Below are 51,472 nucleotides of genomic sequence, written 5' to 3' on the forward strand. Positions count from 1 at the left end.
ACTGTGACAGTCGGGGCAACTGATATCTATTTGTGTCTTCATAACCTCAAATATATCATCTTGCTCTGGCTGTCACTCCTCCTTTTATTTCCTCAGCATACTTTCTGATACACCACCAAATACCTTACTTACCTGCTTTAGCTGCCATTTTAAAGAAAATCACCTTACCCATATTTTGATTAATTTTTTGGATATATATGACCACCGCAAAATCACAGCCACAGCGCAAAGGTTGGCTCGCACGCTCCTACTCTAACAGTTGGCTCACCACCTTGATGGTCGCTTTTATCGTCATTATTAGCGTCGGGGTGTCGATTTCGTTTTTTTGGCGCAGTCTGTATTTGCCAGAGCTTAAAAATCATGCGCGCTATCTGACCAGTGAATTACGCTTGATGAACAGCGTCAATAAAGACTGGAAAAATGTGCCGGCCGTCCGGCAATGGATTTATCAGCATTCGCATGTGGTGGTGGTCAATAATCCTAGCGATTTTCCGGTGATAGAAGATAAGGCGTTTGTTGGCGTCTTTACCGATGTATTGCAGCGCGAAATTGGCGCGCAACTGGGTCGTCCAGTAGAGGTATATTTTAAGTTTAAACCAACGCCGCAGCTGTGGGTGCAAGACAGTCGCGATACCAGCTTTTGGATTCGCGAGCCGGTGGTGTATTATTCGCAGTACAGTCCCGCTTTATTAGTATTGTTTTTAGTTGGCCTACCAATTTTAACCTTGCTGACCATTATTTTATTAGCGCGGCAATTAAATCGTCCACTACGCTATTTGCAGCGCGCGGCGACCAACTATATTCGCCTCGGCCACGCTACCACTTTACCGACCCATAATGGTCCCACTGAGATCCGCCAAGTCAATATGGCATTTAATCGCTTATTTACTACCCTCAATCAAGCACAAAAAGAGCGGACGATTATGCTGGCGGGTATCTCGCACGACTTGCGCACGCCGCTGACCCGTATGCGTTTAACCGCTGAGATGCTGCCTGATGAATTTTTTCGAGAAGGTTTGATTTACGATATCGAAGATATGGATGCGATTTTGGAGCAGTTTATTTCCTTTATGAAAGACGGTTCCGATGAGCCAGTGCGCCTGACCAATTTGGACACCATATTTAATGAAATTATGGTGCAATTTGCGCCGCTAGAGTTTATTTATCAATCCGAATGTCAAAAAATGGTGCCCGTGCGGCCAATGTCTATCAAACGCTTGGTGATTAACTTGGTCAATAACGCCAAACGTTACGGCAAACCGCCCATTTATTTATCCGCTACCGTGGTGCCGACATTCATAGAAAAAACGGTAGTAGAAGACAGCGATGTAGTGACTGAAAATGAGGTCAATAAAGAAGCAAAAGAGCAGTTATTGATATGCGTGCGCGACTGCGGTGCGGGCGTCGCAGAAGACCAATTAGAGCGTATCATGCAACCGTTTGAGCGCGGGGAGTCAGCGCGTACTACTCAGGGTAGCGGACTTGGTTTAGCAATTGTCGATCGTATCGCGCGTTTGCATCATGGGACGGTCGAGGCCATCAATCATCCAGATGGCGGTCTACAAGTCTGTGTTCGTATCCCACTTATTTCCAAAGTTGCCGGAGAGCCGCCATTGGCTGCTGATAATGATAAACCATTTAATGCTACTACCAATATAGACGACCAATAAAATAAATGAACGTTAAATAAATAGAAATAACAGACAACATCAGAGTGTGGCTAATAACTGATCGTTATTGGCCACTTTAATAGCCCTACTTTTTAGTACCAATAACTGGAGGAATGTACTCGGCACTATTGCTAAAGGTTAAAGGCTGGGTTATTTCTTGCTGCGCAGCCTTTAGCGTCTCAGTGCTGGTTGGCTGCTGCAAAAATAAATAATACCCAAGCGCTGCTGCGTTCAATACCACTAAACCACCAAATAAATACGGCATCCTTTGCCCTCCTTTACTATTAAGCTCATTTCAATCATTTTAATAAATTATCAATATCAATTTATCGGTCATTATAAAAGATTAAGCATCGAAATCGCGTTCACTTTTTTCTTGCGTCAACTCATCGGCAGCAAGGACTTGGGTCAATGGTTTAATCGGCCAAGTCATGACAAAGCGTGCGCCGCCAAGCTCACGGCTCTCGTCTACTTTCATATTGCCATTAAACCAAAAAGCGATACGCGATACGATAGACAAGCCCAAACCATAACCACCTGAGGCACGTGTACGACTATCGTCCAAGCGTGAAAATGGTATAAAGACTTTTTCACGGTCGGCTTCAGGAATACCGTGCCCATCATCTTCTACGCTGACAAAAGCATTGCCTTTTTTCACTCCCGCACTAATGATAATCGTGGTTTCGGCATAACGTAAAGCATTTCCGGCTAAGTTCTGAATCACCCGGTGCAGGTAACGTCTATCCGCAACCGCTGTCACTTTCGCATTTGGCAGATTGGTTACTATCTTAATCGGTTTGCCTAAAGCATTGGTTTCACGCTCAATTTGCTCAAGCAACTCGCGCAGATTGACCGGTTCTAAATCCAGTTTTGGTGAGCCTTCTTCAAGTTTGGCGTACGTTAAAATCTCATCAATCAAACCATTTAACGCTTCGATATCTTCATCAATATAATCACGCTGCATAAAGCGCGAATCTTCATCATCGGTATCTGCCAGCATATCGACAGCGAAACGAATACGTGCAACCGGCGTTCGCAGTTCGTGCGATACTGCCCGCGTCAGCTCGCGCTGCGATTCAATCAAACGCTTAATATGTGCCGTCATCGCATTAAAGGTCGCGGATAGACGCGCAATTTCATCTTGTCCGATAACCTGCACTTTGATATCAAGATTGCCTTTACTGACTTCGTTAACGCCCACTTGAATCAGTTGCAGCTTGCGCTCTAGCGGGAAAATAAGCGCATACACGCCTAAGCTGATCAGGAACATACTGATCAAAATCATACTGACAATCAGATTGAGCGGGAACCAGTTAAACAAAGGTACCGGCCCGATTAAAATCGCCATATCATTGATTTCAGACGGCACGACCACTTTAATCGACGAATTACTTTTACTGGTATTGGTATCTTGTAATAAGATGACGACCTCATCGCGGCGTAAGCGTGCCATTTGATCGGGGTCTAAATTAAGGGTATTGATCGCTCTAAATTCTAATGGAAAAGAGAATTTTTCTTCTAGTTCTGCCAAACGCGCACGCTTATCGGATAAAGTCGCGTAATAAGACAAATCATCGAGCAAAAATACCGCGATAGCGCGTACTTGCTGCTCGGTCACTTGCGAGATACGTGCGGTTAAAACACTCTCGTTGTCTGGCAAGCGATAATAAACATCGGCGTAAATAGGCTGGGCAACATAGCGAACGACGGTATTGCCTTTTTCAAAACGGCGCAGCTCACTGGCATTAAAATCGACCTCGTTAATAGGCACAATGTTAAATTCTGCGCCAAATAAGCTACTAGCATCCGACAGCCAATACTCACGCTGCGATTCGCTTTCTTGATGGGCAATGCCTTCAGCAACGATATGAAAAGCGCCCGTAGCCATATTTTCGCGGTAAGATTGGACGCGTTCTTTATTGATCGTATCCATCAACAATTGCGCAAATAATGCCACACACAAACAGACAATGAGCAGTCCAGCATAAATACGAACAAAGATACTGTGTTTAAGAGAAGAAACTAATGACATACGTGCCGTGACCAACCTAATAAAAAATTATTGATAAAGGAAGAAGAGAAATTCTTGCAGCGCAATTTATCTCATATAATCAAAATATCCTAAAAACGCTACAGTGTTGCTGATATCAATTTTTTGTAGCCTCTGTCTGCGCAGGCACAGCAAGCAAGAAAAATTGATATTAGCAGTGCATGATGTATCGATATTACTTTTCACTCACTATACTATTAATCTAGCATCCATAATTATCGCTCAATTAAACCACATAACGCAGCATTTAAGTTTAAAAATTAAAGTTTAGACCATAAAAAACCAGCTTTACGCTGGTTTTTTATTAAAAAGTATTTTAGTAAAGAGAATTGCATTAACAATACGCTGTTAATTGCCTTCTTTAACGAACAAATAGCCTTTACTGCGCACGGTTTTGATACGTTTAGGATTTTCTGGATCATCACCAATTTTTGGACGGATACGCGAGATACGTACGTCGATTGAGCGATCTTGACCGTCATATTCGATACCCCGTAGACGCTCAAAGATATCTTCACGTGACAAGATACGACCAGCATTAGACGCAAGTAACCATAATAAATCATATTCGGCACTGGTGAAATCAACCAATTCATCACCCAAATTCACTGAGCGACCACCGTTATCGATAACCAACTCACCAAACTCAAGACGCTGCGGCACATCTTCTGATGGCGCATTTTCTGAGCGGCGTAATAAAGCACGGATACGGGCAAGCAATACACGTGGCTGCGCAGGCTTAGCGACATAGTCATCAGCGCCCATTTCAAGACCCAAAACCTGATCCATGTCTTCTGTGCGCGCGGTCAGCATCAAAATAGGATTCTGATAGTGGGGACGTACTTCACGGCATACCGTCAAGCCATCGCTACCAGGAAGCATGACATCAAGTACGACCAAATCTGGTTGTTCATTGACAATACGGCGAATGGCGCGATTACCATCGGTTTCAATTGCCACTTCTAAACCATTTTTAACCAAGTAATCTTGGGTCAACATAGCTAAGCGCTCGTCATCCTCAACAATCAAGATTCGGGGGGTGTTGTCTTCTTCATTCGTTGTCATTGTTATATCCTCTAATACATCTTATTTAAAAGCGGTGAAAATAAGAGCGGTAAATTAATAGCACCGTAACTCAATCAATTTGTAAGCCAATACAGGCAGTGACCGTAACACGGTTACAAACTTGGTAGCACAGTATACTATTAAACACACAGCTTCCTATACTATAGCTTATAGTTGGTAACAAAACCTATAAACTACGTCCTATAAAACGTTAGTTTGCGTCCAAAAATTATACCTCTTATTAACTTTAAAAGGCATAGGATAAATTTTATTCAATCATTCTACTGGTCTTATATCGAACCAACGCTTTAAAAGCCGAAATAATAAATGTCGTTAAATATCGTTAAAAAAGCTAATAAACTTTTAAAAGAAAAAACGTGGTTGCTACGCTCTAATATAACCATATATCTGCGTTGCCGCTAGTCACTTTTCCATCATTTTATGAAAATCAGTTTAGTTTTTGATAAATATTGCATAACCTAGGAGATATTTCAAATATAGGCAAAATATCCTAAAAACGCTACGGTATTGCTGATATCAATTTTTTGTAGCCTCTGTCTGCGGCAAGCACAGTAAGCAAGAAAAACTGATATCAGCAGTGCGTGCTGTATCGATATTACTTTTCACTCACTATAGTAAATGTCTGAGCTATGGCAAATATTAAGCGCTAACTACTAAAAAGCTAACTATTAGAAGAACAGGCATAAAAAAACAGTCCCTAATGGACTGTTTTTATGTTTATAACAAAAACTAAAGCGTAACAATGTGCTAGGCGCGGTTTTTATATTTACGAATAGTCTGCAGCTGGGCGACTGATTCTGCCAATGACGCTAATGCCGCATTGGTTTGTACGGTATCAGATTGGTTGACCAGCATTTGCTCAGCTTTCTTACGTGCTTCAACGATTTTACTCTCATCAAGATTGTGTGCACGCATCGCGGTATCAGCAAGTACGGTGACCATTTTTGGTTGTACTTCTAACACACCGCCAGATACATAAATGACTTCTTCTCCACCGTTAGGTGTTTGTACGCGCATCGGACCGGGTTTTAGCAAAGTAATAAGCGGGGTGTGACCTGGCAATATACCAATTTCGCCTTCGGTACCACTAGCTATTAACATGCTAATTTCGCCTGAATACAACTCTTCACGAGCACTTACGACGCGACATTGTAATGTTGCCATACTTAATTCCTTACCATCAAAGCGCGATCAAAAAACAGTAAAAACTGCGATGCGTTACTGAGGAGTAGATATAAAGGTTATATTATACCTACTCGTTAGCCCATACCAATACCACTTACGCTGCAGAAGACTTCATTTTTTCTGCTTTAGCAACAACTTCGTCGATGCCGCCTGCCATATAGAAAGCTTGCTCTGGTAGATCATCGTACTCACCAGCGATGATTGCTTTAAAGCTAGCAATGGTATCGCGTAATGGCACATATTTACCAGGAGCACCGGTGAACACTTCAGCGACGTGGAATGGCTGTGACAAGAAGCGCTGAATTTTACGCGCACGATAAACGACCAGTTTATCTTCTTCTGACAACTCATCCATACCTAGAATGGCGATGATGTCTTTTAGCTCTTTATAACGCTGTAACACTTCTTGAACACCACGCGCAACGTTGTAATGCTCTTCACCGATAACCAATGGGTCAAGCTGACGTGAGGTTGAATCTAGTGGATCAACCGCAGGATAGATACCTTGTGAAGCGATATCACGGCTTAGTACCACTGTCGCATCCAAGTGAGCAAACGTCGTTGCTGGTGATGGATCGGTCAAGTCATCCGCAGGTACATATACCGCTTGTACCGAAGTAATTGAACCTGATTGCGTTGAAGTAATACGCTCTTGCAGCATACCCATCTCTTCAGCTAGCGTTGGCTGATAACCAACCGCTGATGGCATACGGCCTAGCAGTGCCGATACTTCAGTACCCGCTAGCGTATAACGATAGATGTTATCAACGAACAATAATACGTCACGACCTTTGCCAGTGGCAGGATCTTTGGTATCACGGAAGTACTCAGCCATGGTCAAACCAGACAGTGCAACACGTAAACGGTTACCTGGTGGCTCATTCATCTGACCATATACCATCGCAACTTTAGATTTGCTAAAGTCTTCAACGTTGACAACACCAGCCTCTTGCATTTCGTGATAGAAGTCGTTACCTTCACGGGTACGCTCACCGACACCAGCAAACACGGATAGACCTTCGTGTTTAAGGGCGATGTTGTTGATCAACTCCATCATGTTGACGGTTTTACCAACACCAGCACCACCAAACAGACCAACTTTACCACCTTTCGCAAACGGGCAAAGCAAATCGATAACTTTAATACCAGTCTCTAGCAGCTCAGTACTGTTTGACTGTTCTGCATAGCTTGGGGCTTCACGGTGAATAGACCAGCGCTCATCTGCTGCGACCGGACCTTCTTCATCGATAGGACGACCAAGAACATCCATGATGCGACCTAAGGTACCCATACCGACTGGTACAGAAATAGGTGCGCCTGTGTTGGTCACTGGTAGGTTACGTTTTAAACCTTCGGTTGAACCCATCGCAATAGTACGTACGATACCATCACCTAGCTGTTGCTGTACTTCTAGGGTGGTTTCAGTGCCGTCTACTTGCAAGGCATCAAAAATTTGAGGAACTTCGTTACGGTCAAACTCAACGTCAAGAACCGCGCCAATAATCTGTACAATACGACCGCTACTCATTGCGTTCTCCTTGAACTTCTGTATATAGTGGGTTTTATAAAGGGTTTCAATTATGAAACAGCAGCAGCACCGCCAACGATTTCCGAGATTTCTCGGGTAATCGCCGCTTGACGCAGCTTATTATAAACCAACTGTAAATCGTTAATTAGGTCACCAGCATTATCTGTTGCCGCTTTCATCGCAACCATACGTGAAGACTGCTCAGAGGCAATGTTTTCCATTACCGCTTGATAGACAATCGACTCGATATAGCGACCAAGTAATTCATCAATCAAGGTTTTAATGTCAGGCTCGTAGATATAATCCCAGCTCAGCTCTGTTTGTATACCACTTTCTTCATCACCAAATGAACCCTCTGGTAAAGGTACCAATTGGTTGACAATCGGTTTTTGAGTCATGGCGTTGACAAACTGGTTATAGACCACATAAATACGGTCTAATTTACCGTTGCTATAGTCTTCTAACATCGCTTGCACTGGCGCGTTTAATTGCTCAAACGTCGGTTTATCACCATAGTCAGTAACGGCTGAAGTGACTTTACCACCGAAGTTTTTAAAGAAACTCACGCCTTTAGCACCAATAACGGCAAACTCGGCTTGTACGGACTGGTCTTGATACTGCTGAATGCTTTTAGATAAAGCTTTGAATAGGTTAATATTCAAACCACCCGCTAGGCCGCGATCTGATGTGATGACGATATAGCCAACTTTATCAACGGGACGCGAGACCATATATGGGTGTTTGTAATCTGATGAGGCATGCACCAAATGCGAAATAACCCGGCGCATACTATCAGCATACGGGCGACCCACTTCCATGCGCTCTTGGGCACGGCGCATTTTACTAGCGGCTACCATTTGCATAGCGCGAGTAATTTTCTGGGTACTTTTAATACTGGTGACTTTGGCACGTATCTCTTTTAAGCTTGCCATAATGATTCCAATATAAGAGGGTTAAAAAGCATGGGCGTATGCAACAATCATTTAATATAAAACACTGAACTTATCGAAATAATGTCTTTACATCTTGTGGCATGACGCAATCTTAGACCTTCATTGGTTAAAACAGCGACGCGATTATCTTAAAGGAGAGTCTTTTAGACTTAAAAAGCTTCTTGGATAATGCGCCACTTTTTGCACTCTAAACTAGAGTGCTAACCAACTCAGGTTTAACCCGTTAAATTAATAACTGTGATTTTGTTTAAAGGTCTCTAAAGATGACTTTAAACGACCTGCGATATCATCATTATAATTCGCAGTGTCATCAATCTCACGCATCAATTCACTCTGCTCATCATGCATATAGCGTAAGTAAGCTTCTTCAAAAGAACCAATTTTTTCAACAGGAACGTCTGCTAAGAAGCCTTCGTTCGACGCATAAATAACGGCGGCTTGCTCAGAGATAGACATTGGCTGATATTGTTTTTGCTTCATCAATTCAGTCACGCGCTCACCATGATCAAGCTGTTCGCGAGTCGCATCATCAAGGTCTGATGCAAACTGAGCAAATGCTGCCAATTCACGATACTGAGCTAATGCAGTACGGATACCACCAGACAGCTTTTTGATAATCTTCGTCTGAGCAGCACCACCAACACGCGATACCGAGATACCAGCGTTGACTGCTGGACGGATACCTGAGTTAAATAAGCTAGACTCTAAGAAAATCTGACCATCAGTGATTGAAATCACGTTGGTTGGTACGAATGCAGAGACGTCACCAGCTTGAGTTTCAATGATAGGTAGCGCGGTCAAAGAACCGGTTTTACCAACCACTTCACCGTTGGTGAATTTTTCTACGTATGCCGCGTTTACGCGTGATGCACGCTCAAGTAAACGTGAGTGTAAGTAGAATACGTCACCAGGATAGGCTTCACGACCTGGCGGACGACGTAGCAATAGTGAAATCTGACGATAAGCAACGGCTTGTTTTGATAAATCATCAAAAACAATCAGTGCATCTTCGCCGCGGTCACGGAAGTATTCGCCCATCGTACAACCTGAGTACGGTGCGATATATTGAAGTGCTGCTGGTTCTGACGCTGAAGCGACCACCACAGTGGTATATTCAAGGGCACCAGTTTGCTCAAGCTTACGTACCACGTTAGCAATGGTAGAACGTTTTTGACCGATTGCGACGTATACACATTTAATACCAGATGCTTTTTGCGCAATGATCGCATCGATAGCCATCGCGGTTTTACCCGTCTGACGGTCACCAATGATAAGCTCACGCTGACCACGACCGATTGGAATCATGGTATCAACGGCTTTATAACCAGTCATGACTGGTTGATCAACTGATTGACGGTCGATTACGCCTGGGGCGATTTTTTCGACTTTATCAGTCATCTTGGCATCGATAGGACCTTTGCCATCAATAGGGTTACCTAACGCATCAACAACACGGCCTAGCAACTCAGGACCTACGGGTACTTCCAAAATGCGACCAGTACAATAGGCTTTTTGACCTTCTTGTAGTTTTAGGAAGTCGCCTAATACTACTGCACCAACAGAATCACGCTCTAAGTTAAGCGCCATTCCGTAGATTTCACCTTCAAACTCAATCATTTCGCCGTACATGGCATCTTCAAGACCATGAATCTGCACGATACCGTCAGATACTTTGACAATCGTGCCTTCATTCTTTGCAGTTGCACCCGCATCAAGGTCTTGAATACGCTGCTTAATCAGATTACTGATTTCCGCTGGATTCAATTGTTGCATTGCCTTGTTTCCTTTAATTTATGATAACCCGCCACTGACTTAAATGCTCTTATATCACGCAAGCTTTAGTAAGCTGCACGGATGATTGGCATTAGGCCGTTAGCTGTGTTTTTAACTGTTGTAACTTGCCACGCATCGAATCATCGATAACTTTGTCACCGACTTTAATCGTAGCGCCCGCCAATAGACTTGGATCAACCGACTCGTGAATCACCACGCTCGCATTGAGCGAGTCAGCAAGACGCGTTTGCAGCGTCTGACGCTGAGCATCAGTTAATGGATAAGCAGAGGTCACATAAGCGTCAAGCTGCTTTAAGCTTATTGCCTTGTGACGGCGATAATGCTCATAAACTTCAGGAAGCAGCGCCAGACGCTCTTGTTCTGATAACTGTTTAACGAAGTTACTAAGTGCTACTGATACTTTAGGATAGCTGGCGTTTTGGTCATGACGAGCCCCTTGGGTCTCACCTAATAACTGCTTAAAAGCAGAATCATTCGCGCTAGCTACTTGCGTATCATAAAGATCGACCAAAGCAGCTGACTTATGCTCAGCAGAAACAGCTGGATTGTCTAGCCAAGTACTGAACGACTTGTCATTGACAACGGTAGCGGCAATAAATAAGAAGTTTTCCCACTCATTTACTACCCCGTTTTCATTGGCATAGTCAAACGCGGCTTTAGCGTACGGTCGTGCTAAGGTTGATAAGTCAGCCATGATATCCTCACAATTACAGCTTCGCCGCCAGTTGGTCTAACATACTGGCATGTTTTTGCACATCGACTTTGTCTTGCAAAATCTTTTCAGCACCAAGTACAGCCAGTTCAGCAACTTGGGCACGCAATGATTCGCGCGCTTGATTGATTTCTTGGTCGATAGAGGCTTGCGCTTGTTGACGAATGCGTTCGCCTTCCGCTTGGGCTTGCAATTTTGCATCTTCAACAAGCTGATTGGCGCTCTTGTTCGCTTGCTCAATTAGCGCAGCAGCTTTAGTTTTTGCAACATCAAGCTCCTGCTGTACATTTTGCTCCGCGGTCGCTAAATCTGCTTTTGCTTTTTCTGCGGCGTTTAAGCCTTCAGCAATTTTACGCTGACGCTCATTAATGGCACCGATAAGTGGTGGCCACACGAATTTCATGCAAAAAATCACAAATATTGCAAAAGCAATGGCTTGACCGATGAGGGTAGAATTGATATTCACGTGATCACCTCTTTGTTAATGAAAAATCAGTTTCATTGATCATATTTGATAGCCAAACTTTGGCTATGTTTAATATACAAACTTTGACCACCAAACATTTACAACTGAGCTTTCTGATTAACCTGCTAGAGGGTTAGCGAACAACAATAGCATAGCAATACCAACACCAATCATCGGTACGGCATCAAGTAGACCTGCCACGATGAACATACGAGTTTGCAGTTGTGAACCAAGTTCTGGTTGACGTGCAACACCTTCTAAGAACTTGCCGCCTAGAATAGCAAAACCAATGCCTGTGCCAAGTGCGCCAAGACCGATAAGCAGTGCTACTGCGATAACTGTGTAACCACCTAATACTGGATCCATTGATGTATCCTCATTTACCTATTGAATGTATAATTAATGTTCAGTTGATGATGCAAGCGACATATAAACTATCGTCAACATCATAAATACGAACGCTTGAAGGGTAATAATTAAGATGTGGAAAATCGCCCACGGCACCGATAACGCCCATTGAATCCAAAACGGCATCAGGGCAATCAATACGAAGATTAGCTCCCCAGCATACATGTTACCGAACAGACGCAAACCTAGTGAAATGGGTTTGGCAATCAAAGTAACAAACTCTAAGATAAAGTTGATGGGGATTAAAATGATTTGCATGATTGGGTTTTTGGCGCTAAACGGATGCAGTGTTAACTCACCAATAAAACCACCCAACCCTTTTTCTTTAATACTGTAGTAAATAATCAGCGCAAAGACAGAAAATGACATGCCTAGGGTGATATTAGGGTCAGTCGTTGGTACAATCTTGAAGAACACGTGATGTGGATCATGACCCATCGCAGCGCCAACTTGACCTGCTAGACTTGGAATGAAGTCGATAGGCAATAAATCCATCAAGTTCATCAAGAAAATCCATACAAAAATGGTCAACGCTAGCGGCGCAATCAATTTTGACGTACCACTATAAGAATCGCGAACGTTGTTATCAACAAACTCAACGATCATCTCAACCGCTGCTTGAGTTTTGCCGGGAACGCCTGAAGTAACTTTTTTGGCAACCATCCAAAAGATGGCACAAAATAAAATACCCAGACCGATTGACCATAACATGGAGTCAAGATGGATAGCTTTAAAACCCATTAATCCTGCTTCTTCAGCAGTATGGGCAACTTTCCAACCTTCGCCCGGCAGATAGCCGTACGTCCAATTCGTTAAGTGGTGAGAGATATATTCTGATGATGTTTGCTCGGATGCCATAATGTAAGCTTCTTATTAATCAACGATTTAATCAACTACCAAAAAATATGGTTGTCATCTGATGAGGCGTTGGCGGTTTTATTTAATCTGCATTAAGCAAATCCAGAAAAACACTTACAGCCCTCATGTAACCAATAACATCCAACCCATAGCTCTATAACTACTCTGTTATTCTTAAATAATTAAGCGGAATAACCAATTTTTTTATTGCGGCGGCTCAATTTGATAGTCATGGATAAATTTTAGCTATCAAAAAAGGGCGCACGATTATTCATTAATGGCCCTTGCATATCTACGCAAATTTTTAAGTATGTGTTTACTTGTCTCGCTTTACTTTCCTCACACCCAATACGGTGCTCAGCAGCAAGACAGTTAGCTGTCTATATTAATGCAGCGTTGTAATCGTGTAAAGTCAATTATGACTTTTTTATTTACGGTATGAATACGTTAACCGCTGTTAACGTTCGCTACTATGGCTTTGCGTCTATCCATCAAAGCCGATAATTTAATTGTATTTGAACACTCTACTTAGAGAGAGGGTTACTTATCGCGATTTTTACGCTTAGATCTAGTTAAGCGTCTTTATTCATACTTTTATTGTAAAAACAGTTTTCAGTCACTTAATCATTGGTTGATGACTTTATAACAGTAATCTTAGAGAAGCTGGACCGCAGGATGACAAATGTACGTGCTGTATTATTGAGCTATTAAAATTATAATAGGTTCTAAATCTAGCGTATCTGCCACAACATCCAACTGTGACTAATCTGCATTACCATAAAACCGACGAATAGCGCAGGCGCTGATAGAGGTTGTATGGTAATAAAAATTAGTGCAAAACCACATACGGTCAGTAGCCATTTGACCATTTGACCACGATATAGCTGGCTGACAATGTGTCTGCGCGCGCGATATCCGGTATACCAAAAGATAAATCCAGCAAAGACCGCTTGGGTGGCAAAACTGAGTAGCGCCCCAATAGCGTTGCTCTTTGCAATAACAAGCGTATTGCCGTTATTACCCAACCAAGTAACATCTACTATCCAACCGAGCACAATCAGGATAAATAAAATCCATGCTTGGCGTTTTAGATAAATAGCAATCTTATCTCTTTGGGTGCGTTTGGCAGGTTTGGTCATTGATATTTCTATAGCTCTATAACGTGGGGACAATGCCACACCGTTGCGACAATATTATCCGTGAATGGCTCACTCTACAGACGTTATCTTTTAACCAAAATAAAACGCCACTTATTATAGGGAGCAAGCAGATTTTAAGCAAGTGAAATATGCCTTTTATCAAGCATTTAGTTATTTAGCGCTGAAAATCTCTCTACAGAGTCAATAAAGTAGCGCTAATCACCTCTAAATTCACCTATTCTACCGTTAATTTAACTTACGTCATTTCAAATAGCTCAAAAGCTCAGCTTGCCATTAGAACTTGACCGCTACTTTTGACCCTTATTTAGGAAATACACTGACGGATTTGCTGCGCCATTGTCTGCCAACCACTAATAAAATCTTTACTGTTGCTCATATCTTCCGCTTGCACGCTACTTTTAACCGGTTGTAATTTCGCCAGCAAACCTTTAGCAGGCTGATTTGGGCTGACCAAGCACATTTGTTTTGCTGGGCGCTGCTCATTTAACCAGCGTAATTGACTGGCTTTTGGCGCTAAATGATGATCGGTACTTAAGCTGCCAATTAACTGAAACTTGGCGCTGTCTTCCATATATTGATAAGCATCATGATATGCCCAATACGGCAAAGGTTTTTGCGCGTGGTTTGCATGAGCTGCCGCCACGGCTTTATTCATGCGCTGGGCAAATTTTTGCGCATTAGCATGATAGAGCTTTTTATATTGCGGATTGGCATGACTGTGAATGACAGCAAGCGCTCGCGTAATGGCTTTAGCGTTTTCAGGATCGAGCCAAATATGCGGATCGAGCGTGCCAGCAATGGCTTTGCCTTTAACATCGCGCAGCGGATGACGATTAAAGGCGTCGAATTTAAATAACGCAATCGCATTGGGCGCGCTATTGAGCGTGGTGGCGAGGTTGTTTTCTAGCGGCTCGCCAAACCAAACCACAAACTTACTGTTTTGAATCGCCTTGATATCGCCGGGACTGATACTGCCGTGATGTCCGACCTCCCCTGCTTGCAATAATTGCTTGGCTGATGGCGCGCCTTCCGTCACCGCTTGGCTTAATAAAAACAGCGGATAGTTACTGACGCTCACCGTTGCCGCTTGCGCGCTCATCATGAACGAGGCAAATATAAGCACGCCAGTTATGAAAAATCGCTGTAAGCGCAGAGTTAAATGCATAAAGTTTTTAAATAATGGAATCATAATGGCGGCTTTTAAGGTTCAAGGATAATTGGCAAAGGTAGTTATAAATATTTTGCAACGTTATTCTGGTATAAAACAGCAGACCTGTGAATAAATGCAAAGGACTTCTCTGTTTTGCATTTTAGTATGTTATACTATAACAATATAAAAAACCATTATAAAATATCCATTAATTAAAAATACTGTCCATCACACCGCTAGGTCATCTTTAGGAGTTTGCTGCATGTCTACTCATTCATCTGTTTGCGCTCATATCCATGATATGCAAGATTTTACAGCGTCCGATGTCAATGAGCGTTTACTAGCAGCCAAAGAGCAATGTCGCTCAAGCGGCGCGCGCTTTACGCCGCTGCGTCAACAAATCTACCAGCTGGTGCTAGAAGCCAATAAACCAGTGGGCGCTTATGATTTAATCACCCAATTGCAGCAGATGCGCCTTGCCGAGCCTGAAGCAGAAAGTGATAGCTCGAGCCATCAAGCAAATAATCAAACGCCAAAAAATGTCGCGCCGCCGACGGTTTATCGCAGCTTGGAGTTTTTATTGAGCGAAGGTTTGATTCATCAGCTAACCTCGATTAATGCTTATGTGCCTTGTTGTCATCCACGCGCCCAACATACAGCAGCGTTTTTAATCTGTGCCCAGTGTCAGCGGGTACAAGAATGCAGCAGTTTGCCGGTACAAGAAATAATGAGCTTTGCAGAGCAAGACGTTGGCTTTATGGTCGAGCGTAGCGTCATTGAATTGAGCGGTCGTTGCCAAGCGTGTCAGTAAAATAACGGTTTGCTTATATTTTTGACCTGAATTTTAGGTTTACGCTTTCATGCTAAATTATTATTCTGTCATTTCTTAATTATCATTAATACATCAGTACTGCCCTATGAGCCTAGCAATTTTACCAACCAAGCCCTCTGCTATGAATATAAGCGATAAAACCATGCCTAACGCGGCTAAACTGCTGAGCTTAAGTGATATCAGTTACCATATCGGGCAGCAACGTATCCTCTCGCATATCGATATTGATATTGCTGTTAATGAAACGGTCAGTCTGATAGGTCCTAATGGCGCGGGCAAATCCACCTTAGTTAAACTAATTTTAGGTTTAATCGAACCGACGAGTGGGCAGATAACGTCGCACCAAAACTTGCAACTTGGCTATGTGCCGCAGCGCTTTGCCGTGCCGCCTATTTTACCGTTACGCGTTTGCGATTTATTGGCACAAGCCGATAAAAAACGCCTAAGCGCTGAGCAGCGGCAATTTATCTTTGATAATTTATCGTTGACGCATTTATTGTCTCGGCAAATGCTGCATTTATCAGGCGGTGAAACCCAGCGAGTATTATTGGCGCGTGCCTTATTAGACAAGCCCAATTTATTAATTTTAGATGAGCCGATGCAAGGACTAGACCCTGATACCGAGGTTTGGCTCTATCAGTTTATCGATGAGCTGCCAGCATTTTTGCGCTGTGCCATGCTGGTGGTTTCACACGATTTGCATTGGGTGATGAAAGGCAGTCGTCGAGTCATTTGTCTGAATAAGCACATTTGCTGCGAAGGGCAACCAAGCGAGCTTGCGATTAGTTCGGAGTTTCAGAAGCTTTTTGGCCATCATTATGAGCAGCCTTATGTGCATCAGCCGCACGCTTGTGAGCACCATGCCCCAAGCGAGATATAATTAAAAAACCAAGCTTTTTAGGCAAATTGCCTTGTTCCTTTTATAAAAACGTTACGGATATCTATTATGACCGCTTGGTTAGCCATCATAGCTCCTGCTTGGATTGCTGGTAGTATTTTAGCGCTACTTTCTGCGCCTTTAGGCTGCCTAGTCTTATGGCGGCGCATGGCATTTTTTGCCGATGCCTTGGCACATGGCACGTTACTTGGTGTGGCGTTGGCAGTTTTGTGGCAATTACCGATGGGCATCGGTATTGGCATCGTCAGTATTTTAGTCGTACTGGGCTTGGTATTCATCGATGATGAGCGTCTGCCAGTCGATGCAGTGCTGGCCGTGGTTGCGGTATCGCTGCTGTGTTTAGGTTTATTAACCTTGACGCAGCTTACCGATCAGCAAGCCAATGTTTTAGGTTTTTTATTTGGCAATTTGCTCGAGCTTGACTGGGCAGATTTGCCGTTGATTGCAGTAAGTGTTTTGGTGGGCTTAGGATTACTGATTTATATATGGCCTGCACAAATCAAGCTTGCCACCCACGAAGCTTTGGCACGCATTCAAGGGATCAATCCAACACGCCAGCGCTTGTTTTTTATGGGCGTATTGGCAGGGTTTTGTGCTATTGCCTTGCAAGCGGTTGGGAGTTTATTAATCAGCGGCCTATTGGTGTTGCCAGCATTAACAGCACGTTTATGGTCGGCATCACCAAAACAAATGGTTGTTATCTCTTTAATCATTGCCCAGCTTGGCGTCACGCTTGGCGTTTGGGGCAGCATTTGGCTAGATATCCAAACGGGGCTTGCTATCGTTTTGGTACTGGCTATTTTATTTTTTGTGGCGCTCATTATCTCAAAGCTAATAAGCAAAAAATCAGGATCCGAATCCATCTTGGCAAAATTCTGGTCCCCACGCCGTTAGCGTTATTCACATATAGCATCAGATTTCTAAACGTCTCAGCCATTACATTTAGGTCGTGATTTTGATATTTGCTTGGCCTTTGTCGAACTTTATTTCATCAATATTGCTAGAGCTTTAATGCCCATTATGTTATAAACTTTCCTGAATACTATCAATGCGATAGTTGGTGAATATTTGGTTTAATAAATTCTTGGTGTACCAATCTAAGATGTTTTTTTAACGAATGTTTTCGTTTCATCATATTTTAATTTATTATCGTTTTGCTTGATAAGGGACTAACCCCCATGCTTAGCTACTACCCCGCCAGCGCAGTCAGCACGCCCGACGGACAAGTCAATGTTTTGCAAATTACCGATTTGCACTTATCCTCCCACGTGCCTGCGGCGGCTGACGAAACCAGTAGTGAAGTAGCGGTTTGCCAATACAATTTTGAGGCGATTATCAAGCAAGCGTTGAGCGCAGAGCGGCGCTGCGATTTGATTCTCGTGACAGGCGATTTGGTCAATAAAGTACAAGCAGAGATTTACGATCATATTTTTGACGTATTGCAAGCAACGGGTATTCCTTTTGCTTGTATCGCCGGTAACCATGACGTTACCGATGAAAACAACAGTGAGTTGCCATTTTTTCAGCGTGAACTGATTGCCAGACCCGCGGACAGACGCTTATTGAACCGTCATGTTATCGAAACCGACCATTGGCAGTTGTTGTTAATAGACTCTTCGGTGACAGGCAAGGTAGAAGGTGAAGTGACGCTAAGCGACATTGATTGGCTCTGTGAGCAGCTAGAGACATGCGCGAAGCCTGCGCTTATTGCGCTGCACCATCATGTGATAGCGGTCGATTCAGACTGGATTGATCAGCATATGGTGGAAAACGCCGATATTTTTTGGCAACGGCTGGCAACATTTGAGCATCTTAAAGTCATTATTAGCGGGCATACCCACCAAGAGCAAGTCCGCCATCGGCAAGGAGTTACCGTCTACAGTACGCCCTCTACCTGCTATCAGTTTAAGCCTTTTGAAGATGATTTCGCTTATGATAAAAGAGCCCTTCCCGGCTATCGCTGGTTGCAATTAGCCAACAATGGAGAGGTTGCAAGCTGGGTTGAAAGACTAGATACTTGACAACCAGTTTTATTGGCAAAAATTTGGCTAGTATTTAGCTAGTATAATACCGCCAGAGTGTGTATGTTATAGGGCTAGCTAAAATTACTGGTTATAGACAGCCACAGCGTGATTGCTAATACTAGCAACCTAACCGTAAAGCTAAAAATGATAAATAAGTTATATCATAAATAAGGTAAAAAATGAGAACGGTCTATATTTAGACAAGATTATAATAGCTAGGACGGCTAAATTGACCACAAGCTAAGTTTCCACAGTCAGTGATTTGTAGCTTTATTTAATGGCTAGCATTTAAATAAAAAGATTGATAACAATATACCTGACCATTGATAATCGATAAATCGCTAGCAGGATATCGAAATAACCGTATGTTTAGATCAGCTGTGTTACTTGTGTCACTAAGTGGTAAAACGCATATAAAAGAAGCCATTTATAGCGTTTGGTAAATTGATAACGTCTTGTCTGTCGATAGGTCGTTTTATTGAATTAATTTGAAAAAGTAGGATACCCATATGAGCACCCTGACCCCAAACCCAAATCCAAGTGATGTAAAGTTCACCCCCTATGCGCCTGCCGAAAACGAAGAATACATGTCGGATGAGCAATTGGCGCACTTTAAAGCCATTTTATTAGATTGGAAGCATCAATTGATTGGCGAAGCAGATCGTACCAAGACTTATATCCAAGATGAGTCCAGTGCCATGCCTGATATCAATGACCGCGCCACTCAAGAAGAAGAGTTTGCCCTAACCTTGCGTACGCGCGACCGCGAACGTAAGCTGATTCGCAAAATTGATAAATCTATCGCTGAAATTGAAAACGAGGATTATGGATTTTGTGAAACTTGTGGCGTCGAGATTGGCCTGCGTCGTCTTGAAGCGCGTCCAACCGCGACCCAGTGCATTGACTGTAAAACTTTGTCTGAGATTAAAGAGCGTCAAAACCAAGGCGCTTAAATCCAGCCAATTTAACAGTCATTAATCATGTAAATACAAATACGAGCGACCATTCATTGGTCGCTCGTTGCGTTTTACGGCGTTATTTTTTATTAAATAGCTTTTAGTGGTTGACACGGCACCAACAAAATACGCATATTTAGCAAATATCTTTTTGGCATCGATTTACTTATTCTATCTATTTCTACTTTAGCTAAGTGTCTATTTTGAAAACATCTGCTACCTCTATGGCAAACACGCCTATTAATCTTACTCTGCCCCAACCTATTGGCCGTTTTGCGCCGTCACCAACCGGTGAGCTGCATCTTGGTTCCTTAACCACCGCGCTTGCCAGCTTTTGTCATATTAAATCTCTTGGTGGCAAATGGCTACTGCGTATCGAAGACACCGATACCGAGCGCTGTGATCGACAGTTTACCGAGCAGATTTTGATGGATTTAGAAGTGCTTGGGCTGCACTGGGATGGCGATGTCATCTACCAATCTGAGCGCCTTGATATTTATAATGATTATTTATCTTCAAGCTTATATCCGCTGACTTACGGCTGTCAATGCTCGCGTAAAAGCCTTGAGCGTTATTGGCAGCAAAAAGCGATGGGAGAAAGCATAGACGCAGAGCAGGCACAGGAAAAACTGCTGAACAGGCAACGCTATCCGCGCTGTTGTCTAAATGCCAATCTTGATAAAGAAAAAAACAAACTGCGTATACAGCTACCAGATTACCGTATCGGCTTTAAAGATGGTATTCAAGGTGTGCAATGGAGCAATCCGCAGCAAAGCTTGGGAGATATGGTGGTGCGTCGCCAAGACGTCATGATCAACTATATTTTGGCTGCTAGCCTCGATGATGGCTTGCAAGGTGTGACGCATATTATGCGTGGCTTGGACATTTTACCGATGACCACCGCGCAAATTAGCATTATGCATGCAGCGCATTTGCCAGCCATCGATCATTGGTATCATTTGCCATTGATATGCAGTCCTGACGGTCAAAAGCTCTCTAAACAAAACCTTGCCCAGCCAATTGATACCCGTGACCCAAGTCATCTAATTGCCCATGCTTTGCAGCTATTACAGCAGCCTACCGTTGATAGAGACACGCCGACAAACATGCTAAAGCAAGCAATTGCACAATGGGATAACTCACCGCTAAAAAACATGCAGTCTTTAAATATGCCTGATATTTAATAACAGAGTTCTAAACCCTCAACAGAAAAAACGCCGCTATGAGCGACGTTTTTTTATAGTGAATAATTAGAATGCCGTAAACACTCTAATCATTAAATGACTTAGTAATAACGGCATTGGCTCTTTTCAATCTCAGGGCTTTCTTTATAAATCTTTAGCAGTACCGCGACCATCACCAAGCTAATCAGCATCGATGAGCCGCCATAACTGAAAAATGGCATGGTCAACCCTTTGGTTGGAATCGCGCCCATATTCATTGCCGCATTAATAATCGTCTGCGCAATAAACACCACCGCGATACCAAAAGCGGTATAGCTCATGCGCATTTGCCGACGTTTTAGGGCATTATAACTGATGCGCATCGCACTTCCGATAATCAGCGCCTCAAAGATGAGAATCATCGTGACTCCAACAAAGCCCAATTCTTCACCGGTAATAGCTAGTAGAAAATCCGTATGCGCCTCTGGTAAATGCGACAGTTTTTGCACGCTTTCGCCGTAGCCGACGCCAGTAAACTGTCCGCGACCAAAGGCAATTAAGCTACGTGCTAGCTGATAATCAGTGTCTTGTACATCGTCAAAAGGGTCCAAAAACGACATCACCCGTACCAGTCGGTATTGTACGGTCGCCACCATTAATACAGCACCGCCAACGGCCACAGCGCCGAGCGCGATAAACTGCTTATAAGGCGCGCCGGCAATATAAAAGATGGCAAAGACCGTCCCAATAATAACCACAAACGAGCCAAAATCTGGCTGCGCGAGCAACAGAACGGTGATTAATCCAACCACGATGGCTATGCGTAAAAACCCATCCCAACCGTTACGTACCTCAAATGAGCGCCGTACAACAAAGTCTGAGACAAAGATAATCATCACCAATTTGGCAAGCTCTGCGACCTGAAAATTAAAACCACCGAGCGTGAGCCAACGTTTTGAGCCATTAATAGGCGTACTAAATAAAGTGGCAAATAACAATAACCCCGTGATGGCCAAGAGCATAAACTGGGTTTCGGTTTTATAAAGCCTTTTTAGCGTTACCGCTTTATAAGAAATACCAGCGATAACCAGCCCAATCGCCATGTATAAAAGCTGATTATAAAAGAAATGCAGCTCGCTCATGCCGCGACTAAGGGCAAACGGGATAGAAGCAGAAGCCACCATCAATAAGCTGAGCACCAACATACAGCCGACGCTTGCTAATAAAATGGCGCGCGCTGAGGGCATGGAGAGAACGCCATCTGAGCCAGTAGCTCGCGGCGATTGAGAGTTTGATCGAAAAAAAGAAGAGAGCGCCATAATTTTATATACACTAGCAAACGAGAAAACACGGCGTTATGAAACGCCACCGTTTAAAAAAATGAAGTTGATTTTATCCAATAGATAATAGCAGACAGCAAAGCGGTGACAAACCCCGATTGTTAATCGTTTAGCTTGTCAGTATTAATAGTACAGTGGTTAGCAACATGAATAGCAACGATGGTTTGCAAATCGTTTGTCGTCCGCTTTATTACCTAGTTGACAGTAGCAGCAATTTATAAGCAAAACAATCATTTATCAAAAAACGCCTGCCATTTTATAACGCTAAGCCCAACCGCTTAAAACCTAATGCTCATACTACCTCAAATCAAGAAGTCTTATCAGGTAACAAGATACCTTATGACGCCTTGTCTAACTGGTTAACCAGCTGACTAAAGTACTTGCCGCGTTCCGCAAAGCCACTAAACTGATCGAAACTGGCACAAGCTGGCGACAAGAGCACCGCTTGTACTTGCGATAAACTGCTTTTTGTGACTTGCTGTATCGTCGCAAAAGCGCCCTCTAGCGTTTGACATTGATGCATATAGACATCATCGTCGTTGATACCAGCGGCGCGTAAATGTTGCTCAATTTGCTGGCTATCTTCGCCAATAAACAGTACTTGGCTGACGTATTGATTGATAAATGGCGTTAATTCGCCAAATTGCTGACCTTTACCTTGGCCACCTAAAATTAATAACAGCTTACCGTCTTTAGGTGCATATACCGCTCCTAAGCCCTCGACTGCCGCCATAGTTGAGCCAATATTGGTACCTTTAGAATCGTTAAAATAATCAATCCCATCGACCGTAGCCACATATTCGCAGCGATGCTCAAGTCCTGTAAAGTTCTGCAAAGTAGTGAGCATACTATCAAGCGGTAAACCGGCAAGCTCACCCAAAGCCAAAGCCGCTTGCGCATTGAGTAAATTGTGCCGACCTTTGATACGCAGTTTGTCTGCCGACAGCAAACGCTCTGTCCCGCGGGCCAAATACGTCTGCCCTTCTGAGTCGGTAATCAGTCCATATTGACCTTTGTCAGGAGCGTGAATGCCCGTGCTTAAGCGTGGCAAATTATCAGCCACTAGCGGGCGCGTCAAGGCATCTTCGCGATTGATAACCACTGACTTGGCGCCTTGAAAAATGCGATGCTTGGCTTGATGGTAGCCGAGCATATCGCCATGGCGGTCTAGGTGGTCAGGCGACATGTTCAGTACCGTTGCCACTTGCGCGCCTAAATTGGTTACGGTCTCTAACTGGAAACTTGATAGCTCGAGAACTGCCAACTCCATCTCGGTATTGGACAGTAACGTCAGTGCTGGCACGCCAATATTGCCGCCTACGCCAACATTGACCCCAGCATCGGCGGCCATTTGTCCAACCAAGGTGGTGACGGTACTTTTAGCGTTAGAGCCTGTAATCGCAACAATCGGTACGCGGCACGCTTCACAAAATAGCTGAATGTCACTGACAACGGGAATATTAGCCTCTCGCGCCGCAGCAACCGCTGGGGTTTTTAAGGAGATACCTGGGCTGATGATAATGCGAGCCGCTTGTTGCAATAAATCGGCATCTATCGCGCCAAACTGGCGAATATCAACAGCAGCAGGCAATTGGTTTGCTAAAGTGGGATTGACTTGATTGTCGGTGACAGCGACTTGGTAACCTTGCTTGGTCAAATACTGCGCAACCGACAGCCCCGACTGCCCCAAACCGACCACGACTTGTAAACCACTGCCCTTATGAAGTAAGGCTTCTGTTGCGGTGTTAGTGGTCATATCTATTCCTTTTATCTATTAAACTAACAAAATTGTATCAAGCATCTTGGCTTTATCAATAGTATTGATAATGGCTTTTTATAGTGGGCTTTACGCTAAACGTCAGGGCTACAACTAATCTCAGCCGTTTTTAGCAAGTCTGAACCAGCTTGAACCAGTATGAGTAAGCTGCTGTGGATGATGAGCATCATAAAGCCATTGCCACAATTTCGGTACTGGTTTTTTGAGGCTTTGTGTTATTATGCGCCTGTTTTTATATTGCACCGCTAATGCTATAATAGCCGCCTTAATAAGAACCGCTACGATAGTAAGCGCTCTTTAACCAAATCTTTAATTTAGCATTTTAGTTTAGCATGTTGTCACCTTTATCGCGCCATTGTCATCGTCCTGCAGTTATGTTTTTTATGCTGAGGTGGATATGACAGGCAACCGCTGCCCCATATTTTGGCGTTTTGTCTGACAAAAGACGTATCTTCTTCCGCCGTATTTCACGGCAAACACTTATTCATGTTTTTAAGAGCTGTTATCCTAATGATTAAGGGTAACGGTTTGTGCGATACCGCTATAAAGGTCGATAACCGTTAGTCTCGATACAATCATTTTAGGGTGACGCTTTATTGCTCGATCATAAATGGTTGTTTTTTTTGCCTCTAACCCTATACAGTTTACTTATGACATCTTTTTTTGGCAGTTTGCGTGAAGAGTGGTTTTCCAATATTCGCGGTGATACGTTATCAGGTTTAGTGGTCGCACTGGCCTTGATTCCAGAAGCGATTGCCTTTTCTATTATCGCTGGTGTCGACCCAAAAGTCGGTTTATATGCTTCATTTTGCATCGCCGTGGTCATCAGTTTTGTCGGTGGACGTCCGGGTATGATTTCGGCGGCGACCGGCGCGATGGCACTGGTGATGGTTGATTTGGTCGCCGAGCACGGGCTGCAGTACTTGCTTGCCGCTACGTTACTTTGCGGCGTCATTCAAATCATTATGGGTATTTTAAAACTTGGTAACTTGATGCGCTTTGTGTCGCGCTCGGTGGTCATCGGTTTTGTCAATGCGCTGGCGATTTTAATCTTTGCCGCTCAGTTGCCTGAGCTGAACCCGATGACTGAGCGCGTCGGCATGACGGTTTATATCATGACGGCGGCAGGCCTTGCGATTATTTACTTATTTCCGCTGCTCCCTAAAATCGGACGCGTGATTCCCTCACCGCTGATTTGTATCGTTGGTTTGACTGCGGTTGCCATGTATATGAATCTTGATATTCGTAACGTCGGTAGCATGGGCGATTTGCCCGATTCTTTACCGGTGTTTTTATTACCTGACATTCCGCTTAACTTTGAGACCCTAGTCATTATCGCGCCTTATTCTATCGCGCTTGCCATCGTAGGTTTATTAGAATCTATGATGACCGCGACCATCGTCGATGAGTTGACCGATACGCCCAGTGATAAAAACCGCGAATGCCGTGGTCAGGGTATGGCCAACGTCGTATCAGGCTTCTTTGGCGGTATGGCAGGCTGCGCGATGATTGGGCAATCAATGATTAACGTCAAATCTGGCGGCCGTACGCGTTTATCAACGCTTATTGCTGGCGTGGTGCTACTCATCTTAGTGGTATTTTTAAGTGAGTGGGTCAGCCAAATTCCGATGGCGGCATTGGTAGCGGTGATGATTATGGTTTCTATCGGTACCTTTAATTGGCAATCTATTCGAGAATTTAAAACCCACCCACTGTCCTTTAATATCGTTATGCTGGCGACCGTGATAACCACTGTTTTTACCCATAACTTAGCGTACGGCGTTGGTGTCGGCGTGCTACTTTCAGCATTGGCGTTTGCCAATAAAATCGGGCAATTCTTAACGGTCTTTAGTGAGTATGATGACAGTAGCAATACGCGTTATTACTACGTGCAAGGACAGGTTTTCTTTGCGTCAACGACGCAGTTTTTGCAAAGCTTTGATACCAAAGAAGCGTTAGACAGCGTACAAATCGATGTTAGCCACGCCCACTTTTGGGACGTCAGTGCCGTCGACACCTTAGACAAACTGGTCATGCGTTTGCAGCGCGAAGGTATTGATGTCAAAGTGGTCGGACTCAACAGCGCCAGCCGCACCCTTATCGATCGCTTTTCGATTCATGATCGCCGAGATATTGGACTGTTAGATTAAACAAAACGGTAGTGGTGTTATCAAGCTGAGCGCAATAATGTCTTTATTGTTCAGCAATTATATTGGTATATAAAATCAGGCTCGCGGCTTAAAGGCACTCCTTTAAACCGCGAGCCTGTGTTTTTATTATTGAGATATGTGGTGCCCTTATGAGTAATTTGAAGCCAGATAGTGTGATTGCTTGCTTGGACTGCCCCAATCATGTGCAAGCGGTATTGGATGCCAGTATGTGGGCCTCTATTCGTCTGCAAGCACCTATTGGTCTGCTGCATTCTGTACCAAGTTTGCAACAAAAAGCTGCCGTTGATTATTCCGGTTGTCTCAATGTTGACGATGAAAATGTCTTGCTAGACCAATTTACCGCAAAAGAGCATTTGAGCAATAGCGAGCTAAAAGCCCAAGGTAAATTGCTGCTGCATCAAGCCAGCACATACTGCGAGCAGCAACATCATAAGCTAAAAACCTATACTCTGCATCGCCATGAAAGCCTGAGTGACAGTATTGATTATGTCGATGACAAGGCACAATTAATGGTCATCGGTCATCATGTGACTTGCAAATCAACCTTGAGTCAGCTGATACGTTTGAGTCACTGCCCCATTTTGGTGACCCATGCACCATTTTTGCCCCCAACGACGGCATTATTTGCTTTTGATAACAGTCCAACTTCGCATAAACTGCTCAGTTGGCTGTGTAAAACGCCGCTTATTCGGGCGTTGACCGTACATATCGTCATGGTTGCCAAAGAAAACTCAGAAAACTGCGATGCACTGCGGGAAGCCTATGCGCGCCTTAAACAAGCGGGTATCAAATGTAAAAAAGCCTTACTCGACTGCCGTGATGTCACTGCTGCCTTAAATTACTATCAAAGCAAAAATGATATTGGGCTGCTGATGACCGGCGCCTTTGGGCAACCGCGTTTGCTTGAGCTGCTAAAAGGTAGCGAAACTAAAAAACTACTTGGTAGCACCAAAACTCCATATTTACTCTTCCCCAAAGCTTAAAACCTTCCTTTTATGTATAAACTTTTGATTTTAAACGCTATTATTCATAATGGCGTTTTTAATAATCGACGTTTTTACAATGCTTATGCGCTTACTTTTCTCCTATCTCTTCCCATTTTTCTTATCAAACCTCTTATCAAATCGTCACATGAAATAAAGTGATAGCCTCCCCAAGCGCTTAAAAAGTTGGTTATAATAAAGTGTTTATTCTCCCAACGTTAAAGGTTGATAGCTCCAACTTATATCCATAAAAACAGTGTTATCGTTGCGATATAGGCAAGAGTCTTTGTCACTATCTTGGTTATTTTTAAGCAAATGCGCCCAACTCTACCAACCCCCTTGAGTAGGTTTGGCACAATTCTTGAACTATTTACCATGAGCCTGACAATAATACGAGCCAGCAAACGGTCTCTATTAACCTGCGACATCATCTATATAAGGATTTTTTTATGAAGCTAATCACTGCGATCTTAAAACCGTTTAAGCTCGATGATGTGCGCGAAGCGCTTTCTGACATCGGTGTAAAGGGTGTCACCGTCACCGAGGTCAAGGGTTTTGGTCGTCAAAAAGGTCATACCGAGCTCTATCGCGGCGCTGAATACGTGGTGGACTTTTTACCTAAGGTGAAAGTTGAGGTAGCAGTGATGGATGAGATGGTCGAGCCTGCTATCGAAGCCATTACGCGCATTGCCAGTACCGGCAAAATCGGTGACGGCAAGATATTTGTGACCAATCTTGAACAAGTCATTCGTATTCGTACGGGTGAGACAGGTCCTGACGCTATTTAATAGTTAAGAATAATTAAGCGCTAGACCACTTATAAACACAGATTTATAGGTCATCTCGATCACTGTATTGCATCTATTCAAGGGGGAATTAATATGCAAAATCAAATCTTTGAGCTCCAGTACGCGCTAGATACGTTTTATTTTTTAATCTGTGGCGCGCTAGTCATGTGGATGGCCGCTGGCTTCACCATGTTAGAAGCTGGACTGGTACGCTCAAAAAACACCGTCGAAATCCTCACCAAAAATATCGCCCTCTTTGCCACCGCCTGTACTCTGTATATGATCTGCGGTTATGCCATTATGTACGATGGTAATCTGTTTTTAAGCGGTATTGCTGGCAACGATGCCTTAAACAATACGTTAGTAGCCGATGCCTTAGCGAGCTCAGCTAAAAATGGCTTTAATGGCGATGCGGTATACTCGGCGGCTTCTGATTTCTTCTTTCAAGTTGTGTTCGTCGCTACCTGCATGTCTATCGTTTCAGGCACAGTGGCTGAGCGTATGAAGCTATGGTCTTTTTTGCTGTTTGCTGTCGTTATGACCGGATTTATCTATCCATTAGAAGGCAGCTGGACGTGGGGCGGTAAAGCCGTATTCGGCTTATTTAGCCTTGGCGATTTGGGATTTTCTGATTTTGCCGGTTCAGGTATCGTGCATATGGCAGGAGCAGCAGCGGCGTTATCAGGAGTTCTGCTTTTAGGGGCGCGTAAAGGTAAATATGGACCTAACGGTGAGATACGGGCAATTCCCGGCGCCAATTTACCTTTAGCGGCGCTTGGTACGCTTATCTTGTGGATGGGTTGGCTTGGGTTTAACGGCGGCTCCGTGCTTAAACTTGGCGATATCACCAGTGCCAATGCCGTTGCTATGGTGTTTTTAAATACCAACGCTGCCGCTGCGGGTGGGGCGATTGGCGCGCTTATTATCGCGCGCATCATTTTTGGTAAAGCAGATTTGACCATGCTATTAAATGGTGCATTAGCGGGTCTGGTCGCCATCACTGCCGAACCGTCCACCCCGTCGGCGCTGCAAGCAACGTTATTTGGCATGACAGCAGGCGTTATTGTGGTCATATCAATCCTTGCATTAGATAAAATAAAAATCGATGACCCAGTCGGTGCTATCTCTGTACATGGGGTGTGCGGCTTGTTCGGTCTGATGCTAGTGCCATTGACCAACCAAAATGCTACTTTGCTCGGTCAAATTGCTGGTGCAGCAACCATCTTTACTTGGGTGTTTATCAGTAGCTTGCTTGTTTGGAGCATTATTAAAGTCGTAATGGGCCTGCGTATCTCTGAAGAAGAGGAATATCAGGGCGCAGATATTGCAGAATGTGGTATGGAAGCCTATCCAGAGTTTATAAGGTAAAAAGTATTTAAGAGGGTTTTATTGTTGATTTGCTAATCATCGATAAAACCCTTTTAATAAAAACCTATCCCATTAAAAATCCCGCAAAACCTTTCGGTCTTGCGGGATTATTTATTCTTTAACACTATAGTCTTTAACCGTTTATCTTTTTATAATGCCCAGTCTAGCAACTGAACTTTATAGAGTAAGATTATATTGGCTTATTTCTTTTTCCACGTTTGGCTACGTGAAAATGGACCGATATACCCTTTTAGTTTTAAAGTACTGCCGCTTAGATTGGCGGTCATACGATAGTCTTTACCTTTTTCAGGGTCGGTGATTGTACCGCCACTATATTTACCACCACCGTCAGCCTTTAGGCCTTTGATGATAGTTGTACCAATATGTTTCTTACCTTTAGCTGAGTTGGTATCAACCAAGGTACCAGTTAGGACACCATTAGATTCAGTAATTTTAACTAAACCTTTTGGCTTACCTTCATCATAAGTCTGCCAAGTGGTGTTATGTAATGGGTCAGCGGCAAATGCCATGCTTGCCATACTGATACCAGCAACTGCTAAAGTGGTTTTTGTGAATAATTTCATAAATTGACTCCCTTCATTTAATGATTACTAGAAACGTTGCGTTTCTAATGTCTTCGCTTATCCTTTTATCAACATTCTTTTATTGCAAACCCTTCGATCCTACGCTCATTTTAAGCAAGTAACCTTCATTAATATGCTATTAAATGCTACTAATGATTGGTTTGACAGAGAAATCTCGATCGACATAAGCGATGTCTTGACCCATTATAAGCAATTTTTAGATTTTGCCTAGTAATTTTTTTATAGTTTATTATTTCTCTAAAATCAAAAGCATATCAAACAGTTATAGAAACGGATTGTCTATAATTTTACCCGATTGGTCATCTTTTTGTTTTGACTTATCCTCAAAACTACTATATCGATTGCGGTTTTCAAATGCCAGCATAATTTTGCTCGTTAGCTCGTGTAGTTGCTGTGCCTGCTCATATCCAGCTTCGTCAAAGACTAGATTAATGTCGCCATAAATGATAATTTTATCTTCTTGGTTTTCAATAACCAAATCGCCAATTTGCATACTTTCATGATTATTCATAAAGGGTTCAATCATTTGAGCTTCCTCTACCTTAACAGCAATTTACGTGATTTTGCAATACTGTGAGAATATGGTGATATTTAGACGCCTTATGCTTTTAATTGTGCCATGAGCCAATCGATAATAGCCAGCACAAATAACATCCAAGTGGGCTCTTCTGGTGAGTCTTCGGGTAAATCTGAGCTGTCACCTGCTTTTAACGGCAGATCAAACGCGCGCGCTTTGGTTTGAGCATCTAATACGGGCAACACGTCGATGCCAATCTTGGCGGTTAATTGATCCAGACTAATCACTTCTATACGCTCTGATTCATCATTGGGCGCATAATACACGCCTGCTTGGTTGCTGGCTGGAATATAGACCGCTTTAAAAAAATGACTGGGCACCAGTACACGATTCGCCAGTTGTTTGGTCTTTTTATTCGTAAACGCCACCCCAGTAATGGTATAAACTTCACCGTATTGCTGGGTCAAATAGCGCGTGGCTGACTCGATATTACGCCAAATATAGCGATTATTGCGCGGCGATTGCGGCGCGATGTTGGCAAGGCTAAAGCTATCGTATTGCTGACTGCGATTGGCCATATTACCATTGGGCGCTAAATGCCCGCGATCATAACCTGAGCCTGAGTAATCGGACAGTTTGGCGCGCATGGATTTTGGCAGGCGGCTTTCTTCATGAAAGCTGTCTTCACGATCAATCTGTTTGGCTTGCTGCAAGCGCTTACGGTCGAGATATTCTGCTGACCACAGCGGGGTACGTGATACGCCTGAGTGCATGACAGCAAAACCGTCCATACATAGCGCTTGGGTGTTGTTGCTGAGCTTAGGATTGGTGAATTCAGGATAGACGCCACCATAAAAAGACTGGCTACATTGACTTAAATCTTCCGCGTGTGCAGCCGATATTCCTATTAAGACCGTGAATACGGTCATTATGGTGTTATTGTTAAACTGTGCTTTATCTTTAAAAAAACTTATCATGCCACTTCCAACCATCTATGCCTGCCATTCGGTAGGCGTTATCCTAGCAGGCCGTTAGTAATAAAGAAAGATGCTGCGCAGGCCGTGACATTTTAAATGCTATCCGCTATACTTAGGCAGCCAAAAATCTTGGTCTTACAAAAAACGGTGAAGTGGGTGAGTGGCTGAAACCGCACGCCTGGAAAGTGTGTATACGTTCATAGCGTATCGAGGGTTCGAATCCCTCCTTCACCGCCAATCTTATTCTGCTCAATCAAAGCCCGCAGTTTTCCTATCTTTTTCTACTTTTTCACAAACTCCTTAAACACTCGGCAATTTAGGCAGCCAAAATACCAACGCCAATAGCGTGGCTAATAATACCGGCGGCGTTATCAGCAGTCCGACCTTCATATATTGCCCCCAGCTGATTTTATAATCCTTTTCAGCCAATACGTGTAACCACAATAGCGTCGCCAAACTACCAATAGGCGTGAATTTTGGTCCCAAGTCATTGCCAATGACATTGGCATAAATCATCAACTCTCGAGTAGCAGCGGGCACTTGGGCGCTATCAATCGCCAGCGCTCCTATTAGCGTCGACGGCATATTATTCATCACAGACGCTACGATGGCGGATAAAAACCCCGTGCCGACCGTCGCAACGAGCGCGCCTTGTTGACCTAGCCAATTAAGTATTCGTGCGCCATAGGCGGTAAGTCCTGCATTGCCCAAACCATAAACCACTAAATACATACCGATTGAAAATAATACAATTTGCCACGGTGCTTTTTTAAGAATATTGACGATAGAAAACTTAGCATCACGCCCGCCTTGCCACCAGCGTCCAGCTATGGCCATTAGGATAAGCGCCGCGACACTAGTCACCACTGAGATAACCAGCCCGAGCGATTCAGTCGCGAAATACGCCACTAATAATAATACTAATAGTGGAAAAGCCGCCCGAAATACCAGCGGATCTTTGATAGCCGATTGAGGTGCGCTAAGATTTGCCGTTGAGTAGTGCCTCGGAATGTACCGCGCATAAGCAAGCCACAATACCGATAGCGTCGCTAGGACAGAGACGATATTTACCGGTACCATCACCGCCGCGTAGCGACCAAAACCAATATCAAAATAATTAGCGCTGACGATATTGACCAGATTAGAAGTCACCAACGGCAAGCTTGCGGTATCGGCGATAAAGCCAGTGGCAATAATAAAAGCTAAAGCAGATTTGGGGGCAAAATCAAGGCGCAGCAGAATAGCAATCACAATCGGTGTCAGTAATAATGCCGCGCCGTCATTGGCAAAGAAGGCGGAGATAAACGCCCCTAATAGTACAATCATCGGAAATAGCAAACGCCCGCGCCCATTACCAAGCCGAGCAACGTGTAACGCCGCCCAGCCAAAAAATCCCGCTTCATCTAAAATAAGGGAGATGATAATCAGGGCGACAAAGGTAAAAGTGGCGTCCCAAACAATATCCCAGACAATACCAACGTCAGACCATTGCACCACACCAAATACTAAAGCAACCAAAGCGCCGCCCATCGCACTCCAACCAATGCCAAGCCCTTTCGGCTGCCAGATGACTAAGATCAGAGTTACGATAAAAATAGCGAATGCGAGCATGAAGTAACCTTAATGGGGCAATTGAAGCAATGAAATATTAATAAGGGCAATAATAAAACAAAGAAGTTAGAGCGATTTTTGATTGACGCGTTGGGAGACTTCTGCAACGCTTTCGACCCGTTCTGAATAGCGATCGGTCAGATACGCCGAGCGCCCACGGGTAAGCCAGGTAAATTTGACCAACTCTTCGCAAACATCGACCACTCGCAAATATAATGGTGACATTTTCATGCGGTCATTATCGTCAAATTCCAAAAACGCTTTGGGGATAGAAGATTGATTGGGGATGGTAATCATGCGCATCCAGCGCCCAAGAATACGTAATTGATTGACGGTATTAAAACTTTGGCTGCCGCCACTGACTTGCATGATAGCCAGCGTTTTACCTTGGGTCGGACGTACGCCGCCGAGCGCCAACGGAATCCAGTCAATTTGCGCCTTCATAATACTGGTGATACTACCATGGCGTTCTGGACTGACCCACAACATACCCTCTGACCACTGTGCCAGCTCGCGTAACTCTTGTACCTTTGGGTGGTCGCTATCGGCGTCATCTGGCAGTGGCAAACCTGATGGGTTAAACATGCGCACCTCGCAGCCGTACCAACGCAATAGACGACTTGCTTCCTCAGCGGCCAATCTAGAAAATGAACGCGCACGCAGGGAGCCATATAACACCAATATTCTTGGCGCATGGCGTGGGTCATCTTTACCGACCAAAGACTCAATATCAATGGCTTGTATTTGATCAAAATCAACATTGGGTAAATCGTTATTAAGTGAATCAGCAGCGGGTGAATCAGTAGCGCCAATATTACTAGTACTTTTACTAGCAATATTGTCTGTCACTAAGGCTTTAGTTTCTTTATTCTGTAACATGCTTCACCACTTCCCCATTCTCTTTTGTGAAACTATTGACCGGATTTTGCAGTAATTCAAACACTTTTTCAGACGGTCGGCACAGCGCCGCGCCTTTATCGGTAACAACAATAGGACGATTGATTAAAATAGGGTGCGCTATCATGGCATCAATCAGTTGCGCGTCCGTCAATGCTGGATTGTCTAAACCAAGCTCGGTATAAATACTCTCTTTACTGCGTAAAAGCTCGCGCGGGGTACTCTGCATCAATGCCAACAGCTCAACCAAGTACTCACGAGATGGCGGTGTTTTTAGGTATTCCACCACATCTGGCGTCTCACCTGAGGCCTGCATAATGGCAAGGGTATTACGAGAAGTGCCACATTTTGGATTATGAAAAATCATTGGCGTCATAAGGTTTTCCTCTTTACGTTAAAGGGATTAGATTTAGTATGTCTTGATATGACCAAACCGCCATGCAATTAAAACAACGTATAATTAATAGATAAATAAGCACTTGATTGAATAAACCCTAAACTACAGCATTTTTACCTAAACATAATAAATTTAAAACTATGGCAAAAAAACTACTCATTATAACGCGAGTTGGATTGGTCGTTATCGGTGCCGTTATCATGGTTGATTGTGCCGTGTTAATGACGGTTGGCAAAATTAACTTTGGTACTGTCGTGCCGTTTTTATTGGGCAGCGCATTTGTCGCCCATGGGATATTTTGGCATGCCATCCGCAAGTTTACTAGGCAAAACCCATTTCGCAATCGTCTTTGGTACACGCTATGGCTGCTATTTTTTATTTGGCTGATAAGCTTTGGGTTATTTATTTTCTCATTGCAGCAGCAAATTAAAAAGAGCTCGCAGCCTGTATCGGAGGTCGCGGCGATTATTGTATTAGGGTCAGGTACTATCGCCGGTAAGCCAACACCGACGCTTGCTCAGCGTTTAGATACGGCGGCACCGCTGATTAAAGCACAGCCCGAGGCATTAGCGTTGACCAGTGGTGGCATTGGTATGGGGCAGACACATAGCGAAGCCAGTATTATGGCGCGCTATTTACATGAGAAGCATGGCATTGCTCTTGAGCACATTTTGCAAGAAGGTAATAGCACTAGTACCGCCGAAAACTTAATTTATAGCCAAGTCATTTTGGCAGCAAAAGAAGTGCCTATCACGGCGCCTATTGCCATTGTGACCAGTGATTTTCATACCATTCGTGTGGCTGCCATTGCCAAGCATCAAGGCTATCAGCGACCTATTTTGCTCGCCAGCCCGACGCCGCTATCGATTCGCTACAATGCTTGGTTTCGTGAGTATTTTGCCTTCGTTAGTGGTTGGCTGTTTGGTGAGTATTAATGATAAAGGCCATCAATAAGGCAACTCGGCCAATAATTTAGTCCTGCAATATAACTAAGAACGACTATAGCCTTCATAAATATAATAACAACGGATTCCGCTATGCTCGTCGATATTTTATTAACCATTCACTTTATATTATTGGTGCTGATATCCTTGCGCGTCCTTGCGCGCCATGACTTAACGGCGCCGGCGCGTTTGGCTTGGTTGGTGATTTTATTTCTCTTGCCTTATTTTGGCGTCCTAGTTTATTGGATGTTCGGTGAGGTACATTTAGGACGCAACTTCACACGCGAACGTCAGAAAATTATCGATAAATTACATCGCCATCGCCCAGAGGTACTTGGTAGCAATGTGGCGTTATTACATGCCGTTAAACCTGAGTACCGCGCAGCCTTTGCTTATTCAGCAAAAGCCACTGGCTTTCAGACGACAGTTGGCAATCGCGCTAAGCTAATGGCAGATGCCAATGAGACGCGCAAACGTATGATTGACGACTTTGATGCGGCAACCAACCATATCCACGTGCTGTATTATATTTGGCTGGTCGATGGCATGGGTACGGCTACCGCAGAAGCGCTGATTCGGGCAGCAAAGCGCGGCGTCACCTGCCGAGCGATGGTCGATGGCATGGGCTCGCGCAAAATGGTCAGCTCAAAGTTATGGCAAGAAATGAAAGACGCGGGTGTGCAGCTCAGTGTGGCGCTACCATTAACCAATATCATAAAGGTTATGCTCTTTAGCCGTATTGACTTGCGCAATCACCGCAAAATTACCGTGATTGATGGCAAAATCGGCTATTTTGGTAGCCGTAACTGCGCCGACCCTGAGTTTCGCGTAAAGCCCAAATACGCCCCTTGGGTCGATATTATGCTGCGTATCGAAGGGCCCATCGTTGCGCAAAATCAGATGCTATTTGCCAGTGATTGGCTAACTGAAAACCCTGATACGCCGCTCGACAGCTTTCCGTATAGCACCGATTTACAGCCAAACCTGCCGCTCAATGATTTTGCTGCGCAAGTTTTCTCTGATGGACCGACCCAGCGTCATGGTAACACCCCGCAGTTTTTGGGTGCTTTAATTAGCCAAGCCCAGCATACCCTGATAATTTCTACCCCTTATTTCGTGCCTGATTATTCGCTGGTCAGTATCCTATGTGCGACCGCCTATCGCGGGGTTGAAGTAACGATGATTTTTCCGAAAAAAAATGACTCCTTTATCGTTGCTGCGACCAGTCATAGCTACTATTGGGAATTGCTTGAGGCTGGCGTAAAAATCTACGAGTATAGGCCGGGGCTGCTACACGCCAAAACCCTGACCGTCGATGGTGAAATCAGCTTGATTGGCTCAACCAATTTGGATTTACGCAGTTTTCATTTGAATTATGAAAACAATATCGTCTTTAGTGATAACAAACTGACCGCCGATATTATGGAGCGCCAATATCAGTATATCGCTGATTCTGATGAAGTAACGCTTGAAGAGGTTAACAACTGGCCGTTGCCGTATCGGATTTGGAATAATGTCGTCGCCACCATGGGACCGATTTTATAAGTGGACCTTTAGCCTATTGCCGCCTATTAATGAGCGGGCATTTTTTGCAAAATATAGATAACAAACTTAGCTTCTGTCGCAAAAGGTTGTGCTGCCACCTCTGCTAGTAGCGTCTGCCTTTTTTCGCTGCGCGCCCGATAGGCATAAGGGGTCATGGTCATTAAATCTGCCAATGCCTCTGCCGCTAAACTGAGCTTACTACTGACATGATGAGTCTCTAACAACTGAAAATAAGGCGCTAATTCGTCCAAAAACTTATCAGAATCATGCTCGCGGACGTCATCAAATAACGCCTCACGCATCGTCGCCAAATGCCCAACATCGGGCTTGGCAATGATCATATAGCCCTCATCGCTTAACACTTCATTAAATGCTTCTGGCAAAATCGGACTAAAAATACTGCTAATACCATCGATACTATGCGCGCGTAGCGGCAAATGCGCCGCGCTAGTCACCAGCGGATAAATAGCTGCTGCATAAGTCCCATCTTCCTTAGCCTCCTTAGCCTCTTGGTACCAAAGACGACCTAAAGCCTTACTGGTTCTCGCCAGCTCTACAACAGCAGGTTTACTGATATCGGCAGCGATAAGCACATCCATACCCGTTTGCGCCATTGCCTGCGTGTAATAGCCCTCTCCGCAGCCAATATCTAGCCAATTAATGGGTTTATTTTTTTGCTTAAGACTGGCTTTTTTTGCCATCAATAACGTTGTCATCTTTTGGCAAATTAGGTCATTTAGTGGCTGATAGTGTCCGGCATTTAAAAACCGTTTGCGCGCCTCAATAGATTGCTGACTGTCGCCCGGTGCTTTGGATTTTTTTTGTTGCACCGGTAATAGATTGACATAACCCTGACGCGCCACATCAAATGGATGAGCGGTTTGCTTAGGATTCAAGCTGCCATCACAGCGCCACGTATCAGCAGCTGGATGCAGAGGTGATTGACAAAGGGGACAAATAAATAAGCTCACAAGTATCTCAACGTTAGCGCAATATGGCTGCCATTTTAACAAAGTTCCGGCTAAGTAAGGGATAAATGCCGCAACAAAAAGAAGTTCGCATAAGACCTAAAAAAGCCATCTTAACTTTTAAGATGGCTTTTGATTTGAAAATTTTTTGATTTAAACCTGTTTGACAACTTAACGCAGTTTTAAGGTCATTAAGCCAAGAATCACAAGGATAATGGCAATAATCCAAAATCGTGCCACCACTTGGGTTTCTTTCCAACCAATCTCTTCAAAGTGATGATGCAGTGGCGCCATGCGAAAGACGCGTTTTTTACGCAGCTTATACGAGCCAACTTGTAGCATCACCGACAAGGCTTCGGCGACAAATAAACCGCCCATAATGGCAAAGGCAATCTCTTGACGGGTCATAACCGCAATCGTACCGAGCATCGCGCCCAATGCCAGCGCCCCAACATCACCCATAAATACTTGCGCTGGATGAGCGTTAAACCATAAAAAACCTAACCCTGCGCCAATCATCGCGCCGCAAACAATAATCACTTCTGAGTTATAAGCAATATAAGGCACATGTAAATAATCAGCAAAGCGTACGTCGCCTGAGACATAAGCCATGGCGCCTAAACCTGCCGCCACCAAGACCACGGGCAAAATCGCCAAACCATCTAAGCCATCGGTTAAGTTAACGGCGTTTGAGGCACCATTAATCACAAAATAGGTAAAGATAATAAAGCCAATCCCAAACGGGACGGCCGAAAAAGGAATCATCCAATCTTTGAAAATCGGTAACAGCAAGTCCTGCATCTCACGCGTGGTCGCTATATCTGGCTGCAAGGTAGCAATGTAATATAAAGAAACCCCGACGAATAACGCGCCCATCGACAGCCAAAAGTATTTTTTACGCGCGATCAGACCTTTGGGATCTTTATATTTGATTTTAAGCCAATCATCCGCCCAGCCAACCGCGCCAAAGATAATCATCACGATGAGCAAAATCCACACATACGGATTGTTTAATCGCGCCCACAGTAACGTCGATACGCCAATTGCGCTCAAAATTAGCACCCCACCCATGGTTGGCGTACCGGTTTTGACCAAATGCGACTGCGGACCATCGTTACGAATCGCCTGACCGTATTTCAATGCACGCAGGCGATTGATGACGCGACTGCCAAACACCATACTGAACGCCAGCGCAGTAATAACCGCCAACAACGCCCGTAGCGTCAACGAAGAAACCGCAGAAAACGGCGTATAATACTGACCAAGCCAGCCAAACAACCAAACTAACACCGCCTACTCCTCGACTAGCGCATTGATAAGGGTTTCCATCTGCATGGAACGTGAGCCTTTAAACAGCACCGTACAAGGCTGCGCCTGCTGTGCCTGTAAATAAGACTGCAAATAGGACAGTAAGCTGTCTTTATCAGCAAAGGCATGGGCATTGATAGCAGAAATCTCTTGCGCGCCCGCCACCGTATATGGCGCATATTGACCAACGCACAGCAGCACATTGATGCCAGTGGTCGCAATGGTACGACCTAAGCTTTGGTGCTCACTGATCGCCGCCTCTCCTAGCTCGCCGATATCGCCAAGTACCATCACCTGCGTACCCGTTTGCGCCGCCAGCACTTTAGCAGCTGCGCGCACCGAATGCGGATTGGCGTTATACGTATCATCAATCAAGCGATGCATACCAAGGAGCTGACTATTCAAACGCCCTTTTGCAGGACGGGCGTTTTCAAGCCCGACGACGATATCGCTAATATCGATATTTAGCGCATGGGCACAAGCAGCAGCCGCCAACGCATTATTGACATTATGCTCGCCTGCTAAAGGCAAATTAATATCATGGACTTGGCTACCAATATGCAGCTTAAACTCACTGCGCTCAGGCTCAACATCTAAATGACTGGCACTGACATCGGTATTGCCAAAGCCTATAACGTTTGGGGTATGCTTTTCAGCGATACGGCGTAATTGATTGGTAAAATCATCTTTATCAGGAACTATGGCAAATTGGTTATCATGTAAGGTATGGTAAATTTCAGCTTTGGTTTGGCAAATGCCTTCGCGGCTGCCAAATTCTCCCAAATGTGCGGTACCAATATTTAAGATACACGCAACATCAGGCTGCACAATCTCAGTGGTATAAGCAATTTCACCGATATGGTTGGCGCCCAGCTCCAAAATAGCATAGCGATGATGATCGGATAATTCGAGTAGCATCATTGGCACGCCCAAATCATTATTTAGGTTGCCACGGGTAATCAGCGTTGGCGCCAAGCGTCCAAAGATACTACCGAGCATCTCTTTACAGGTGGTTTTGCCGCTCGAGCCCGTAATGGCAATGACGGTCAAATCTTTGTGCTGCTGCCGTCGATAGGCCGCCAATTGACCGAGCGCCAAACGCGTATCATTGACAACCAATTGCGCAATATCAGCAGCAATCGGACGTGAAACGATAGCCGCAACCGCACCTTTTTCTATAGCAATATCCAGATAATCATGTCCGTCAAAATTATCACCCGTCAAGGCTAAAAAGATATCACCGGTTTTTATAGTACGCGTATCGGTAGCGATACGTGTACTGCTAATGGGTTTGTTTGCGTTATTGTTTGGCTCTATAGGTACTGCCCCAAATTGCCAATGGCCACCCACTACTTTGGTTGCCGCAAGCAGATTGTCTGCTTGCCAAACATACAGCCCTTGCGACTGAATGCTGTTATCGTTGTCGGCTGTCATAATGATTACCTTATATATGATGACTACTTATCTTTGATATTTTTCAGCGTACGTTTTTTAAAACGTACAAAAAATGAATGGCAGGCGCTATTACTTCGCTATAAATACTATAAGCGTCCGGCTTGCTTAAGGGCATGTCGCAAAATAACGCTGTCGTCAAAATCATAACGCACGTGGTTAATCTCTTGATAGGTTTCATGACCTTTGCCCGCGATAACAACGATATCAGCAGGCGCTGCTTGCTTGACCGCATATTCGATGGCGGTTTTGCGCGCAGGCTCGATATGGGTACGCTGATACTGCTCGTTGGTCATGCCCGCTTGCATATCTTGCAAGATTAAATTTGGGTCTTCGGTACGCGGATTGTCCGCCGTCAATACCACTTTATCGGCGCCCGCCAATCCAGCCTGCGCCATTAATGGACGTTTGCCGCCATCACGATCACCGCCGCAACCAAATACTGCCCACAGCTGACCTTTACAATGGGTTTTTAGACTGGCAAGTACTTGGCTTAATGCATCGGGCGTATGGGCATAATCGACGATAAAACAGCCATCATTGGAGGGCACACGCTGCATGCGCCCTACCGCCCCTTGCAGTTGCGGGATAACATCAGCAATACGCTCAAGGTTAATTCCTAAAGCCATAACAGTGGCGATAGCAGCCAGTAAATTGGCAACGTTAAAATGCCCGAGTAATGGGCTAATGATATTAATGCTCTTGGTTTCTTTATTTTTAAAATCCGTACACAGCGCAATCTCAACTCCTTGCAAGCTTGGCTTGATATCAGCGGCAACAAAGGTTGCAGATTTTGCTGGGTCTAAACTATAGCTCCAAACGGTCAAACCACTGGCATGCGCCGTATCAAGCATAATCTGGGCATGCTCGTCATCGATATTGATAATGGCGTGGGTTAACTCGGGGAAACGCGCTTTATCAAACAGCTTGGCTTTTGCCGCCGCATACTCTGCCATATCAGCATGATAATCGAGGTGGTCACGGCTCAAATTGGTATAAATCGCCACCGACACTGGCATACCTTGTAAACGCTGCTGATCGAGACCGTGCGAGCTTGCTTCTAAGGCCAATAATTGCGCCTTCTCCAAACCCATTTGATATAAAAACTGCTGCACCGCTAAGGCATCGCCGGTGGTATGGCTGGCTTGCACCAACGCGCCGAGTCTACCATTACCTGCTGTTCCCATCACCGCGCTACTCATACCCGTCAGCTGCGTCAACTGCGCCACCAATTGGCTGATGGTGGTTTTGCCATTGGTACCAGTCACCGCAACGACCGTCGGTAAGGTCACAGGCTGCTGATGCTGTAAGCGCGCTTGAATCAAGTCACCTAAAAAATCACGAATATGGGGTACGTATACTACTGGACAAGGCAGTGCTGCTAATTGCTGCTGCGCTTTAGAGCGATCACTATCGTTTGTGAAGGAAATATTGGCGTGTGGCGGCACATTAGCGGTAGACAGCAAAGCGATTGGATCAATTTCCGACAGGATAAACGCCGCCTGCTCAGCGGCTTGATATAAGTAGTCGCGACTTTTTTGGCAATTTGGTGTCTGACTTTTTAATAATATAAAGACATCGTTTGCTGCTAACTGACGGCTGTCTAAGCAGAATTGCTCAAAGGGAATATGAGCAATCGAAGTTTTTGCTTTCGGTAGTTGACTGCTAGATGCGCTTACCAGCGTTGTTAATGCTTGCGTTAAGCTATGGCTTTGCCTATCTCTATCGTTGCTACTGGTTTCAATCAGCTGTTGTAAGGTGACTGCGGCGTTGCTTTTTGGCGAGGTAGACAGAGACATTGGCAAATCCTAAACGGTTAAAACGCATCAAATAGTTAACAGCTGAAACATGGAGCTTAGTCATGGAAATTAGTCATGAAACTTAACCATGGAACTTACTTTTTAGCTACGGCTCTTCGGTTTTTAATGGCTTATCTAACGGCACATTATATAAACGCAGCGCCTCTTTCATGACGTTATGAAAGACAGGCGCTACCGTTAAGCCAGCATAAATCTGACCGCGTGGGTCTTCGATAAGCATCACCCCGACCAGCTTAGGATTGGACGCGGGCGCCATACCGGCAAAAACGTTACGGTACTGGTCGCTATAGTAGCCGCCTTTTGGGTTGATACGGCGTGAGGTACCTGTTTTACCCGCCACACGATAGCCATCAATAGCCGCGGCTTTGGCGGTACCGCCCGGCTCGGTGACACTTTCTAGCATCTGTACGATAGACATAGCTTGTTCGTGCGCCATGATACGTTTGCTGGGCTGTTTTTTGTCGTCTTTAATTAAGGTTAATGGATGCATCACCCCGCCAGCGGCAAGCGCCGAATACGCTTGTGCGACCTGCGCTAAGGTCACTTGTAGACCATAACCATAACTGACCGTTGCTCGTCTTGACGTTTCTTTTTCTTTTGGCGTGACCACAAGTCCACTGCCCTCACCGGGGAATTGCAGCGGAGTTTTTGCCCCGAAGCCAAACTGTCTTTGCATATTGGTAATGGCATCAGGCGGCAAGGATAACGCAATCTTGGTTGAGGCGACGTTACTAGATTTTTGTAGCAATGTCGCAAGCGTAATGCGTCCCAAGTTATTGTGGTCACGAATGGTATAACCACGCACACGAATAGAGCCTGGATTGGTATCAATCAATGAGGTCGTCGTGTATTTACCGGAATCCAATGCGGCTGCCACGGTAAATGGCTTCATGACCGAACCCGGCTCAAAGACGTCGAGCAACGCACGGTTACGCTGGTTTTCACCCGTCATCTCGTTCAGATTATTAGAGTTAAAGGATGGCCACGTCGATAGCGCTAGCACTTCGCCCGTTTGCACATCAACAATCATACCGGTCGACCAGCGCGCTTTTTGCAGGCGACCGGCTTTTTCAAGCTCTTTATAAAGCAAGTACTGTAAGCGCGAATCAATCGTTAAGGCGACATCTTTACCCGGTATTTCTGGCTCGACTTGCTTGATTTCTTTTAAGCTGTTTTGCTTGGCGTCTTTTAATACCAGCACCTTACCGTCTTCACCCGCCAGCGCCGTTTCATACTGACGCTCAATACCAGCACGGCCTTCATAACCGCCTTCAGGATCATTGGCGTTCTGCCCCATAAAACCTAATAGCTGCGAGTTTGGTTGCGGCTGCGGATAATAGCGCTGAAAGAAGTTTTTCTCATAGACACCCGGGAAATCGAGCGAGCTGACGCTTTGGGCAATCTCAGGCGTGACTTTATTAAGGAGTGGCAGATAATGTGAACCTGCGCCCGATGGCAACGCCGCCTTCACCGCTTCTTCATCGGTGACGTCAATACTGTCATCGATAGCTGTGACTTTTTTCAGCTCAGTAACTGAGATATTGGCCGCTGCTGCAAGCGTGGTTAAATCCATATTATCTAAACGCTTTTGCATACGCGCGACAAGCTGCGGACTTTCAGGATTGGTCAATATAATACGTTTCAGCTCATAATATTCGCGCGCATAATCGTGCGGGCTAAACGACACGGTCGCAAGCGGCGCACTGACGGCTAAAGGCAAATCATTACGATCGGTAATCATGCCGCGATAGGATTTTTGCGTACGCACGCTGGTAATCAGCTCATTGCCTTTATCTTGATAAAACTGCGCATTGGCGACTTGTAAATAATAAGCACGGCCAATTAATAAGCCTAAAATGACTAACGATATTGCCCAAATCGTGCGAAAGCGGTTTTTGTCTAGCTCAACACCGCCGCGCGACGATGCCCCAGAGGCTTTACCCAAAAAGGCTCTTTTGCTTTTTTGGGTTTTTACACTGGTATAAGCGCCCTGCTCTTCGTTCTTTTTTAGGCGGCTAAATAGCTTAGCTTTGCGGTTATCGGCCGCTTTATTGTCAGCTTTGCCGCTTGTTTGTCCAGATTTGGCAACACTGGCACGGCGTAGCGGCTTAGTGACTTTGCCGCTGGCGGATTTTTTGCTGTTATTTTTGGCCGCTTTATCGTTTTTGGCAGTGGGCTTTTTATCAGTCATCGTCCTGCCTCCGCAGCGTTAGCATCTGCCTCAAAAAAATCTGTTTCATTGGCAGCGGCAGCATCTGTGCCATCGTCCTCGAGCACTGGCGCGACGGCAACTGCCGCACCCGGCTGAATAATCAGCTTATCTTTAAGGGTTGGCGAAAACATACCCAATTCAGCAACGGCGCGACTGGCAATTTGCGGGGTCGCACTAAAGGTTTGCTGTTCAATCAATAGACGTTGGTGCTCAACTTGTAGCTTACGCTCTTGTTTTTTCATGTCTTGCAAGGTTTTATAATCCTGATGATATTGCTGCACGCCCTCTGCCGTCTTGATGCCGCTCCAGATAATAGCCGCCGCCAGTAACACTAATATGACCACGTATATACTGACTACGTTAAATCGGCGCACGAATAATTCGCCAACATCAGTATTAGGAGGCATTGCGGCGCGGCGGTTTACAGGTTTGTCAGATATTGCCATGACGATCTCAAAAAAGTGAACTTCAAAATAAAAAAAGCGCTAAGATTTGCGAGTGAACACACCCTCATGAGCCATCAGCACCATCAATAAAAATAACTACCAATAAAATCAATAAACACATAACCAAGCAAAAAGTAACTGCTGAGCCTAGCAGAGAATGTTTACAGCTTTTTAACAGCCGCGTAATCATTAAAACATTCAGTCATATTTTACCCACATAACTGAATAGCAAGTTTTAAGACTTAGCTTAAGAATTATCATCTGCTTTATAATCCGTATCGCTACGAGTCGCCATGCGCAGCCACGCACTACGCGCGCGCGGATTATTGCTTATCTCAGCCTGACTGGGGCCAACACGTTTTGGTTTACTAAAATAACGCGGACGCTTGGGCGGCATCGGCAAGTTTTCATCTTCTGGATACTGACCTTTGCTATGGCGCTGCAAAAATTGCTTGATACGGCGATCTTCCAACGAGTGAAAACTAATCACCGCCAGCTGTCCGCCCGACTTTAAAATCGGAATACTTTGTGCTAAAAAGTCGTCGACATCACCAAGCTCATTATTGATAAAAATGCGCATGGCCTGAAAGCTTTGAGTCGCTGGGTGCTTACCGCGCTGCCAATTTGGATGCGCTGCTTTGATCACTTCTGCCAGCGCAAGCGTCGACTCATAACTGTCCATCTGCTTAATCGCACGAGCAATACGGCGGCTATGACGCTCTTCGCCAAACTCATAAAGCACATTGGCCAAGGTTTCATCATCGACCATCTCGAGCCACTCGGCAACCGACTGTCCGCGACTGGTGTCCATGCGCATATCGACCGCACCATCGCGCATAAAACTAAAACCACGGCTACCGTCATCAATCTGCGGCGAGGAAATACCCAAATCCGCCATTAAGCCGTCCACTTTTGTGATACCCATTGCCGCTAGGCTATCGGTCAAGGTTGCAAAGCTATCATGCACCACTTTGACGCGGCTATCAGACTTTGCTAATTCTTGCGCAACGCTAATGGCTGTTGGGTCTTTATCAAACACAATCAAGGTTGCATCATCGGCAAGCTGGCTTAATAGCAGGCGGCTATGCCCGCCGCGCCCAAAAGTTGCATCCACATAAATGCCACTTTTTTGTAAGCTATTCTGACGGCTGTCATCTGTTTGTTTGGGCAGCGATTTGACACCCAACACCGCCGCCACCGTTTCTTGTAGTAGCACGGCGTCATGAACAAAATTTAATTCATCAGCACCTGCTTGCTCTATGACGGGCTCTTGAGCAGAATCGTTTTCAACAATAGACGAATTGACTTCTGACTCAGAACTATCAATGACTGAAGAAGGGGTTTCTTTAGAATTTAACGTGTTTTTTGACTTTGGATTCGATATGGACACAAACGACTCAGTAGATGATGACCTTTTTGGCCAGTAATAGTAAAAAATAAGATGAAAATAAACAAGTTATGACTCACCTAGCATTATTATCGCAAGGATATACGGCGAGTCAAGCGCTAGAGAGGCTTTTCGTTAAAAATATCTCAGCTCTCTGTTATACTAGGGCTATATTTTACGCTATTTTTCTACTGTGACGGCGACTGTTTCACCCGTATTTTTTATACAATCTCCTTATTCGCCTTGAGCTTTAACTTTTCTCACCATTTTATTCATTCACTAGCATATTCTGAGATTTTTATGACCCAAACATCATCCCAAGCCAACCTTGATAGCAAGCGTCCTATTCGTACGCGTATTGCGCCCTCACCGACTGGTTTTCCGCATGTCGGCACCGCTTATATCGCCCTATTTAATTTAGCCTTTGCCAAAGCCCACGGCGGCGAGTTTATTTTACGTATTGAAGATACCGATCAAACGCGCTCAACCGAGCAATCTGAACAAATGATTTTGGATGCGCTGCGTTGGGTCGGTCTTGACTGGGCAGAAGGTCCAGATATCGGCGGTCCGCACGCACCGTATCGTCAAAGCGAGCGTAGTGATATTTATAAAAAACATGCCGAGCAGCTGATAGCAAGCGATCATGCGTTTCGCTGTTTTTGTACCCCTGAAGAGCTTGATACCATGCGCGCTGAGCAAATGGCCAATGGCGAAACGCCGCGCTATGACGGTCGCTGCGCACATTTAGCACCAGAGAAAACCGCGCAATTAGTCGCTGAATGCAAACCGCACGTTATTCGTATGCGCGTGCCAACCGAAGGCGTCTGCCAAATACATGACATGCTACGCGGTACGGTTGAGATTCCATGGACGCAAGTCGATATGCAAGTGCTGCTAAAAACTGACGGTATGCCAACCTATCATTTGGCCAACGTCGTCGACGACCATTTGATGGAAATCAGTCATGTTATGCGCGGTGAAGAATGGCTCAACTCTGCACCGAAGCATCAGCTGCTTTATGAGTATTTTGGTTGGGAGATGCCCGTTCTTTGTCATATGCCATTATTGCGTAACCCTGATAAATCAAAGCTGTCAAAACGTAAAAACCCAACCTCTATTACCTACTATCGTGATGCCGGCGTGTTACCAGAAGCGCTGCTCAACTACCTTGGCCGTATGGGCTACTCAATGCCTGACGAAGCGGAAAAGTTCACCTTGGATGAGATGATTGCCAGCTTTGATATTCAGCGTGTGTCGCTTGGCGGTCCTATTTTCGATATCGAAAAACTCAACTGGCTAAATGCGGAATGGCTACGTGCGCTTAGCCCTGAAGAGCTTAAAAACAAAATCCTCGACTGGGCAAGTGACAGCGATAAACTAACCGCGATTGCCGCCGCAATTCAACCACGTATTGAACTGCTGTCTGATGCGGTTAACTGGGGCGGCTTTTATTTTCAAAACCTGCCTGCTATCACCGCTGAAAGCTTTACCCATAAGTCGCTGACGCCTGAACAAATTACCGAGATGCTACAACTGGCGCTTTGGCAGCTAGAAACCTTGCCGACGTGGACGGAAGAAAATATTTATGCCACGCTAAAAGGCCTTGCTGCTCATCTTGATATTAAAATGCGTGACTTTATGGCGCCGTTCTTTATCGCTATCGCTGGTAGCACCTCATCGACGCCAGTCATGAACTCTATGGCGATTATCGGCGCTGATATGACCCTGACCCGTTTACGCCATGCGGTTGATGTACTGGGTGGCCTTGGCAAAAAGAAACTGAAAAAACTTGAGAAACAAGCGGCAGAGTTGCCAGACTTCTTGGCGGCTGAATAGTTTGGCTGCTAAATAACCTTGTACTGGTTAATTAAGAGTAGAATGGATAATTAATAAAAAAGGGTCAGGCTAATACTGACCCTTTTTTTATATTAATCTCCGTACTTAAATGCCCATAATTAGCCATTTAAATACTTTTACTAACTTTTTTTGCAAATTTATGCATTATTTTTAAAATAGCGGTTGACAAGACTGCTGGTCTTACCTAAAATACGCACACTCTTAGCGAGGGGCTATAGCTCAGTTGGTAGAGCACTTGCATGGCATGCAAGGGGTCAACGGTTCGACTCCGTTTAGCTCCACCATACTATTTATCGCAACGTTCAGTTTACTGAAACCTGAATAAATACTCGCTAGTAGGACGATATCAGCACCTAGGCAAGGCTTGCTCTATTAATAGATAAGCACTCTGATATTGTGAAGTACCGTTGTAATGCTATTGTAAAATAGTGGTTATGACACTCTATGCGTCCCCATCGTCTAGAGGCCTAGGACACCGCCCTTTCACGGCGGTAACGGGGGTTCGAATCCCCCTGGGGACGCCACTATTCGGCGTCACTTATTAGCACTTTTGCTTAGTACCTTTAAGTATTAGATTAGACTAATAAGCGCACAATAAAAAAGCCCAGTCATCATATGGTGACTGGGCTTTTTTTGTCTGTATTTTTTGTCGCCTATTTTAAAAAATCATTACGAGACAAATATTAATTGCTTAATTCTTTCTTACTTACACTTACATTTCGTTGATTTTGTCACTTATTTTAACATTCTAATACACATTCCTCATGCTTTTCTACTTAACAGTATTATTAATAAGTCTTTCTATTCCTTATGCTTATATTATGTTCACAACCTTTAATTGATGGCAAAAAACAATAAACGATAAATATCAATCAATGGTTGTGAATTTAAGTACGTGTACAACTGCTCTAAGCATAGAGTGAAAACTATAAATACCCATACAAAATTAGGAAATTTTAAAAAAGGAATGGTTATGTTAACTACTTATACTCCTCAAAGACGCCCCTCCTGGCGCGGTGTACTTGCCGGTTTGGTCATGGGATTGATTATCGTGATGGCAATGGTTGCCTTGGCTTTAGTGCTAAGCTCATTTTTACCGTTTGATTTAAAAGGTACCAGTATCGCGGGCGGTATATATGCGGTTATTACCGCTTTGATCAGTGCTTTTGTAGCAGGTCACTTTGCAATTAAATTCTCAGCGCCAGAAGCATTATTTGGTGATGGTACCGATGTAGATCCAAGAGATGCTACCTTAACGGGTATGCTAACCGCCGCTTTGATTGTACTGTTTACTACTTTTTTTACATTAAGTAGCGCAACTGGGATTTTAACCACAGCTGGTAATGCGGTAGGTTCTACCGTTGGTACGGTCGCTAAAACGGCTGCCACAACAGCGACCGTCGGTGCAGCCGCTGCTGGTCAAGCCGCACAAAACGACGGCGTACAGCAAAAAGCGCAGGAGATTTATCAGCGCGTTTCAGGAGATATCAGTGAAGAAGATATCCAAGCAATGGTAGCAAAAAATACGCAAAACTTAAGCGAACAGCAAGTCGCAGCAACCAGTCGTGTGGTTAAAGATTTGGTCAATGGTACTAAGACACAAGTAGCCAATATGGACTTTACCGATATCGACACGTGGCGCAATATTGATGACTATGCAAAACAGCGTATGGCAGCAATCGAGCAGACCTTAAAAGGTCCTGAGCTCATCACCCGTTTGCAACAAGAAGGTCTAACAGAAGCGCAAGCTATCGAAGTTCGTACCGAGGTTCAGCAGTCATTTAACGAATATAAAATAAAAACTGAGCAAAATATCGCTGAAGCAAAAGCAGCCGCTGAACAAAAATTACAACAAGCGGAAGAGGTTGCTCGTAAAGCAGCTTTATATAGTGGTCTATTTTGGTTAATCAGCACTATCTTAACTTTTATCGCTGCTATTATGGGCGCAAGAAGTGCAGCAGCCAACCATCGTTTAGACAAGCCTATCGTTACTCTTGGTGATAACGTTCGCTAAAAGGCCAAATGAACTAAAATAAGTAAGGAACAATATACTTATTAAACTTTGTCAAAAAGCCCAGTCACACTATATCGTGATTGGGCTTTTTTTCGCCTAGCGTTTTTTATTGGCAACACGTTTTATTGATACCATTTTTTATTAATAGCACTTTAAGTCTGAAAGAATAGAACTTGAAAAACTAGACATTTCGCCGCGCACAAGCCTATACTAAGAGCCTCTCCTATTATCTAAAAGGCACGTTGGCGATGTTCGGTATTGAGAATTACCTAGGGTTTTTCATGGCAGCCATCTTGTTAAACCTGATCCCTGGCAGCGATAGCATGTATATCGTTACCCGCAGTATTTCACAGGGGCAAACGGCGGGTTTTTATTCCGTGCTCGGTATTATCTCAGGGATTTTAGTGCATACGTTATTGGCGGCGCTGGGCTTATCCGTCTTATTGGCCAACTCCCCTACTGCATTTATGGTCGTTAAATATATTGGTGCCAGCTACCTATGCTATTTAGGCCTAAAGATGCTGCTAACGAAACCAGATGCTTTAATGGCCGATAATTTATCCAGCCATGATCATCCTACTCGTACTAGTTTTTTAGATTATGGACAAATCTATAAACAGGGCGTGCTTACCAATACCTTTAATCCAAAAGTCGCATTATTCTTTTTGGCGTTCTTCCCGCAATTTATCAATCCTAATTATGCCAATAGCATGGTGTCGTTCATCATTTTAGGATTGACCTTTGCCGTCACTGGTTTTATATGGTGTTTATGTTTGGCATTACTGGCGTCAAAATTCAGTGAAAAGCTGCGAGAGAATCCAACTATCGAATCTATTTTAAATAAAATTAGTGGTGTGGTGTTTATTGGCTTGGGGATTAAACTGTTGACTGAGAAGGGTTAAAGGTTATACCAAACCCAAGATATATAGTATAATCCACTTATGACTATACCAATACATAACCTAGAAGACCATGACTTTGGCAAACACTCAAAGACTGAGCGCAATCCCAGAGCCCGACTACGCCTGCTCATCTTATACCAATATAGTATAGGCAAAGCCACTAATGATATTGCCAAAGACCTCTGCATACATCCTGAAACTGCCAGACGGACATTGAAGCGATATTATGAACGAGGACTTGAAAGTCTCTACGATCGTCATCGTCGAGGTCGTCACAGCAAATTGGCAGAACC

General features: G+C 44.4%; 45 protein-coding genes and 3 tRNA genes. 20 read left to right on the forward strand and 28 right to left on the reverse strand.

The features are described from left to right. The first annotated feature begins 197 nt into the window (after positions 1–197). Positions 198–1,670 (forward strand): ATP-binding protein, encoded by a 1,473-nt coding sequence (locus A7325_RS02235; RefSeq protein ID WP_068404246.1) that lies wholly within the window; start codon positions 198–200, stop codon positions 1,668–1,670. Between the two features lie 85 nt (positions 1,671–1,755). Here the strand turns inward: A7325_RS02235 and A7325_RS02240 are convergent, their stop codons facing one another. The 13 genes from A7325_RS02240 to A7325_RS02300 all read right to left on the reverse strand — a co-directional run bounded on the left by A7325_RS02240 (position 1,756) and on the right by A7325_RS02300 (position 15,059). Next, positions 1,756–1,935, reverse strand: coding sequence for a hypothetical protein (locus A7325_RS02240; protein ID WP_068404248.1), 180 nt, complete (start codon positions 1,933–1,935; stop codon positions 1,756–1,758). Between the two features lie 81 nt (positions 1,936–2,016). Next, positions 2,017–3,702: an ATP-binding protein gene (locus tag A7325_RS02245; protein ID WP_068404250.1), complete on the reverse strand. Its 1,686-nt coding sequence runs from the start codon at positions 3,700–3,702 to the stop codon at positions 2,017–2,019. Positions 3,703–4,068: 366 nt separating this feature from the next. Further along, entirely contained in the window at positions 4,069–4,785 is a 717-nt protein-coding gene (locus A7325_RS02250; protein WP_021812806.1) for a response regulator, read from the reverse strand. A gap of 768 nt (positions 4,786–5,553) precedes the next feature. Further along, a complete protein-coding gene (locus A7325_RS02255) occupies positions 5,554–5,970 on the reverse strand; it encodes a F0F1 ATP synthase subunit epsilon (RefSeq protein WP_068404252.1) in 417 nt (138 codons plus the stop codon). Positions 5,971–6,085: 115 nt separating this feature from the next. Then, positions 6,086–7,519 (reverse strand): F0F1 ATP synthase subunit beta, encoded by a 1,434-nt coding sequence (gene atpD, locus A7325_RS02260; RefSeq protein WP_068404254.1) that lies wholly within the window; start codon positions 7,517–7,519, stop codon positions 6,086–6,088. A 50-nt stretch (positions 7,520–7,569) separates the two neighbouring features. Next, positions 7,570–8,451, reverse strand: a complete 882-nt coding sequence (atpG, locus tag A7325_RS02265) for a F0F1 ATP synthase subunit gamma (protein WP_068404256.1) — start codon at positions 8,449–8,451, stop codon at positions 7,570–7,572. A gap of 249 nt (positions 8,452–8,700) precedes the next feature. Beyond that, positions 8,701–10,245, reverse strand: coding sequence for a F0F1 ATP synthase subunit alpha (atpA, locus tag A7325_RS02270; RefSeq protein ID WP_068404258.1), 1,545 nt, complete (start codon positions 10,243–10,245; stop codon positions 8,701–8,703). Between the two features lie 91 nt (positions 10,246–10,336). After that, complete coding sequence (locus tag A7325_RS02275; protein ID WP_068404260.1) at positions 10,337–10,960, reverse strand: F0F1 ATP synthase subunit delta; 624 nt, start codon at positions 10,958–10,960, stop codon at positions 10,337–10,339. A gap of 13 nt (positions 10,961–10,973) precedes the next feature. Then, on the reverse strand, positions 10,974–11,444 hold the full coding sequence (locus tag A7325_RS02280; RefSeq protein ID WP_025651436.1) for a F0F1 ATP synthase subunit B: 471 nt from the start codon (positions 11,442–11,444) through the stop codon (positions 10,974–10,976). A 117-nt stretch (positions 11,445–11,561) separates the two neighbouring features. Next, the gene (gene atpE, locus A7325_RS02285; RefSeq protein ID WP_025651437.1) at positions 11,562–11,810 is read right to left on the reverse strand and encodes a F0F1 ATP synthase subunit C; all 249 of its coding nucleotides are present in this window, start codon (positions 11,808–11,810) and stop codon (positions 11,562–11,564) included. A 33-nt stretch (positions 11,811–11,843) separates the two neighbouring features. Beyond that, positions 11,844–12,710 carry a F0F1 ATP synthase subunit A gene (atpB, locus tag A7325_RS02290; protein ID WP_068404261.1) on the reverse strand — a complete coding sequence of 289 codons (867 nt, stop codon included), beginning with the start codon at positions 12,708–12,710 and terminating at the stop codon, positions 11,844–11,846. Positions 12,711–13,441: 731 nt separating this feature from the next. Further along, on the reverse strand, positions 13,442–13,849 hold the full coding sequence (locus tag A7325_RS02295; protein WP_068404263.1) for an ATP synthase subunit I: 408 nt from the start codon (positions 13,847–13,849) through the stop codon (positions 13,442–13,444). Positions 13,850–14,174: 325 nt separating this feature from the next. Next, positions 14,175–15,059, reverse strand: a complete 885-nt coding sequence (locus tag A7325_RS02300; RefSeq protein WP_068404265.1) for a metal ABC transporter substrate-binding protein — start codon at positions 15,057–15,059, stop codon at positions 14,175–14,177. Between the two features lie 223 nt (positions 15,060–15,282). Between A7325_RS02300 and A7325_RS02305 the strand changes: the two genes are divergently transcribed. The 6 genes from A7325_RS02305 (at position 15,283) to gluQRS (ending at position 20,914) form a co-directional block, all read left to right on the forward strand. Beyond that, a complete protein-coding gene (locus tag A7325_RS02305; RefSeq protein ID WP_068404267.1) occupies positions 15,283–15,831 on the forward strand; it encodes a transcriptional repressor in 549 nt (182 codons plus the stop codon). Between the two features lie 163 nt (positions 15,832–15,994). Continuing rightward, positions 15,995–16,732 (forward strand): metal ABC transporter ATP-binding protein, encoded by a 738-nt coding sequence (locus A7325_RS02310; protein WP_082894257.1) that lies wholly within the window; start codon positions 15,995–15,997, stop codon positions 16,730–16,732. Positions 16,733–16,798: 66 nt separating this feature from the next. After that, positions 16,799–17,644, forward strand: coding sequence for a metal ABC transporter permease (locus tag A7325_RS02315; RefSeq protein ID WP_068404270.1), 846 nt, complete (start codon positions 16,799–16,801; stop codon positions 17,642–17,644). A 284-nt stretch (positions 17,645–17,928) separates the two neighbouring features. Continuing rightward, positions 17,929–18,771 (forward strand): metallophosphoesterase, encoded by an 843-nt coding sequence (locus A7325_RS02320; RefSeq protein WP_068404272.1) that lies wholly within the window; start codon positions 17,929–17,931, stop codon positions 18,769–18,771. A gap of 512 nt (positions 18,772–19,283) precedes the next feature. Further along, positions 19,284–19,727: an RNA polymerase-binding protein DksA gene (dksA, locus tag A7325_RS02325; RefSeq protein ID WP_068404274.1), complete on the forward strand. Its 444-nt coding sequence runs from the start codon at positions 19,284–19,286 to the stop codon at positions 19,725–19,727. 227 nt (positions 19,728–19,954) lie between these two features. After that, the gene (gene gluQRS / locus A7325_RS02330) at positions 19,955–20,914 is read left to right on the forward strand and encodes a tRNA glutamyl-Q(34) synthetase GluQRS (RefSeq protein ID WP_068404276.1); all 960 of its coding nucleotides are present in this window, start codon (positions 19,955–19,957) and stop codon (positions 20,912–20,914) included. A 101-nt stretch (positions 20,915–21,015) separates the two neighbouring features. Here gluQRS and A7325_RS02335 read toward each other — a convergent pair whose 3' ends face one another. Together A7325_RS02335 and murD are read right to left on the reverse strand one after the other, a co-directional pair. Further along, positions 21,016–22,140: an FtsW/RodA/SpoVE family cell cycle protein gene (locus A7325_RS02335; protein WP_068404278.1), complete on the reverse strand. Its 1,125-nt coding sequence runs from the start codon at positions 22,138–22,140 to the stop codon at positions 21,016–21,018. A 430-nt stretch (positions 22,141–22,570) separates the two neighbouring features. After that, on the reverse strand, positions 22,571–23,989 hold the full coding sequence (gene murD / locus A7325_RS02340) for a UDP-N-acetylmuramoyl-L-alanine--D-glutamate ligase (RefSeq protein ID WP_068404280.1): 1,419 nt from the start codon (positions 23,987–23,989) through the stop codon (positions 22,571–22,573). 671 nt (positions 23,990–24,660) lie between these two features. On the opposite strand from murD, the gene A7325_RS02345 reads away from it, so the two are divergent. The 4 genes from A7325_RS02345 (at position 24,661) to A7325_RS02360 (ending at position 29,320) form a co-directional block, all read left to right on the forward strand. Continuing rightward, positions 24,661–26,160, forward strand: a complete 1,500-nt coding sequence (locus tag A7325_RS02345; RefSeq protein ID WP_068404316.1) for a SulP family inorganic anion transporter — start codon at positions 24,661–24,663, stop codon at positions 26,158–26,160. Positions 26,161–26,309: 149 nt separating this feature from the next. Beyond that, positions 26,310–27,164, forward strand: coding sequence for a universal stress protein (locus A7325_RS02350; RefSeq protein ID WP_068404282.1), 855 nt, complete (start codon positions 26,310–26,312; stop codon positions 27,162–27,164). A gap of 449 nt (positions 27,165–27,613) precedes the next feature. Next, positions 27,614–27,952, forward strand: a complete 339-nt coding sequence (locus A7325_RS02355) for a P-II family nitrogen regulator (protein WP_011514651.1) — start codon at positions 27,614–27,616, stop codon at positions 27,950–27,952. 93 nt (positions 27,953–28,045) lie between these two features. Beyond that, positions 28,046–29,320: an ammonium transporter gene (locus tag A7325_RS02360; RefSeq protein ID WP_068404284.1), complete on the forward strand. Its 1,275-nt coding sequence runs from the start codon at positions 28,046–28,048 to the stop codon at positions 29,318–29,320. A 200-nt stretch (positions 29,321–29,520) separates the two neighbouring features. Here the strand turns inward: A7325_RS02360 and A7325_RS02365 are convergent, their stop codons facing one another. The 3 genes from A7325_RS02365 to A7325_RS02375 form a co-directional block, all read right to left on the reverse strand. Continuing rightward, the gene (locus tag A7325_RS02365) at positions 29,521–29,904 is read right to left on the reverse strand and encodes a DUF2147 domain-containing protein (protein ID WP_068404286.1); all 384 of its coding nucleotides are present in this window, start codon (positions 29,902–29,904) and stop codon (positions 29,521–29,523) included. A gap of 283 nt (positions 29,905–30,187) precedes the next feature. Continuing rightward, positions 30,188–30,451 carry a hypothetical protein gene (locus A7325_RS02370; RefSeq protein WP_068404288.1) on the reverse strand — a complete coding sequence of 88 codons (264 nt, stop codon included), beginning with the start codon at positions 30,449–30,451 and terminating at the stop codon, positions 30,188–30,190. Positions 30,452–30,525: 74 nt separating this feature from the next. Beyond that, on the reverse strand, positions 30,526–31,419 hold the full coding sequence (locus A7325_RS02375; RefSeq protein WP_227514923.1) for a DNA/RNA non-specific endonuclease: 894 nt from the start codon (positions 31,417–31,419) through the stop codon (positions 30,526–30,528). Positions 31,420–31,565: 146 nt separating this feature from the next. On the opposite strand from A7325_RS02375, the gene A7325_RS02380 reads away from it, so the two are divergent. Continuing rightward, positions 31,566–31,656: transfer RNA gene (locus tag A7325_RS02380), tRNA-Ser, on the forward strand. Between the two features lie 63 nt (positions 31,657–31,719). Here A7325_RS02380 and A7325_RS02385 read toward each other — a convergent pair. The 3 genes from A7325_RS02385 to arsC all read right to left on the reverse strand — a co-directional run bounded on the left by A7325_RS02385 (position 31,720) and on the right by arsC (position 34,303). Then, on the reverse strand, positions 31,720–33,030 hold the full coding sequence (locus A7325_RS02385; protein ID WP_068404292.1) for an arsenic transporter: 1,311 nt from the start codon (positions 33,028–33,030) through the stop codon (positions 31,720–31,722). 66 nt (positions 33,031–33,096) lie between these two features. Beyond that, on the reverse strand, positions 33,097–33,843 hold the full coding sequence (gene arsH, locus A7325_RS02390; protein ID WP_068404318.1) for an arsenical resistance protein ArsH: 747 nt from the start codon (positions 33,841–33,843) through the stop codon (positions 33,097–33,099). Positions 33,844–33,895: 52 nt separating this feature from the next. Beyond that, a complete protein-coding gene (gene arsC / locus A7325_RS02395; protein WP_068404294.1) occupies positions 33,896–34,303 on the reverse strand; it encodes an arsenate reductase (glutaredoxin) in 408 nt (135 codons plus the stop codon). A gap of 161 nt (positions 34,304–34,464) precedes the next feature. Here arsC and A7325_RS02400 point away from each other — a divergent pair, with 161 nt between their 5' ends. Continuing rightward, positions 34,465–35,259, forward strand: a complete 795-nt coding sequence (locus A7325_RS02400) for a YdcF family protein (protein ID WP_068404296.1) — start codon at positions 34,465–34,467, stop codon at positions 35,257–35,259. A gap of 102 nt (positions 35,260–35,361) precedes the next feature. Continuing rightward, on the forward strand, positions 35,362–36,813 hold the full coding sequence (gene cls, locus A7325_RS02405) for a cardiolipin synthase (protein ID WP_068404298.1): 1,452 nt from the start codon (positions 35,362–35,364) through the stop codon (positions 36,811–36,813). Positions 36,814–36,839: 26 nt separating this feature from the next. Here cls and A7325_RS02410 read toward each other — a convergent pair whose 3' ends face one another. The 7 genes from A7325_RS02410 to rsmH form a co-directional block, all read right to left on the reverse strand. Further along, the gene (locus A7325_RS02410) at positions 36,840–37,784 is read right to left on the reverse strand and encodes a putative RNA methyltransferase (RefSeq protein ID WP_068404320.1); all 945 of its coding nucleotides are present in this window, start codon (positions 37,782–37,784) and stop codon (positions 36,840–36,842) included. A gap of 168 nt (positions 37,785–37,952) precedes the next feature. Further along, positions 37,953–39,071: a phospho-N-acetylmuramoyl-pentapeptide-transferase gene (gene mraY, locus A7325_RS02415; protein WP_068404301.1), complete on the reverse strand. Its 1,119-nt coding sequence runs from the start codon at positions 39,069–39,071 to the stop codon at positions 37,953–37,955. A 3-nt stretch (positions 39,072–39,074) separates the two neighbouring features. Then, positions 39,075–40,523 (reverse strand): UDP-N-acetylmuramoyl-tripeptide--D-alanyl-D-alanine ligase, encoded by a 1,449-nt coding sequence (locus A7325_RS02420; protein ID WP_068404303.1) that lies wholly within the window; start codon positions 40,521–40,523, stop codon positions 39,075–39,077. Positions 40,524–40,630: 107 nt separating this feature from the next. Further along, positions 40,631–42,340, reverse strand: a complete 1,710-nt coding sequence (locus A7325_RS02425) for a UDP-N-acetylmuramoyl-L-alanyl-D-glutamate--2,6-diaminopimelate ligase (RefSeq protein WP_068404305.1) — start codon at positions 42,338–42,340, stop codon at positions 40,631–40,633. Positions 42,341–42,446: 106 nt separating this feature from the next. Further along, complete coding sequence (locus A7325_RS02430) at positions 42,447–44,552, reverse strand: peptidoglycan D,D-transpeptidase FtsI family protein (RefSeq protein WP_068404307.1); 2,106 nt, start codon at positions 44,550–44,552, stop codon at positions 42,447–42,449. After that, entirely contained in the window at positions 44,549–45,019 is a 471-nt protein-coding gene (locus A7325_RS02435) for a cell division protein FtsL (protein WP_068404308.1), read from the reverse strand. The genes A7325_RS02430 and A7325_RS02435 overlap by 4 nt, the downstream gene beginning before the upstream one ends. A gap of 247 nt (positions 45,020–45,266) precedes the next feature. Beyond that, positions 45,267–46,280 carry a 16S rRNA (cytosine(1402)-N(4))-methyltransferase RsmH gene (gene rsmH, locus A7325_RS02440; RefSeq protein WP_227514924.1) on the reverse strand — a complete coding sequence of 338 codons (1,014 nt, stop codon included), beginning with the start codon at positions 46,278–46,280 and terminating at the stop codon, positions 45,267–45,269. A gap of 426 nt (positions 46,281–46,706) precedes the next feature. On the opposite strand from rsmH, the gene gltX reads away from it, so the two are divergent. The 6 genes from gltX to A7325_RS13365 all read left to right on the forward strand — a co-directional run. Beyond that, positions 46,707–48,242: a glutamate--tRNA ligase gene (gene gltX, locus A7325_RS02445; protein WP_068404310.1), complete on the forward strand. Its 1,536-nt coding sequence runs from the start codon at positions 46,707–46,709 to the stop codon at positions 48,240–48,242. A 229-nt stretch (positions 48,243–48,471) separates the two neighbouring features. Continuing rightward, positions 48,472–48,547: transfer RNA gene (locus tag A7325_RS02450), tRNA-Ala, on the forward strand. 164 nt (positions 48,548–48,711) lie between these two features. After that, positions 48,712–48,787 (forward strand) — tRNA-Glu (locus tag A7325_RS02455). A 449-nt stretch (positions 48,788–49,236) separates the two neighbouring features. Further along, entirely contained in the window at positions 49,237–50,277 is a 1,041-nt protein-coding gene (locus A7325_RS02460; protein WP_068404312.1) for a hypothetical protein, read from the forward strand. 248 nt (positions 50,278–50,525) lie between these two features. Further along, positions 50,526–51,179, forward strand: coding sequence for a LysE family translocator (locus tag A7325_RS02465; protein WP_068404314.1), 654 nt, complete (start codon positions 50,526–50,528; stop codon positions 51,177–51,179). 39 nt (positions 51,180–51,218) lie between these two features. Beyond that, positions 51,219–51,472, forward strand: a 254-nt coding sequence (locus A7325_RS13365) for a helix-turn-helix domain-containing protein (protein ID WP_156508484.1), incomplete at its 3' end; no start/stop codon positions are given.

It is taken from the genome of Psychrobacter sp. SHUES1, from assembly GCF_001652315.1.
Taxonomy (GTDB): domain Bacteria; phylum Pseudomonadota; class Gammaproteobacteria; order Pseudomonadales; family Moraxellaceae; genus Psychrobacter; species Psychrobacter faecalis.

Coding starts and splice junctions, on each gene's coding strand:
- A7325_RS02465 (WP_068404314.1), top strand. CDS start 50,526: ATGTTCGGTATTGAGAATTACCTAGGGTTTTTCATGGCAGCCATCTTG.
- A7325_RS02300 (WP_068404265.1), bottom strand. CDS start 15,059: ATGATTCCATTATTTAAAAACTTTATGCATTTAACTCTGCGCTTACAG.
- A7325_RS02255 (WP_068404252.1), bottom strand. CDS start 5,970: ATGGCAACATTACAATGTCGCGTCGTAAGTGCTCGTGAAGAGTTGTAT.
- A7325_RS02350 (WP_068404282.1), top strand. CDS start 26,310: ATGAGTAATTTGAAGCCAGATAGTGTGATTGCTTGCTTGGACTGCCCC.
- gluQRS (WP_068404276.1), top strand. CDS start 19,955: ATGGCAAACACGCCTATTAATCTTACTCTGCCCCAACCTATTGGCCGT.
- A7325_RS02370 (WP_068404288.1), bottom strand. CDS start 30,451: ATGATTGAACCCTTTATGAATAATCATGAAAGTATGCAAATTGGCGAT.
- arsC (WP_068404294.1), bottom strand. CDS start 34,303: ATGACGCCAATGATTTTTCATAATCCAAAATGTGGCACTTCTCGTAAT.
- A7325_RS02360 (WP_068404284.1), top strand. CDS start 28,046: ATGCAAAATCAAATCTTTGAGCTCCAGTACGCGCTAGATACGTTTTAT.
- A7325_RS02435 (WP_068404308.1), bottom strand. CDS start 45,019: ATGGCAATATCTGACAAACCTGTAAACCGCCGCGCCGCAATGCCTCCT.
- A7325_RS02305 (WP_068404267.1), top strand. CDS start 15,283: ATGTCTACTCATTCATCTGTTTGCGCTCATATCCATGATATGCAAGAT.
- A7325_RS02430 (WP_068404307.1), bottom strand. CDS start 44,552: ATGACTGATAAAAAGCCCACTGCCAAAAACGATAAAGCGGCCAAAAAT.
- A7325_RS02275 (WP_068404260.1), bottom strand. CDS start 10,960: ATGGCTGACTTATCAACCTTAGCACGACCGTACGCTAAAGCCGCGTTT.
- A7325_RS02245 (WP_068404250.1), bottom strand. CDS start 3,702: ATGTCATTAGTTTCTTCTCTTAAACACAGTATCTTTGTTCGTATTTAT.
- atpE (WP_025651437.1), bottom strand. CDS start 11,810: ATGGATCCAGTATTAGGTGGTTACACAGTTATCGCAGTAGCACTGCTT.
- A7325_RS02235 (WP_068404246.1), top strand. CDS start 198: ATGACCACCGCAAAATCACAGCCACAGCGCAAAGGTTGGCTCGCACGC.
- atpB (WP_068404261.1), bottom strand. CDS start 12,710: ATGGCATCCGAGCAAACATCATCAGAATATATCTCTCACCACTTAACG.
- A7325_RS02375 (WP_227514923.1), bottom strand. CDS start 31,419: ATGATAAGTTTTTTTAAAGATAAAGCACAGTTTAACAATAACACCATA.
- dksA (WP_068404274.1), top strand. CDS start 19,284: ATGAGCACCCTGACCCCAAACCCAAATCCAAGTGATGTAAAGTTCACC.
- A7325_RS02240 (WP_068404248.1), bottom strand. CDS start 1,935: ATGCCGTATTTATTTGGTGGTTTAGTGGTATTGAACGCAGCAGCGCTT.
- atpD (WP_068404254.1), bottom strand. CDS start 7,519: ATGAGTAGCGGTCGTATTGTACAGATTATTGGCGCGGTTCTTGACGTT.
- A7325_RS02385 (WP_068404292.1), bottom strand. CDS start 33,030: ATGCTCGCATTCGCTATTTTTATCGTAACTCTGATCTTAGTCATCTGG.
- A7325_RS02295 (WP_068404263.1), bottom strand. CDS start 13,849: ATGACCAAACCTGCCAAACGCACCCAAAGAGATAAGATTGCTATTTAT.
- A7325_RS02400 (WP_068404296.1), top strand. CDS start 34,465: ATGGCAAAAAAACTACTCATTATAACGCGAGTTGGATTGGTCGTTATC.
- atpG (WP_068404256.1), bottom strand. CDS start 8,451: ATGGCAAGCTTAAAAGAGATACGTGCCAAAGTCACCAGTATTAAAAGT.
- A7325_RS02365 (WP_068404286.1), bottom strand. CDS start 29,904: ATGAAATTATTCACAAAAACCACTTTAGCAGTTGCTGGTATCAGTATG.
- murD (WP_068404280.1), bottom strand. CDS start 23,989: ATGACCACTAACACCGCAACAGAAGCCTTACTTCATAAGGGCAGTGGT.
- A7325_RS02315 (WP_068404270.1), top strand. CDS start 16,799: ATGACCGCTTGGTTAGCCATCATAGCTCCTGCTTGGATTGCTGGTAGT.
- A7325_RS02420 (WP_068404303.1), bottom strand. CDS start 40,523: ATGACAGCCGACAACGATAACAGCATTCAGTCGCAAGGGCTGTATGTT.
- gltX (WP_068404310.1), top strand. CDS start 46,707: ATGACCCAAACATCATCCCAAGCCAACCTTGATAGCAAGCGTCCTATT.
- A7325_RS02250 (WP_021812806.1), bottom strand. CDS start 4,785: ATGACAACGAATGAAGAAGACAACACCCCCCGAATCTTGATTGTTGAG.
- cls (WP_068404298.1), top strand. CDS start 35,362: ATGCTCGTCGATATTTTATTAACCATTCACTTTATATTATTGGTGCTG.
- A7325_RS02355 (WP_011514651.1), top strand. CDS start 27,614: ATGAAGCTAATCACTGCGATCTTAAAACCGTTTAAGCTCGATGATGTG.
- A7325_RS02335 (WP_068404278.1), bottom strand. CDS start 22,140: ATGCCCTCAGCGCGCGCCATTTTATTAGCAAGCGTCGGCTGTATGTTG.
- A7325_RS02310 (WP_082894257.1), top strand. CDS start 15,995: ATGCCTAACGCGGCTAAACTGCTGAGCTTAAGTGATATCAGTTACCAT.
- atpA (WP_068404258.1), bottom strand. CDS start 10,245: ATGCAACAATTGAATCCAGCGGAAATCAGTAATCTGATTAAGCAGCGT.
- A7325_RS02425 (WP_068404305.1), bottom strand. CDS start 42,340: ATGTCTCTGTCTACCTCGCCAAAAAGCAACGCCGCAGTCACCTTACAA.
- A7325_RS02320 (WP_068404272.1), top strand. CDS start 17,929: ATGCTTAGCTACTACCCCGCCAGCGCAGTCAGCACGCCCGACGGACAA.
- A7325_RS02460 (WP_068404312.1), top strand. CDS start 49,237: ATGTTAACTACTTATACTCCTCAAAGACGCCCCTCCTGGCGCGGTGTA.
- A7325_RS02345 (WP_068404316.1), top strand. CDS start 24,661: ATGACATCTTTTTTTGGCAGTTTGCGTGAAGAGTGGTTTTCCAATATT.